Origin of the sequence: Microbispora sp. H13382 (genome assembly GCF_014161445.1) — a bacterium.
GTDB lineage: Bacteria > Actinomycetota > Actinomycetes > Streptosporangiales > Streptosporangiaceae > Microbispora.
The window spans coordinates 115,343-173,013 of the sequence record NZ_JABBXA010000001.1; the positions used below are offsets into that span (position 1 = coordinate 115,343).

47 protein-coding genes and 1 pseudogene (2 of these 48 running past the window's edge) are annotated in these 57,671 nt (G+C 71.6%); 31 read left to right on the plus strand and 17 right to left on the minus strand.

The window, feature by feature from the left end:
- From HHX41_RS00445 to HHX41_RS00465, 5 genes are all read left to right on the plus strand, one after another.
- Window positions 1-1,543 carry the 3' portion of an acyl-CoA carboxylase subunit beta gene (locus HHX41_RS00445; protein WP_169979357.1) on the plus strand. Its footprint begins 74 nt before the window's first position, so only the last 1,543 of its 1,617 coding nucleotides appear in the window; its start codon lies off the left edge, out of view; it ends in the stop codon at window positions 1,541-1,543.
- A gap of 352 nt (window positions 1,544-1,895) precedes the next feature.
- Complete coding sequence (locus tag HHX41_RS00450) at window positions 1,896-2,159, plus strand: hypothetical protein (protein ID WP_169979814.1); 264 nt, start codon at window positions 1,896-1,898, stop codon at window positions 2,157-2,159.
- Window positions 2,160-2,183: 24 nt separating this feature from the next.
- Entirely contained in the window at window positions 2,184-2,945 is a 762-nt protein-coding gene (locus HHX41_RS00455) for a 4'-phosphopantetheinyl transferase superfamily protein (RefSeq protein ID WP_169979355.1), read from the plus strand.
- A gap of 100 nt (window positions 2,946-3,045) precedes the next feature.
- Window positions 3,046-3,768 (plus strand): alpha/beta fold hydrolase, encoded by a 723-nt coding sequence (locus tag HHX41_RS00460; protein WP_169979353.1) that lies wholly within the window; start codon window positions 3,046-3,048, stop codon window positions 3,766-3,768.
- Window positions 3,769-3,828: 60 nt separating this feature from the next.
- On the plus strand, window positions 3,829-6,372 hold the full coding sequence (locus tag HHX41_RS00465; protein WP_182904375.1) for a DNA translocase FtsK: 2,544 nt from the start codon (window positions 3,829-3,831) through the stop codon (window positions 6,370-6,372).
- Between the two features lie 15 nt (window positions 6,373-6,387).
- Here HHX41_RS00465 and HHX41_RS00470 read toward each other — a convergent pair whose 3' ends face one another.
- Complete coding sequence (locus tag HHX41_RS00470; protein ID WP_182904376.1) at window positions 6,388-6,576, minus strand: hypothetical protein; 189 nt, start codon at window positions 6,574-6,576, stop codon at window positions 6,388-6,390.
- A gap of 35 nt (window positions 6,577-6,611) precedes the next feature.
- Between HHX41_RS00470 and HHX41_RS00475 the strand changes: the two genes are divergently transcribed.
- The 6 genes from HHX41_RS00475 to HHX41_RS00500 all read left to right on the plus strand — a co-directional run bounded on the left by HHX41_RS00475 (window position 6,612) and on the right by HHX41_RS00500 (window position 11,100).
- Entirely contained in the window at window positions 6,612-6,866 is a 255-nt protein-coding gene (locus tag HHX41_RS00475) for a hypothetical protein (RefSeq protein ID WP_182904377.1), read from the plus strand.
- A 134-nt stretch (window positions 6,867-7,000) separates the two neighbouring features.
- Window positions 7,001-7,720, plus strand: coding sequence for a helix-turn-helix domain-containing protein (locus HHX41_RS00480; protein WP_182904378.1), 720 nt, complete (start codon window positions 7,001-7,003; stop codon window positions 7,718-7,720).
- Between the two features lie 30 nt (window positions 7,721-7,750).
- The gene (gene rimO, locus HHX41_RS00485) at window positions 7,751-9,163 is read left to right on the plus strand and encodes a 30S ribosomal protein S12 methylthiotransferase RimO (RefSeq protein ID WP_169979348.1); all 1,413 of its coding nucleotides are present in this window, start codon (window positions 7,751-7,753) and stop codon (window positions 9,161-9,163) included.
- Window positions 9,160-9,996, plus strand: a complete 837-nt coding sequence (gene pgsA, locus HHX41_RS00490) for a CDP-diacylglycerol--glycerol-3-phosphate 3-phosphatidyltransferase (protein ID WP_211591462.1) — start codon at window positions 9,160-9,162, stop codon at window positions 9,994-9,996. The genes rimO and pgsA overlap by 4 nt, the downstream gene beginning before the upstream one ends.
- Entirely contained in the window at window positions 9,996-10,490 is a 495-nt protein-coding gene (locus HHX41_RS00495; RefSeq protein WP_182904379.1) for a CinA family protein, read from the plus strand. Before pgsA ends, HHX41_RS00495 begins: the two co-directional genes overlap by 1 nt.
- A 253-nt stretch (window positions 10,491-10,743) precedes the next feature.
- On the plus strand, window positions 10,744-11,100 hold the full coding sequence (locus HHX41_RS00500) for a helix-turn-helix domain-containing protein (protein ID WP_139576123.1): 357 nt from the start codon (window positions 10,744-10,746) through the stop codon (window positions 11,098-11,100).
- 471 nt (window positions 11,101-11,571) lie between these two features.
- On the opposite strand, the gene HHX41_RS00505 is transcribed toward HHX41_RS00500, so the two are convergent.
- The 3 genes from HHX41_RS00505 to HHX41_RS00515 are packed head-to-tail and all read right to left on the minus strand — an operon-like array spanning window position 11,572 to window position 14,825.
- A complete protein-coding gene (locus HHX41_RS00505; protein ID WP_182904380.1) occupies window positions 11,572-12,357 on the minus strand; it encodes an Fpg/Nei family DNA glycosylase in 786 nt (261 codons plus the stop codon).
- A gap of 34 nt (window positions 12,358-12,391) precedes the next feature.
- The gene (locus tag HHX41_RS00510) at window positions 12,392-12,856 is read right to left on the minus strand and encodes an Rrf2 family transcriptional regulator (RefSeq protein ID WP_169979343.1); all 465 of its coding nucleotides are present in this window, start codon (window positions 12,854-12,856) and stop codon (window positions 12,392-12,394) included.
- Between the two features lie 49 nt (window positions 12,857-12,905).
- The gene (locus tag HHX41_RS00515) at window positions 12,906-14,825 is read right to left on the minus strand and encodes an endonuclease/exonuclease/phosphatase family protein (RefSeq protein ID WP_182904381.1); all 1,920 of its coding nucleotides are present in this window, start codon (window positions 14,823-14,825) and stop codon (window positions 12,906-12,908) included.
- 231 nt (window positions 14,826-15,056) lie between these two features.
- Between HHX41_RS00515 and HHX41_RS00520 the strand changes: the two genes are divergently transcribed.
- Window positions 15,057-16,235: an ROK family transcriptional regulator gene (locus HHX41_RS00520; RefSeq protein WP_182904382.1), complete on the plus strand. Its 1,179-nt coding sequence runs from the start codon at window positions 15,057-15,059 to the stop codon at window positions 16,233-16,235.
- A gap of 297 nt (window positions 16,236-16,532) precedes the next feature.
- On the opposite strand, the gene HHX41_RS00525 is transcribed toward HHX41_RS00520, so the two are convergent.
- The gene (locus tag HHX41_RS00525) at window positions 16,533-17,594 is read right to left on the minus strand and encodes a multicopper oxidase domain-containing protein (protein WP_220503611.1); all 1,062 of its coding nucleotides are present in this window, start codon (window positions 17,592-17,594) and stop codon (window positions 16,533-16,535) included.
- Window positions 17,595-17,789: 195 nt separating this feature from the next.
- The gene (locus HHX41_RS00530) at window positions 17,790-19,016 is read right to left on the minus strand and encodes a multicopper oxidase domain-containing protein (protein ID WP_182904384.1); all 1,227 of its coding nucleotides are present in this window, start codon (window positions 19,014-19,016) and stop codon (window positions 17,790-17,792) included.
- A gap of 906 nt (window positions 19,017-19,922) precedes the next feature.
- On the opposite strand from HHX41_RS00530, the gene HHX41_RS00535 reads away from it, so the two are divergent.
- From HHX41_RS00535 to HHX41_RS00545, 3 genes are all read left to right on the plus strand, one after another.
- The gene (locus HHX41_RS00535) at window positions 19,923-23,948 is read left to right on the plus strand and encodes a ThuA domain-containing protein (protein WP_182904385.1); all 4,026 of its coding nucleotides are present in this window, start codon (window positions 19,923-19,925) and stop codon (window positions 23,946-23,948) included.
- 197 nt (window positions 23,949-24,145) lie between these two features.
- Window positions 24,146-25,999, plus strand: coding sequence for an OmpL47-type beta-barrel domain-containing protein (locus HHX41_RS00540; protein ID WP_259400580.1), 1,854 nt, complete (start codon window positions 24,146-24,148; stop codon window positions 25,997-25,999).
- 142 nt (window positions 26,000-26,141) lie between these two features.
- Window positions 26,142-26,762 carry a hypothetical protein gene (locus HHX41_RS00545; protein WP_182904386.1) on the plus strand — a complete coding sequence of 207 codons (621 nt, stop codon included), beginning with the start codon at window positions 26,142-26,144 and terminating at the stop codon, window positions 26,760-26,762.
- A 98-nt stretch (window positions 26,763-26,860) separates the two neighbouring features.
- Here HHX41_RS00545 and HHX41_RS00550 read toward each other — a convergent pair whose 3' ends face one another.
- The 4 genes from HHX41_RS00550 to HHX41_RS00565 form a co-directional block, all read right to left on the minus strand.
- Window positions 26,861-28,363, minus strand: coding sequence for a glycoside hydrolase family 3 protein (locus HHX41_RS00550; protein WP_182904387.1), 1,503 nt, complete (start codon window positions 28,361-28,363; stop codon window positions 26,861-26,863).
- 119 nt (window positions 28,364-28,482) lie between these two features.
- Entirely contained in the window at window positions 28,483-29,427 is a 945-nt protein-coding gene (locus HHX41_RS00555) for a carbohydrate ABC transporter permease (RefSeq protein WP_169979330.1), read from the minus strand.
- Window positions 29,424-30,443, minus strand: a complete 1,020-nt coding sequence (locus HHX41_RS00560) for a carbohydrate ABC transporter permease (protein WP_182904388.1) — start codon at window positions 30,441-30,443, stop codon at window positions 29,424-29,426. The genes HHX41_RS00555 and HHX41_RS00560 overlap by 4 nt, the downstream gene beginning before the upstream one ends.
- A 3-nt stretch (window positions 30,444-30,446) precedes the next feature.
- Entirely contained in the window at window positions 30,447-31,778 is a 1,332-nt protein-coding gene (locus HHX41_RS00565) for a sugar ABC transporter substrate-binding protein (RefSeq protein WP_182904389.1), read from the minus strand.
- Window positions 31,779-31,994: 216 nt separating this feature from the next.
- On the opposite strand from HHX41_RS00565, the gene HHX41_RS00570 reads away from it, so the two are divergent.
- On the plus strand, window positions 31,995-33,170 hold the full coding sequence (locus HHX41_RS00570) for an ROK family protein (protein ID WP_182904390.1): 1,176 nt from the start codon (window positions 31,995-31,997) through the stop codon (window positions 33,168-33,170).
- A gap of 79 nt (window positions 33,171-33,249) precedes the next feature.
- On the opposite strand, the gene HHX41_RS00575 is transcribed toward HHX41_RS00570, so the two are convergent.
- Window positions 33,250-34,209, minus strand: coding sequence for an AraC family transcriptional regulator (locus HHX41_RS00575; protein ID WP_182904391.1), 960 nt, complete (start codon window positions 34,207-34,209; stop codon window positions 33,250-33,252).
- Window positions 34,210-34,298: 89 nt separating this feature from the next.
- On the opposite strand from HHX41_RS00575, the gene HHX41_RS39555 reads away from it, so the two are divergent.
- Entirely contained in the window at window positions 34,299-35,924 is a 1,626-nt protein-coding gene (locus HHX41_RS39555; protein ID WP_220503613.1) for an alcohol dehydrogenase catalytic domain-containing protein, read from the plus strand.
- 363 nt (window positions 35,925-36,287) lie between these two features.
- Here the strand turns inward: HHX41_RS39555 and HHX41_RS00590 are convergent, their stop codons facing one another.
- Entirely contained in the window at window positions 36,288-41,681 is a 5,394-nt protein-coding gene (locus HHX41_RS00590) for a DEAD/DEAH box helicase (protein ID WP_396793820.1), read from the minus strand.
- A 126-nt stretch (window positions 41,682-41,807) separates the two neighbouring features.
- Here HHX41_RS00590 and HHX41_RS00600 point away from each other — a divergent pair, with 126 nt between their 5' ends.
- The 10 genes from HHX41_RS00600 (at window position 41,808) to HHX41_RS00640 (ending at window position 47,817) form a co-directional block, all read left to right on the plus strand.
- A complete protein-coding gene (locus HHX41_RS00600; RefSeq protein ID WP_169979316.1) occupies window positions 41,808-41,951 on the plus strand; it encodes a hypothetical protein in 144 nt (47 codons plus the stop codon).
- A 46-nt stretch (window positions 41,952-41,997) separates the two neighbouring features.
- The gene (locus tag HHX41_RS00605; protein WP_182904392.1) at window positions 41,998-42,486 is read left to right on the plus strand and encodes a VOC family protein; all 489 of its coding nucleotides are present in this window, start codon (window positions 41,998-42,000) and stop codon (window positions 42,484-42,486) included.
- Between the two features lie 67 nt (window positions 42,487-42,553).
- Window positions 42,554-42,748, plus strand: a complete 195-nt coding sequence (locus HHX41_RS00610; RefSeq protein WP_169979312.1) for a DUF3046 domain-containing protein — start codon at window positions 42,554-42,556, stop codon at window positions 42,746-42,748.
- Between the two features lie 284 nt (window positions 42,749-43,032).
- Window positions 43,033-43,371: a hypothetical protein gene (locus HHX41_RS00615; RefSeq protein WP_182904393.1), complete on the plus strand. Its 339-nt coding sequence runs from the start codon at window positions 43,033-43,035 to the stop codon at window positions 43,369-43,371.
- Window positions 43,331-44,929, plus strand: coding sequence for a tetratricopeptide repeat protein (locus tag HHX41_RS00620; RefSeq protein WP_182904394.1), 1,599 nt, complete (start codon window positions 43,331-43,333; stop codon window positions 44,927-44,929). The genes HHX41_RS00615 and HHX41_RS00620 overlap by 41 nt, the downstream gene beginning before the upstream one ends.
- Complete coding sequence (locus HHX41_RS42145; protein ID WP_396793961.1) at window positions 44,889-45,017, plus strand: tetratricopeptide repeat protein; 129 nt, start codon at window positions 44,889-44,891, stop codon at window positions 45,015-45,017. The genes HHX41_RS00620 and HHX41_RS42145 overlap by 41 nt, the downstream gene beginning before the upstream one ends.
- Before the next feature lie 110 nt (window positions 45,018-45,127).
- Window positions 45,128-45,559 (plus strand): hypothetical protein, encoded by a 432-nt coding sequence (locus HHX41_RS00625; RefSeq protein ID WP_182904395.1) that lies wholly within the window; start codon window positions 45,128-45,130, stop codon window positions 45,557-45,559.
- Window positions 45,556-45,864, plus strand: a complete 309-nt coding sequence (locus tag HHX41_RS00630; RefSeq protein ID WP_169979304.1) for a transcriptional regulator — start codon at window positions 45,556-45,558, stop codon at window positions 45,862-45,864. The genes HHX41_RS00625 and HHX41_RS00630 overlap by 4 nt, the downstream gene beginning before the upstream one ends.
- Window positions 45,857-46,735, plus strand: a complete 879-nt coding sequence (locus tag HHX41_RS00635; RefSeq protein WP_310741691.1) for an ATP-binding cassette domain-containing protein — start codon at window positions 45,857-45,859, stop codon at window positions 46,733-46,735. The genes HHX41_RS00630 and HHX41_RS00635 overlap by 8 nt, the downstream gene beginning before the upstream one ends.
- Window positions 46,732-47,817, plus strand: coding sequence for an ABC transporter permease (locus tag HHX41_RS00640; protein ID WP_182904396.1), 1,086 nt, complete (start codon window positions 46,732-46,734; stop codon window positions 47,815-47,817). Before HHX41_RS00635 ends, HHX41_RS00640 begins: the two co-directional genes overlap by 4 nt.
- Window positions 47,818-47,836: 19 nt before the next feature.
- Here HHX41_RS00640 and HHX41_RS00645 read toward each other — a convergent pair whose 3' ends face one another.
- The 3 genes and pseudogenes from HHX41_RS00645 to HHX41_RS00655 form a co-directional block, all read right to left on the minus strand.
- Entirely contained in the window at window positions 47,837-48,112 is a 276-nt protein-coding gene (locus HHX41_RS00645; RefSeq protein ID WP_182904397.1) for a hypothetical protein, read from the minus strand.
- Between the two features lie 151 nt (window positions 48,113-48,263).
- Window positions 48,264-48,395: pseudogene (locus HHX41_RS42150) on the minus strand (zinc ribbon domain-containing protein); the annotation flags it as partial.
- 3 nt (window positions 48,396-48,398) lie between these two features.
- Entirely contained in the window at window positions 48,399-48,752 is a 354-nt protein-coding gene (locus HHX41_RS00655; protein ID WP_182904398.1) for a hypothetical protein, read from the minus strand.
- Between the two features lie 279 nt (window positions 48,753-49,031).
- On the opposite strand from HHX41_RS00655, the gene recA reads away from it, so the two are divergent.
- The 3 genes from recA to rny all read left to right on the plus strand — a co-directional run bounded on the left by recA (window position 49,032) and on the right by rny (window position 53,039).
- Entirely contained in the window at window positions 49,032-50,156 is a 1,125-nt protein-coding gene (gene recA, locus HHX41_RS00660) for a recombinase RecA (protein WP_182904399.1), read from the plus strand.
- Window positions 50,157-50,164: 8 nt separating this feature from the next.
- Window positions 50,165-51,136, plus strand: coding sequence for a recombination regulator RecX (gene recX, locus HHX41_RS00665; RefSeq protein ID WP_259400544.1), 972 nt, complete (start codon window positions 50,165-50,167; stop codon window positions 51,134-51,136).
- 277 nt (window positions 51,137-51,413) lie between these two features.
- Window positions 51,414-53,039, plus strand: coding sequence for a ribonuclease Y (gene rny, locus HHX41_RS00670; protein ID WP_169979294.1), 1,626 nt, complete (start codon window positions 51,414-51,416; stop codon window positions 53,037-53,039).
- Window positions 53,040-53,191: 152 nt separating this feature from the next.
- Here the strand turns inward: rny and HHX41_RS00675 are convergent, their stop codons facing one another.
- The gene (locus tag HHX41_RS00675) at window positions 53,192-54,916 is read right to left on the minus strand and encodes an LVIVD repeat-containing protein (protein WP_220503614.1); all 1,725 of its coding nucleotides are present in this window, start codon (window positions 54,914-54,916) and stop codon (window positions 53,192-53,194) included.
- Window positions 54,917-55,174: 258 nt separating this feature from the next.
- Between HHX41_RS00675 and HHX41_RS00680 the strand changes: the two genes are divergently transcribed.
- On the plus strand, window positions 55,175-55,858 hold the full coding sequence (locus HHX41_RS00680; RefSeq protein WP_182904401.1) for a DUF305 domain-containing protein: 684 nt from the start codon (window positions 55,175-55,177) through the stop codon (window positions 55,856-55,858).
- A gap of 10 nt (window positions 55,859-55,868) precedes the next feature.
- Here the strand turns inward: HHX41_RS00680 and HHX41_RS00685 are convergent, their stop codons facing one another.
- Window positions 55,869-57,671, minus strand: partial view of a prolyl oligopeptidase family serine peptidase gene (locus tag HHX41_RS00685; protein ID WP_182904402.1) — the 3' portion only. 120 nt of this gene lie beyond the right edge of the window; the window shows 1,803 of its 1,923 coding nt (coding positions 121-1,923); the start codon falls outside the window, past its right edge; its stop codon occupies window positions 55,869-55,871.

Here is a 57,671-nt window from a genome sequence, read left to right on the forward strand (position 1 = left end):
GATGGGCGCGCTGCGCGAGGAGCTGGCGCGGCTGCGCGCCCGGACCGTCGCCGGCCGTCCCGACGGCGTGGCCCGGCAGCACGCGCTGGGCAAGCGGACCGCCCGCGAGCGGCTGGACCTGCTGCTCGACGAGGGCTCGTTCGTGGAGATCGACATCTACCGGCGGCACCGGGCGCAGGGGCTGGGCATGGACGGGCGGCGCCCGCACACCGACGGCGTCGTCGCCGGCTCCGGCACCGTCCACGGCCGGCGGGTGTTCGTCTACGCCCAGGACTTCACGGTCTTCGGCGGCTCCCTGGGGGAGGCGCACGCCGAGAAGATCCACAAAGTGATGGACCTCGCCATGTCCACCGGCTCGCCGTTCATCGGCCTGAACGACAGCGGCGGCGCGCGGATCCAGGAGGGGGTGATGTCCCTCAACGGCTACGGCGGCATCTTCCGGCGCAACGTCCAGGCGTCCGGCGTGATCCCGCAGATCAGCGTCGTGCTCGGGCCCTGCGCCGGAGGCGCGGCCTACTCCGCCGCGCTGGCCGACTTCACCTTCATGGTGCAGGGCACCTCGCAGCTCTACCTGACCGGGCCGGACGTCGTCGAGGCGGTGACCGGCCAGCGGGTCACCCACGCCGAGCTGGGCGGCGCCCAGGTCCACGGCACCCGCTCGGGCGTGGCGGCGTTCGTGCACGACGACGAGGAGGCCTGCCTGGCGGAGGTGCGCTACCTCCTCTCGATGCTGCCGGGCAACAACCTCGAACCGCCGCCCGCGGCGCCGCCGTGCGACGCGTCCCGCGACACGCGCCCGCGCCTGGCGGAGATCGTTCCGGCCGAGCCCAGCAAGCCGTACGACATGCGCGAGGTGATCGCGGAGCTGGTCGACGACGGCGACTTCCTCGAACTGCACGAGGGCTGGGCGCGCAACGTGATCTGCGCGCTGGCCCGCGTCGACGGCGCGGTGGTCGGAGTGGTCGGGAACCAGCCCCTGGTGCTCGCGGGCGTGCTGGACGCCGACGCGGCGCAGAAGGCGGCCAGGTTCGTGCGGTTCTGCGACGCCTTCAACATCCCGCTGGTGACCCTCGTCGACGTGCCGGGCTTCCTCCCCGGCACCGACCAGGAGTACGCCGGCATCATCCGGCACGGCGCCAAACTGCTCTACGCGTACTGCGAGGCGACCGTGCCCCGCATCCAGGTCATCCTCCGCAAGGCGTACGGCGGGGCCTACATCGTGATGGACTCCCGGTCGATCGGCGCGGACCTGTCGCTTGCGTGGCCGACCAACGAGATCGCGGTGATGGGCGCCGAGGGCGCGGTCAACGTCGTCTTCCGCCGTGAGCTCGCCGCCGCGGCCGACCCCGCGGGCCTGCGCGCGGAGCTGCTCGCCCGGTACGCCGGTGAGCTGGTCCACCCGCAGTACGCAGCCGAGCGCGGCCTGGTCGACGACGTGATCGACCCGGTGCAGACGCGCTCCGCCGTCGCCCGCGGCCTCGCCATGCTGCGCGACAAGCGCAAGCCGGGGGCGCAGCGCAAGCACGGGAACGTGCCCCTGTAAGCGTCCCACCCTCGCGACTGCCCATCCCCACGCCCGCCTCAGCCTCGCGCCTGCCCCTACCCCTCGCGTCCGCCCAGCCTCGCGCCCGCCCCGCCCGTCTGTGGCGGCGGCGGGCGTTCGCGTGCCCGGACGCCTCCGCTGGCAGGATGCGGTAACCCCGCTGCAGCTTGCTGCCTGGGCAAGCCCTGGTTCCACGCCCCCCACGGCCGCACATTGAAGGTGTGACGACAACAGGCAGCGGACGGAGGCGGTGGCCCGCGGGCGCCCGCCTCCCCGGAGGAGCCGCGTGCGGGGCCCGGCCGCCGCGGCGCGCGAGGCCGCCAGGCCGGCGGCCGGAGAGGGAGCCGAGGCCATGCTGGTTCAGCTGACGATGCGCCGGACGGACGGGCAGGCGGCTCCGGGCTCGCCGGTGGACGGGATCCGGGTGCTCGCGCTTCTCCCCGGGAGCTGGCACAAGCACCTCGAACAGGTCGCCGGCGACATCGTCATCAGAATCCGCGCGGAAGGGACGACGGCGGGAGGAGTCCGCGCCGAGGTGGCGAGGATCCTCACCAGCCCCGAGGTCAGCCACCTCGAACTGGTCGCCTGCCGTCCCCTGGAGGGTCCCCGGCAGTAGGACGCTAACGAAGGAGACGAACCGATGATCGCCTCGGTTGTGGCGGCGGGTGAGTGCCATGTGTGGTGGGCGGACCCGCGGCTGGAAACGATCGACACCCTGGTGCGGGACCTCAGCGCGAACGAGTTGCGCCGTGCGGCCCGCTTCCGCCGCGAGCCCGACCGCCGCCGCTTCCTGACCGGGGCGCGCCTGCTGCGGGAGGCCGCGGCCGAGCGGCTGGGCGTCCGTCCCGCGGACGTGGTGGTGGACCGGACGTGCCCCGACTGCGACAGGTACCACGGCAAGCCCCGCATCCTGACGGAGGGGGAGACCCTGCACGTCTCCATCTCCCATTCGGGTGACCGGGTCGCGGTGGCGCTGACGGCCGTGGGGCCGCTGGGCGTCGACGTGGAGGCGGTGCCAGCGACGCCGGTGGACGACCTCGCGCGCTGCGCGCTGACCGAGACCGAGCGCCGCGCCCTCGTGGCCCTTCCCGAGCACGCGCGGTACGAAGGCTTCGCCCGGATCTGGGTGCGCAAGGAGGCCGCGCTCAAGGCCACCGGGCACGGTCTGCGAATCTCCCCGGACCGGGTCGAGGTGACCGGCCCGGGGGAGAGCCCCGCGCTGCTGAGCTGGCCGCTGGACGTGCCGCCCGCAGCGGTGCGGATCCACCCCCTCGACCCCGGCCCCGGGTACGTCGCCGTCGTCGCGGTGCTCGGCGGCGACCACGGCATCACGGTCCGCGAGGCGGACGCCGCGCTCCTGCGCCGGCGCGCCGGCTTCGAGACGGCACGCCAGGCCGCGTGAGCGGCGTTGACGACGCCCGGTGCGAGGCCGCTCAATGGCGGGTGAAGACCAGCTCGCCGCGTGAATCCGCACCGGGCCGACCAGAAGAAGGCTGATTCTCGTGAACAAGGGCTTCATCCTGATCCCGGGCCCCTGGATGGGCGCCTGGGCGTGGGGGCCGGTGGCGCGGCGCCTGCGCGGCTACGGTCATGCCGCCCGCGCGATCACGCTCCCCGGCCTGGCCGATCCCGACGGGGACGTCGCGGGCGTCGGCCTGGAGACGCACGTCGGCACCGTGCTGTCGCTGCTGGAGGAGGAGGACCTGCGCGACGTCGTCCTCGTGGCGCACAGCTACTCCGGCATCGTGGCCGGCCAGGTCGCCGACCGCGCGGCCGACCGGGTGGCGCACACCGTGTTCGTCGAGGCGTTCCTGCCGCACGACGGCAAGTCGATGCTGCACGCGTTCCCCGAGCGCCAGCACGCCGCGGAGCTGCGGCTCATCGAGGACAACGGCGGCCGCTGGCCCGCGCCCGACGCCGCCGTCGTGGGCGAGGGGCAGGGCCTGACCCGGCGGCAGGCGCGGTGGCTGGCCGAGCGCCTCGTCGGCCATCCCGGCCGCACCATCGCCGAGCCCGCCGTCCTGACCCGCCCCCTGACGCAGCAGCGCGCCACGTACGTCGTCTGCTCCATGGAACACTTCGGCGGACGCGTCGCCGCCGACGTCGACGCCCTGCGCGCCGCCCCGAACTGGCGCTTCCACACGTTGCCGACCGGGCACTGGCCCATGATCTCGGCGCCCGGGCGGCTCGCCCTGCTCCTGCACCGGATCGCCGGGCGCGCCTAGTAGGGGGCGGCCCGGCGCGCCGCCCCGGTAATCGCCCGCATCCGGGGTAACTTCGGCATCATGGCCACCCGTACGTCCGGACAGGGGTCCGGCAAGCGCCCCGCGTCGCGCTCCGGATCCCGTACGGCTTCCCCTAAGCGATCCCCGGCGGGTTCCCGAGGCAGGGCGGCGCCCAGGCCCGCGCCCAAGCGGCCGGTCGCGACCGGCCAGGATCCGGTCAGCTGGTTCTTCCTCATCATCGGCAAGATCTTCATCAGCATGTGGATGCTGGTGGCGAACGGCGTGGGCAAGGCGGCGCGGGGGCTCGGCCAGGGCGCCCGCGACCTCGATCCCGTGCACCGCCGCGACGGGCAGGGCCTGTCGGTGCTCGCGGGCGCCATCGTGCTCGCCGCCCTGACCTGGAGGGACACCAAGACGGGTTTCGCCGCGTTCGTCGACGCCGTGGTGCGCGGGACGGTGGGGGCGCTCGCCTGGGGGGTGCCCGTGCTGCTCGCGCTGCTCGCCTGGCGGCTGCTGCGCCACCCCGACCAGAACGCCGAGACCGGCAGGATGGGCATCGGCTGGACGGCGCTGCTGGCCGGGATCCTCGGAATCGTGCACGTCGCCCACGGCACGCCGTACCCCTCGGGCGGGCCCGACGACGGCATGGACAACGTGTCGGCGGCGGGCGGCATGATCGGTTTCATCGTGTCGGCTCCGCCGTCGAGCATCCTGCCGGCGTTCATCACGATCCCGCTGCTGCTGATGCTGTCCGGCTTCGGCCTGCTGGTGATCACCGCGACGCCGGTCCACCGCATCCCCGAGCGCCTCGCCGAGATCCAGCACATGCTCTTCCAGCGGCCGGACGAGACCGGGGAGCCCCGCAAGAGCCCGGCGCCGTCCAGGAAGCGCACGCGCAAGCAGCAGGGCGGCGGGCGCGACGCCGCCGAGGGCGGCGACGGCGTCAAGCCGTACGACACGCCCGTGCTGTCGGAGAAGGACCACGCGCCGGAGATCGTCCCCGGTCTGGTGGACGAGGCAGTGGAGTCGGCCGAGCCGACCGAGCCGGAGATGCGGCTCCCCAAGACGGCGCCGCAGCCTCCGCTGCCGACGCCCGCGCCGCGCAAGGTGGAGCAGCTCGTCCTGTCCAGCCAGGAGGGGCCGTACACGCTGCCGGACGTTGCGATGTTGCGGCCGGGCAGCGCGCCGAAGCAGGAGACCAAGGCCAACCGGACGGTCGTGAACGCGCTTACCAGCGTGCTGGAGCAGTTCGCCATCGACGCGCAGGTCGTCGGGTTCACCCGGGGCCCGACGGTGACCCGGTACGAGATCGAGCTGGGCCCGGCCGTCAAGGTCGAGAAGGTCACCGCGCTCACCAAGAACATCGCCTACGCCGTCAAGTCGGCGGACGTGCGGATCCTGTCCCCGATCCCCGGCAAATCGGCGATCGGCGTGGAGATCCCCAACGTCGACAAGGACCTCGTGTCGCTCGGCGACGTGCTGCGCTCGCAGGTGGCCCAGGCCGACCACCACCCGATGATCGTCGGGCTCGGCAAGGACGTCGAGGGCCGCACCATCGTGGCCAACCTGGCCAAGATGCCGCACATCCTCATCGCGGGCGCCACCGGCGCGGGCAAGTCGACGTGCATCAACGGGCTGATCTCCTCGATCCTGCTGCGGGCCACGCCCGACGAGGTCCGCATGGTGCTGGTCGACCCCAAACGGGTGGAGCTCAGCGCGTACGAGGGCATCCCCCACCTCATCACGCCCATCATCACCAACCCGAAGAAGGCCGCCGAGGCCCTCGAATGGGTGGTGGGCGAGATGGACCGGAGGTACGACGACCTCGCGGCCAGCGGCTTCCGGCACGTCGACGACTTCAACAAGGCCGTGCGCGCGGGCAAGCTGGTGCCGCCGCCGGGCAGCGAGCGCGTCTACCAGCCGTACCCCTACCTGCTGGTGATCGTGGACGAGCTGGCCGACCTGATGATGGTCGCGCCGCGCGACGTGGAGGACTCGATCGTCCGCATCACACAGCTCGCCCGGGCCGCCGGCATCCACCTGGTCATCGCCACCCAGCGGCCGTCCGTGGACGTCGTCACCGGCCTGATCAAGGCGAACGTGCCCTCGCGGCTGGCGTTCGCGACCTCCTCGCTCGCCGACTCGCGGGTCATCCTCGACCAGCCCGGAGCCGAGAAGCTCGTCGGGCAGGGCGACGCGCTGTTCCTGCCGATGGGCGCGAGCAAGCCGATGCGGCTGCAGAACGCCTTCATCTCCGAGAAGGAGATCGCGGAGGTCGTCGGCCACTGCAAGGCCCAGATGCAGGCCGAGTACCGGGAGGACGTCGCCGCGCCCGCCACCGCGAAGCGGGAGATCGACGAGGAGATCGGCGACGACCTCGACCTGCTGGTCCAGGCGGCCGAGCTGATCGTGTCGACCCAGTTCGGCTCCACGTCCATGCTCCAGCGCAAGCTGCGGGTCGGCTTCGCCAAGGCCGGCCGCCTGATGGACCTGCTGGAGAGCCGCAACGTGGTCGGTCCGAGCGAGGGGTCCAAGGCCAGGGAGGTGCTGGTCAAGCCCGACGAGCTGCCCGGCCTGCTCGCCGATCTGCGCGGGGAGTCGTAGGGCCGCCGCCCGTCGTCAGGCCGATCCGGCCGCCGGCGCGGGGGCAGGCAGGCGCGCCACGCCCTCGTACCGCTGCCCAATGATCGGCCCGGCGGCGGGCCCGGCGGCGAAGAAATGGCCGGGACCGTCGACGCGCTCGCCCATGTGGGCGTCGACGACCACGGGCTCGACCTCCCGGCCGGTCCGCGCGTCCACGAGGATCATCGACCGCTCTTCCGGGGCCAGTCGCGCGTTCCGCCATGCCGCGAGCGCGACGTACGACACCGCTGTCCGCGCGCACCGTGGACAACAGCGTGGACACCACCGTGCACACCACCGTGGACAAGACCGTGGCCGGTCGTACGGTCGTGACGTGCAGGCTCGAGGGCACGTTCCCGGGCAGTCCCGTGGACCTCGACTATCGCTTCGACCTCGACGACGCGGAGCGGATCTCCCGTCTGGAGATCGTCGTGTCCCGTCCCGCCCCTGAAACCGCTATGGAGGTGACAGGGTAGTTGCTCAGGGTCCACCCATGGGTACCCTCCGTAGTCAGTTACTGATTGAATGTGACTAACTACGCATCGTGGGGCGAGCTGGACGACGGTGCGCTTGGAGACAGGGGGGCGGAACGATGAGCGTAGGTGCTGTTTTGGCCGAAGCCCGTGAGCGCGCCGGGCTGACCGTGCGTCAGCTCGGCGAGCGCACGCGGATCCGCGAGACCGTCATCGAACGCTTCGAGCAGGACGACTTCTCGGTGGGTGACTTCTACGCGCGCGGGCACATCCGGACCATCGCCTCCGATCTCGGCCTGGACCCGGACGAGGTCCTGCGGCAGTACGAGCAGGAGAACGCCGACGGCGCGTCGCCGGTCAGGGCGTCGGCCGTGTTCAGGGGCGACGTGGGCGAGCGGGCCCGCCGGGCCCCCGGCTGGACGAAGGCCGCCGCGGTCGCCCTGGCCATCGTCGTGGTCGTCGTCGTCGCGCGGATGCTCGGAGGCTCCGGCGAGAAGGCGGGCCCGACGGCCGCCCAGCTTCCGGTGACCGCGCCGCACGCGCACGAGAGGCAGGCGAAGGGCCACGACAGGAAGAGCCTCGAGGAGGCCTTCGGGCCCGGCCGCGTGGTCGTGAAGGTCACCACGCGCAAACCGGCCTACGTCGACGTGAAGGACGCCAAGGGCAAGGAGATCTTCCGGGGGACGCTGCCGGAGGGGAAGACCACGGCCTATTCGGCCAAGGACAAGGTGCGGATGTTCATCGGTGACGCGGGGGCGGTCCGCCTGGAGGTCAACGGAAGGGACCTGGGAACCCCGGGCAGGGACGGCCAGATGATCCGCCGCACCTTCGAGGCGGGCGGCCCGAGTCCCCGTTAATCGCCGACTGCCGATACCGTAGTTCGCATCATGTCTTCTCGCCGAACCGTATCGCTGATCACGCTGGGCTGCGCCCGCAACGAGGTCGACTCCGAGGAGCTGGCCGCGCGCCTGGAGGCCGCCGGCTGGCACACCGGCGACGACGATCCCGACGTCGTCGTCGTCAACACGTGCGGCTTCATCGATTCGGCGAAGAAGGACTCGATCGACACCCTGCTCGCCGCGGCCGACTCGGGCGCGAAGGTGGTGGCGGCGGGCTGCATGGCCGAGCGATACGGCGCGCAGCTCGCCGACGCCCTGCCCGAGGCGACCGTGATCTCCTTCGACGACTACGCGGAGATCGGGGAGCGTCTCGACGACGTGCTCGCGGGCAGGCCGCTGGTCCCGCACTCGCCCCGGGACCGCCGCACGCTCCTGCCGATCACGCCGGTGGAGCGCTCGGCCGCCCGGGCGCACATTCCCGGCCACGGCCAGGACGACGCGCTCCCCGCGGGCGTGGCCCCCGCCAGCGGCCCGCGCACGCTGCGTAAGCGGCTCACCGGCGGCCCGGTCGCCTCTCTCAAGCTCGCGTCGGGCTGCGACCGGCGCTGCACGTTCTGCGCGATCCCGGCCTTCCGCGGCTCGTACGTCTCGCGCCGCCCGGAGGACCTGCTGGCCGAGGCCGCCTGGCTGGCCGGACAGGGCGTCAAGGAGCTCGTGCTGGTCAGCGAGAACTCCACGTCGTACGGCAAGGACCTGGGCGATCTGCGCGCCCTGGAGAAGCTGCTGCCCCCGCTGGCCGCGACCGAGGGCATCGAGCGGGTCCGCGTCAGCTACCTGCAGCCCGCCGAGCTGCGGCCCGGGTTGCTCGACGTGATCGCCTCCACCGAGGGGGTCGTGCCCTACTTCGACCTGTCCTTCCAGCACGCGAGCGGGACCCTGCTGCGGCGGATGCGGCGCTTCGGCGACCCCAGGAGGTTCCTCGACCTGCTCGCGCAGATCCGCGACCGCGCGCCCGAGGCGGGCGTCAGGTCCAACTTCATCGTGGGGTTCCCGGGGGAGACGCAGGAGGAGTTCGACGAGCTGGTGAGCTTCCTCGAGGAGGCCAGGCTGGACGTCATCGGCGTCTTCGGCTACTCCGACGAGGAGGGCACCGAGGCGTACGGCTTCGAGGGCAAGCTCGACCAGGACGTGGTCGACGAGCGGGTCGCGACGCTGACCGAGCTCGCCGAGGAGCTGACCGCCCAGCGGGCCGAGGAGCGCATAGGCACCGAGCTGGAGGTCCTGATCGAGGAGGACCTCGGCGACGGCGGCTACGAGGGCCGTGCGGCGCACCAGGGGCCCGAGGTGGACGGGGCGGTCACGGTCCAGGGCATCGGCCTGGTCCCCGGCCAGATCGTCCAGGCGGTCGCCGTCGACTCCGAGGGGGTCGACCTCATCGCCCGGATCAAGGCAGGCACATGACGGAGCGCGGTGAGCCGCCGGTGGACGTGGCGGGGCCGGGAGAGGTGACACCTGAGCCCGCGGCGCCGCCGGTCGCCGCCGTGCCCGCCGCCCTGCCCGCCGCCGCGCCGGTGGCGACCCCGGCGCCCGCCCCGCAGGCGGGGTCCGGCCTTCCCCAGGAGCCTGACGCCGTGCCCGCCGGCCGCCCGGAGGGCACGGGGGAGCAGGCGGGAGGCCCGCGGGCCGATGGCCTCACCGCGCCGGAGCCGCCGTCCGCGGGAGTCGCCGGAGAGGGCCCGGTGCGCCGAGTCAGCACCTGGAACATCGCGAACGCCCTGACCATCGCCCGGCTGGCGATCGTCCCCGTCTTCACCGTCTTCCTGTTCGTCGAGGGGGAGGCCTGGCGCCTGGCGGCCCTCGGCGTCTTCCTGCTCGCGTCCCTCACCGACCAGCTCGACGGCTGGCTCGCCAGGAAGTACGCGCTGATCACGGACTTCGGGAAGATCGCCGACCCGATCGCGGACAAGGCGCTCATCGGCGCCGCGCTGCTCAGCCTTTCGTACCTCGGCGAGATCCCGTGGTGGGTCACCCTGGTGATCATCGCCCGCGAGGCGGGGGTGACGCTGCTGCGCTTCCTCGTGATCCGGCACGGGGTTATCCCGGCCAGTTACGGGGGCAAGGTGAAGACCGTGTTGCAGATCGCGGCCATCGCCCTGTACATCGTGCCGGGCGTGCCCGACCTGGTCAGGTGGGCGGCGATGGGTCTCGCCCTGCTGGTCACGGTGGGGACCGGAGCCGACTATGTGGTGCGGGCGGTGCGGCTGCGGCAGGTGGCGAGGAGCGCGCGGACCTGATGATGGGCCTGGCGAGCGAGGTGCTGTCCCTGCTGGTACGGCAGGGCGCGACGGCCGCCGTGGCGGAGTCGCTCACGGGCGGCCTGATCGGGGCCACGATGACCGGCCCGATGGGGGCCTCGGTCGCGTTCCGGGGCGGGGTGATCGCCTACGCGACGGACCTGAAGGCGAGCCTCCTCGACGTCCCCTCCGGCCTCCTCGACAGGGAGGGGGCGGTGCATCCCGCCGTGGCCGCGGCCATGGCCGCCGGAGTGCGGAAACTCACGGACGCCGACTACGGCCTGGCGGTGACCGGGGTCGCGGGCCCCGACCCGCAGGACGGCAAGCCGGTCGGCACGGTCCACATCGCGCTGTCGGGACCGGGCGAGCGCGTCTGGCATCGAGACCTGCGTTTGACCGGAGACAGGGACTCGATCAGAAACACCACGTGTCAGGAGGCGTTGAAGCTGCTGGAAGGTGTGCTGAAGGCAAATCTGGGGGAACATTCAGGGTGATTACCGCGTTACGTCCCCAGCGAACATGCTCGCCTCGGTCTGCCGCGGTGTCGCCCTCTACAGGTACGGTGGAGCTGTGAGTGAGGTCCGTGAGCCATCGGCGAGGAGCAAGACAGGCACACGCCCGGCGAAGGGGCCGAGCGAACCGATGATGACGGCGAGGCGTATGTACGAAGGGCAGATGAAGAAGGGGCGGCATGAGCCCACCGCGCGAGGCGTCGTGAAGGCGCCCCCCCTGGGGAGGGAGCGACAGATGATCCTGCTGCGTCAGCTGCTCGGTGACGTGCTGCGGCGGCTGAGGGTGCGGCAGAATCGCACCCTTCGCGAGGTCTCTACGTTGGCGCGTGTCTCACTCGGCTATCTGTCCGAGGTCGAGCGCGGTCAGAAGGAGGCCTCCTCCGAGTTGCTCGCCTCGATCTGCGGCGCGCTCGGGGTCCCGCTGTCCCAGGTGTTGCGTGAGGTGTCCGACCAGTTCGCGCTGGCCGAACTGCAGGCCGCCCCCGTGCTTGCCGAAGTGCCCGAGCACGAGCGCCTGCCCATCCCCGAGACCGTGCCCGCGGGGCCGGAGTTCGAGGGCTTCCCCGAGGTCAAGGACATGGTCGCCGCCTAGGCGGCGTGTTTCCCGCCCCGCCCCCCCGGCGGAGGCGTCCCCGCGACTTCGCCTGGCCGGTCCGCCCACGGCGGCTGATGGTCAGGTGTGGCCCGCGCTCGCAGTCCGGATCGACCCGGACCCGGGTGCTCTGTCCCGATCCCACGGGCGGGCGCCTGGCCCTCGCAGGCCCTTTCCCGTTCTCTTTCTCATTGTTTCCCGCTGGTCGCGTCCGTCCCGCCCGGTGTCTCCACGCCCGGTGTCTCCACGCCCGCGGTCCCGGCTCGTGGTCCCAGTGTTCGTGGTCACAGTGTTCGCGTTCCCGGTGTTCGCGGTCCGCGCCGTGATTCCTTTCACCGCGGCCCCGCCTCCGTCCCGGTCCGAGCGGCCCCAACGCGTGTGCTCGCCGGCCGACGCCCGTCCGGGGCCTCCGCCTCCACCCCCGCTCGCGCGACCTGACCTGCCACCGCGGCGGGCGGACCGTGGGGCCGGTCAGTCCCGCTGGCAGGCGGGGCACCAGTAGATCAGCCGCTCGGACGGCTGAGGTCCCATCTCCCCGCGGCCGATCGGGGCGCCGCAGCGGCGGCACGGGCGGCGCGCCCTGCCGTACACGAGCAGCGACCGCCCCGGGCGCGGGTCGCCCGTCGTCACCGGAAGCGGCGCGTCCTTGCTCGCGTCCATCAGACGGTGGGCGATCGAGACCAGCGCCTCCAGTTCGTCCGGCGGGATCGACCCCACCGGACGCCACGGCGACACCCGCGCGGCGTACAGCGTCTCGGCCCGCCAGATCGTCCCGATGCCCGCCAGGTCGCGCTGGTCGAGCAGCGCCTCCCCGATCGTCCGCTCCGGGGCGCGCAGCAGGTTCCGTACGGCCAGGGCCGCGTCCCAGTCCGGACCGAGCAGGTCCGGGCCGAGGTGCCCCACGACCCGCTCCTCACGGTCGGTGGGCACGAGATCGACCATCCCCAGCCGCGTGCCGACCGCCTGCCACTCGGCGTTGGCGAGGATCAGCCGGACCACGTCGCCCCCGGGCGCCGCGCGGCCCGCCGGGCCCACCCGCCAGCTTCCCTCCATGCGCAGGTGGGTGTGGACCGTGAGCCCGCCCTCCACCCGGGTCAGGAGGTGCTTGCCGCGCGAGATCGTCGTCATCACGGTCCGGCCGCGCAGGTCGGCGGTGGCGTACCGGGGCACCCGGAAGTCGCTGCGGGTCAGCCTCCGGCCGTCGAGGGCCTGCCTGAGCCGCTTGGCGGTCCGGTAGACGGCGTCACCCTCCGGCACGGCTCTCCTCCCGTGAGGATCGGGGACGGGCGGCTCACACGGGCATGTGCGAGTCCCACGCCGCCGGGTCGGCGGCGAGCTCGGTCACCCGCGGCGGCAGCTCGCCCTTGGCGATCTGCTCCAGGTTGACCTCTTCGAGGATGGCCCGCTCACTCGCCCGCAGCGCGATCCACACCTGCTGCAGCGCCTGGGCGGCGCCCTGGTAGCCGACGTGCTCGGGCCGCTCGCCCCGCACGTTGGCCAGCGGCCCGTCCACCGCGCGGATCACGTCGGCGAGCGAGATCTGACTGGCCGGCCGTGCCAGGACATAGCCCCCCTCTGGGCCCCGCTGACCGCGCACCAGCCCGGCGCGCCGCATCTGCAGCAGGATGTTCTCCAGGTATTTGGGGGGCATCTCCTGCTCCTTGGCCAGCTCGCCCACCGTGGTGGGGCCCTCACCCGCCGCGGCGAGTTCGGCGGCGGCACGGAGGGCGTAGTCGACACGGGCAGAAAGTCGCATGTAGTCGATTATCCCGCCTGGTTGACCTCGGTAGGACGCCCACCCACCATCAAGGCCCCGGCCGGGCCTGATCCAGGCGCAGTCGTACGACGACGGGGAGGTGGTCGGAGAACGGCACGCGGGGCGCGTCCGCGGCCACCGCCGTGATCCCCGCCGAGATCAGGACGTGGTCGATGCGCCGCACGGGAGCCTCGGCGGGCGAGGTCGGCGGATCGCCGAAGGCCCGCAGCGGGTCGGACAGGCCCGCGGCCTCCAGCACGCGCATCTGGGGGTCGGACGGCGTCGTGTTGAGGTCGCCCGCCACGATCACGGGCCGCGGATCGGCCACGCCGACGCCGGGCGGGAGGGCGGCCGCCGCGAGCCGCCGGGCGATCGCCGCGACCTCGGGCGCCTGCCCATGCGGTTCCTGCAGATGGGTGTTGACGATCCCCACCTCGTGGTCGCCGACCTCCAGCACGATCGACTGGGCCTGGGCGCCGGTCGGATAGCCGTGCCGGTTCAGCCGGGTGGAGCCGATCTCGGCGACGGGCAGATTGGTGAGCAGCGCATCGCCCCAGAGGCGGTCCGCGGCGGGGGCGAAGTAGTAGCGCATGCCGAGGCCGCGGGCGACCCTCGCCAGGTCGTCGTGCCCGCCGTTCAGCAGCCAGCCCCGGTCCACCTCGCTGAGCAGCACCACGTCGGGACGCCGCGTCGCGGCCCACGCGGCGATCCGGTCGAGGTCGAGCCGGCCGCCGAGCCCGAACCCCATCCGGATGTTGTACGCCACGAGCGTGAACTCGTTCCCGCCGATCGGCCGCTCGGCGGGGAGCCGCTGCCACGTGACGAGGCCGGTCAGCAGCGCGATCGACAGCGCCATCGAGCCCCATCGGCGCGGTGCCCGCCGTACCGGGGTGGTCCGGTGCCGCAGGCTCCGCCGGAAGGCGACGGCGGCGACCAGGGCGGCAGCCGCCACCGGGACCAGCGCGTTGGGGAACCCCAGGTCGGTGTCGAAGGCCGCGTAGTAGAGGAACGCCGCGACCAGGAACACGAGCATCCCGCCCAGCACGGCGACGCCCCCGCGCCGGCCCGCGCTCTCCGTGTCGGCCGCCCGCAGTCCGGCGGCGCCGGCGCAGGCTCCGAGGGCGACCGTCGTCACGAGGGCCGGCAGGCCCTGCACGCCGGCCTCCGCCGCAGCCACCCCGGCGACCAGGAAGAGCCCCGCCGTCCAGCCCCACGACGTCGTCCAGGTGTACACGACGGCCGCGCACAGCGCCGCGACCTGGAGCGCGACGGCCAGGGCGGTGAAGGGCGCGCTGTGCTGCCCGGTGTCCTGCGCGAGCATGGCCGGGCCGCCGCAGTACATGCCCGCGAGCAGGAGCATCGGGCCGAAGGCGAACCACACGGCCGCCGGTGCGGGGGCGGGCGATGTGGGCGAGAGCCGTACGGACCACAGGAAGGCGACGCAGAGCGCGGCGACGGCGAGCCAGGGCAGCGGCCCGTCCCGCCAGACGAGGTCCATCCGGTCGAGGGCCAGATGGACGATCGACGCGCCGGCCAGGCCGCCGGTCAGCCCGGCCGGCACCCACGTGCCCGCCGTCGTCCGTGCGCAGCCGTACAGGAAGACCAGGCCCGCCGTTACCCCGGCGGAGGCGAGCAGGAGCTGGGGCGTCCCCCCGTCGGCGGCCTGCAGACCGAGCCGGGCCGCGGCGAGCGCCACCGCGCCCGCCGCGCCGACCAGCCGGGGCGACGCGAGCCGCGCCGCGGGGACGGCGGCGAACGGCAGGACGAACCACAGCGCGGCGTACGCCCCCATGCTCGCGGGGTCGGTCTCGCCCGCCCTGCCGTACAGGGTGATGAGGGACGGCAGGAACACCCGCACCACGTCGAACAGCAGCACGACGCCCGTCACGAGCATGACCACCGGCGCCCACGGAGGATCGGGGAGTCTCCGGCGCTGTGTGGCGTGTGTCTGCGGGGCCGTCTCGGTCATGGCGCTCCCTCCGGGCCTCATATGAGGCATCCTCATGAACAGTGGGAGCGTTACCAATACGTTCGACCTGGGTCGTTCCCCGTGCTCTTCGGCTCGCTAAGCTTGCTGGAAACCTTGTTGTTCATTCACGGGCGCACATGGTCGAAGCGCCACCGGGGGCCGATCGAACCGGCGGGGCGTGGGTGGGCGCACGACGGCGAGCCGGAGACTCAGACGATGGGAAGCAGGAGCATGGAGCGACGTCCTGGCGTGCCCCGGCTGCTCCGGGAGATCAACGACCGGGCCGCCCTCGAACTGCTGCTCGCCTCGGGTCCCCTGACGCGCGGCCAGATCGGCGAGCTCACCGGCCTGTCCAAGGTCACCGCGTCCCAGACGCTGGCGCGTCTGGAGGAGCGCGGCCTGGTGGAGGTCGTGGGGGAGCAGGCGGGCAACCGGGGTCCCAACGCCGCGTTGTACGGCGTGATCGCCTCCTGCGCGTACGTCGCCGGGCTCGACGTGGGCCCCGACCGGGTGTCGGCGGCGATCGCCGACATCAACGGCGACGTGGTGGCCGAGGTGACGGCCTCCCCCGAGGGGCAGGACGACCCCGTGTCGCTTGTGCACACGGCTGTGGTGAAGGCCTGCAGGAGCGCGAAGGTCGCGCTGTCGCGGCTGCGCGGGGTCGTGATCGGCACGCCCGGCGTCGTGGACCCCCGCACCGGGGACGTGCGGTTCTCCTTCGATCTTCCGCAGTGGCACGAGGGCATCCACGAGGCGCTCGCGCGCGACCTGCGCCGGGACGTCACGATCGAGAACGACGTCAACCTCGCCGCGATCGCCGAACGCGCGAAGGGCGCCGCACAGGAGGCGGACGACTTCGTGCTCGTCTGGGTGGGCCGGGGCATCGGCCTCGCCGTCGTGCTGGGCGGACGGCTGCACCGCGGCCGGTCGGGCAGCGCGGGGGAGATCGGTTACCTCCCGGTGCCCGGGGTGCCGCTCGCCGACGACGTCCGGGCTGTTCCCGGGCGCCTGCCGTCGCTCGGCGGCGGCCTGCAGTCGCTGGTCAGCTCCGAGGCCGTCACCGAGCTGGCCCGTCAGCACGGCTTCGCCGGGGACACCGCCGCCGACTGCGTGACCGCGGCCGTCGCGGCCGGGGCCGCGGGCGAGTCGCTGCTCGACGAGGTCGCCTCCAGGCTCGCCCTCGGCGTGGCCTCGGTGTGCGTGGTGCTCGACCCCGGCCTCGTGGTGCTCGCCGGTGAGGTCTGCCGGGCCGGCGGGGCGGCGCTGACCGCCCGCGTGGAGGATGCGGTCGCGCGCATCTGCCCCGTTCCGCCGCAGGTCGTCACGAGCGGGGTGGAGGGCAACCCGGTGCTGCGCGGCGCCGTCCTCGCCGCGCTCGACCAGGCCCGGGAAGAGATCTTCACGGCATAGGGGAGTGCCTCCCTCACGGGCGGGATCGCAGTGACCAAGGCGGCCTCGGGCATCGGACCGGCGCAGGACTGACCCCAGGTGGCATGGAGTCGTCGTGGTTCGTCGACGCTCGCTCCGACGATGTCATCGGTCAGGACCGGCGGTGAAAGTCCGCAGGTCCTGACCGAAGGGGTGACATCGGGTCGCTCTCGCCTCTGCGGCCGCCGGCGAAGTACGTTCTCCGAGCCCGCACGGCGTCGGTCGTTCCGGCCGGGGCAGGCGCCGAAACCTCGGTTCGGACGTACGACGGCGTCGCCGTCACATGCCGTGCATGGAGTGGCCCGGCATGCCGTCCATCGACTGGCCCGAGGTGCCGCTCATCGGGTGGCCCGGCATGTCGTCCATGGAGTGGCCGGGCACGTTCCCGTCCGCGTCGGTCACGTAGAACATCCCGGCCATCCCCATGTCGGAGTGGCTCTGTACGTGGCAGTGGTACATCCACATCCCGGGGCCGACGCGCTCGCCGGCGATCACCTGGAAGCCGAACGACTCGGCGGGTCCGGTGGTTTTGGTGTCGATGACCCGGCTGTGGTCCTGCGGGCCCTTCAGCAGGCCGGTGCGGTTGTCGGCCCAGCGGTGTCCGTGGATGTGGAACGTGTGGAAGAAGTTCCCGTGGGTGATCACGATGAACTCCACGCGCTCGCCGAGCTTGGCGGTGAAGTCGGGCGCCTGCGTGAGGTTGTTGGTCTTCATGTCGTTGAAGACGACGGTGAAGGTCTTGTCCGGCAGCACGTCGCCCGTCCGGCGTACCACCAGCGGCCCGTAGAGTCCGCGCAGGATGCCGCCGGTGCCGTGGTCGGTGCCCACGACGTGGTCGTGGTAATGCCAGTAGCCCGCGCTGCCGGGCTCGATGGTGCCGTCCGGGCGACTGGTCTGAGCGTGGGTGCGCCAGGTATAGACGTACCGCCCTCCCGGCTCCACCACGCTGTCGTTCATCCGCGTGCCGTCGCTGCTTGTCTCATAGTCGACGCCGTGCACGTGCAGGCTGGCGGTCACGTCCGTGTTGTTGACCAGCTCGATCTCGAGGGTCTCACCCTCGATCATCTCGATGAGCGGCCCGGGGATCGTGGCCTTCCCGGGCTCCAGGCCGTAAGCCAGCTGACCGTCCGGCAGCTTCTCGGCGTAGAGGGTGATGCGGCGGACGTCGCCCGGCTCGCCCGCGGTCTTGCCCGCGGTCTTGTCTGCGGTCTTGTCCGCGGTCTTGTCCGCCGACGCCGCGTCGACCTGAGTCGCCAAGACGAACGGCGCGATCGTGGCGGCGGCCGCCGCGGCGGTGGCGGTGGTGGTGAAGGCACGCCGGGAGAACAGGCGTCGCGTCACATCAGTGCTTTTCTCGGTCATGGTTCCCAATCGGTGACGGCGCTCGCCTGGGTGCGGCGAGCTGAGGGGGGTCCGTGATGCCGGCGGCGAATCGGCGGCACGGCGTGGTGTTGGGATCTCGAGACCGGCCTGCGGAGCTTCGGCATGTCGGTCCGGAGGAATTCGCTCAGGTGGAAGGGACTGTCGAAGGCCGGATCAGCCGCAGCTGATCGCGGTGTAGGCGGTCTCGTAGGTCGAGGTGACCTGCTTGCCGTCGATCGTGGCGGTCCCCTTCACGGTCACCGTGCCGGCGTCGATACGGCCGGTCCGGGTGTTGAAGGACTGGTAGGCCTGCTTGCCCGGGGCCACGTCGGCCACCGTCTTGGAGCCGTAGGGGGTCGACAGCGTCACGGTCACCGGCACGTCGCCGTCGTTGACCGCCGTCACCGCCACGTACGCCGACGTGCCCACGCAGCGGGACGAGGCGGTGACGGTCAGCGGGACTTTCTTATCCGCGTCGGTCACCGTGAACACGCTGGCCATCCCTCTGTCGGAATAGCTCTGTACGTGGCAGTGGTACATCCACTTCCCGGGGCCGACGCGCTCGCCGGCGATCACCTGGAAGCCGAACGACTCGGCGGGTCCGGTGGTTTTGGTGTCGATGATCCGGCTGTGGTCCTGCGGGTCCTCCAGGAGTCCGGTGCGGTTGTCGGCCCAGCGGTGTCCGTGGATGTGGAACGTGTGGAAGAAGTTCCCGTGGGTGATCACGATGAACTCCACGCGCTCGCCGAGCTTGGCGGTGAAGTCGGGCGCCTGCGTGAGGTTGTTGGTCTTCATGTCGTTGAAGACGACGGTGAAGGTCTTGTCCGGCAGCACGTCGCCCGTCCGGCGTACCACCAGCGGCCCGTAGAGTCCGCGCAGGATGCCGCCGGTGCCGTGGTCGGTGCCCACGACGTGGTCGTGGTAATGCCAGTAGCCCGCGCTGCCGGGCAGGAAGGTGCCGTCCGGGCGGTCGATCTGGGCGTGGGTGCGCCAGATGTAGGTGCGCCGCCCTCCCGGCTCCACCACGCTGTCGTTCATCCGCGTGCCGTCGCTGCTTGTCTCGTAGTCGACGCCGTGCACGTGCAGGCTGGCGGTCACGTCCGTGTTGTTGACCAGCTCGATCTCGAGGGTCTCACCCTCGATCATCTCGATGAGCGGCCCGGGGATGGTCGCCTTGCCGGGCTCCAGGCCGTAGCCCAACTCGTTGCCCGGAAGCTTCTCCACATAAAGGGTCATGCGGCGGACGTCGCCTTTCTCAGGCTCGCCCGTGACCTTATCGCCCAATGCCGCGTTGGCCTGGCTCGTCCCGACCAGCGGTGCGACCGCGACGGTCGTCGCGGCCATGGTGAAGGCGCGCCGGGAGAACAGGCCTCGCGTCGTACCCCTACCTACCTCGGTCATGGTTCCCCAATCCGGTCGTGACGCCTCGCAGCCGTGAGGCGGTAACTGCTCATGATCCAGGCCCTGGCGGGCCGGTCGCAACGGCGTGACGTCTCGATGCCGGCCCGCCCTAGAGGGAGCGACCCGGCCGGGACCGACCGTTGGAGCCAGCCAGCGGAGGCTTTCGACGCCGTAGTTTAAAGCTTTTGATTGAAGTAGGCGATAGTTCTTTAGTGAAGTCAAGAACTATCGTTGTGGACGAAAGAACTTTGTCTCGGGACTGGAAGAAGTTCTGTGGGGCTGCTACGTTGAGCACAAACCACCAATTTGACGTAACCGAATCGCCGCGTTCCACGGCGTCTTGAGCATCACCAGTCCCGCCCACGCAACCCTCCGAGACTCTCCCGAAAGGCTCAGCGGTGCTTCGGCGACACCCCCCACGGCCGACATCCGCCCTGCACGGCCCGCCCCCATCCGCTGTGGCGGGCCTGCGGCTCACACATGCCGGAACACGCCCCGGCGGCACCGCCGCCGGGTGTCGTCGGCATGACGTCTCCCCGCCCTGAACCCGGCAAGACGAACCCCCATCTCGGTCGCCGTCCGACGGGACGGCCGCCGACCGCTGCACGCGATCAGCCGGGCGTCCGCGACGTGCTCCGCGGCGCTCACCCGCCGGCAGTGAGACGACACCCGCGGCGAAACCCGCGGCGACAGTGCGACGAACGGCGATGCCGCACGGCCTGCGAGCGCCGCGGTGATCGCGCGGCCTCCCCCGAACTCCCGGTCGGGGCCGATTGGCAAGCGAGAGGAGAAGGGGATCGGTGAAACCCCGTGACCTCCGGCATCCGCGTGCCCGGTCGCCGCCACGGTCGACCGAGCGACCTCCGCAAGGTGCTGATCCAACCCCCCAACCCGAAGGAGCGAACGATGGGTCGCAGAGACCTGCTCGTACACCCTCGACCACCAGCCTGGCGCCGTGCACTGATCACGGCGTCCACCGCCGCCCTGACGCTGGGACTGGCGACGGTCCCCGCCGCGCAGGCGCAGACCGCATCCGCCCTGGCGTTCCCCGCCCTGCAGGCGCAGGCCGACTCCACCCCTTCTCAGCAGGACGCCGACAAGTCGGTCACCGTTCTGGTGTTCCACGGTCCGGCCAAGCAACAGGACGATCCGGTCGACAAGGCCGCGGAGGCCGTCAAGGAACTGGGCAAGGACAACGGCTTCTCCGTCGAGGTGTCCGAGGACCCGGCCGTCTTCACCTCCAGCAACCTCGCGCGTTACCGCGGTGTGGTGTTCCTGTCGGCCAAGGGCGTGACGCTGAACGCCGCGCAGGAGGCCGCGTTCCAGACCTTCATCAGGGACGGTGGCGGGTTCGTCGGCGTCCACGACGCCGTTCGCGCGCAGGCGGACTCGGCCTGGTTCACCGAGCTGGTCGGCACCCGCCCCGCCGGAAGCATCCCCCCGGCGGAGAAGGTCGTCGAGATCAGGGTGAGCGGGGAGAACCCGCCGAACGAGGCCAGGGCCCAGCTGATCGACGGGAACAACAACACCAAGTGGTTGACCCGCGCGAACACCGGGTGGGCCGAGGTGCGGCTGGAAAAGCCGGTCGTGGTCGGCCACTACGCGCTGACCTCGGCCAACGACTTCGACGGCCGTGACCCGAAGAACTGGACGCTGAAGGGCTCGCAGGACGGGCAGACCTGGGTCGACCTGGACAGGCGGTCCAATGAGACCTTCCCGCAGCGGTTCCAGACCAAGGAATACAAGTTCGAGAACAGCACGGCCTACCCGTGGTACAAGCTGGACATCACCGCGAACAGCGGTGAGCCGCTGATCCAGCTCGCCGAGCTGCGGCTGTTCGGCCCCGACGCCGGTCCTCCTCCGGAGACCCAGGTGCAGGAGGCCCAGGTCGACTTCACCGACCGTCAGCACCCGGCCAACGAAGGGCTGCCGCTCACCGTCAAGCGGTCCGACCAGTGGATGAACTGGGCGCCCAGCCCGCTCGGCAAGGTCCACACGGTCGCGCAGCTCGAGGAGCGGTTCTACAAGGCCGGCCTGAACGGCAACGGCCCGTTCCACCCGATCTCGTGGTGCCGTGACTACGACGGTGGCCGGTCGTTCTACACCGGCATGGGTGGCACCGAGGCGAGCTACACCAGCGACAAGCAGTTCCAGAGCCACCTCGGCGGCGCCATCAAGTGGGCGGCCGGTCTCGTCCGCGGTGACTGCCAGGCGACCATCGCGTCGAACTACGTGACCGAGCGGCTGACCCAGCAGAACAAGTCGGGCCAGCTCGACCAGATCGGTGAGCCCCACGGCCTGACCATCGCCCCCGACGGCAAGGTCTTCTACGTCGGCAAGGCGGCCTGCCCCAGCGGCCCGATCGCCAACTGGAACGACCCCAAGGTCGGCCTCGGCTGTGGCACGATCCACCAGTGGGACCCGAAGACCAAGCAGGTCAAGCTCCTGACCACCCTCGCCGTCATGGGCAACCGCGGCAGCGGTGACGAGCTGGTCAAGAACGAAGAGGGTCTGCTCGGCATCGTGCCCGACCCCAAGTTCCAGCAGAACGGCTGGATCTACGTCTACTGGATGCCGCACGAGTCGATCGACAGGGACCTGCGGATCGGCAAGCGGACGATCTCTCGGTTCACCTACGACCACGAGAACGAGACGATCGACCAGGCGACCCGCAAGGACCTGCTGCAGTGGAACACCCAGATCCACAGCTGCTGCCACGCGGGTGGTGGCATGGCCTTCGACAAGGAGGGCAACCTCTACGTCGGTTCCGGTGACAGCAACTCCTCGGGTGGATCCAGCGGTTACTCCGGGAACAACTGGACCCAGGACTACAAGGGCACGTCGTTCCAGGACGCCCGCCGGACCTCCGGTAACACCAACGACCTGAACGGTAAGATCATCCGGATCCACCCGGAGTCGGACGGGACGTACACGATCCCCGAGGGCAACCTGTTCACGGGCAAGGAAGAGGGCGGCGGCAAGACCCGTCCCGAGATCTTCACCATGGGTGTCCGCAACATCGCGCGGCTCCAGTGGGACAACGTGAACAACTGGCTGACCGCCGGATGGGTCGGTCCGGACGCCGGTGCTCCCAGCGAGATCTGGGGCCCGGCGAAGTACGAGACCGCGACGATCCTCACCAAGGCGAGCAACCAGGGCTGGCCGTACTGCATGGGCAACAAGCAGCCCTACCGCGACCGCAGCAACGTCGACGCCAGTCAGCCCACCGGCTGGTACGACTGCGACAACCTGAAGAACGAGTCGCCCCGCAACACCGGTCTGGTCGACATCCCGCCGGCTGAGACCAACATGATCTGGTACTCGCCGCAGGGCGGTGGCCCGGTCTACCCGAAGCGGACCGACGGCAGCGGTATCCCGACCTACAAGCTGGGCGACGAGACCCTCACCCAGCCCTACCTCAGCGGCGGCGGCCAGGCGGTCATGTCCGGACCGACCTACCACCGCTCCGAGGTCGACACCGACAGCGGTGTCGCGTGGCCGGCGTACTGGGACAACAAGTGGTTGATCGGTGACGAGTCCAACGCGAACAACCGCATCGCCGTTACCGTCGACCCCAAGGGGGTCAAGGACCTGGCTCCGCCGGCGTTCGCCGAGGACCTGCGGCAGATCATCAGGGGCGGCAGCGGCGGCACCCAGCTCCAGGCCTGGATGGACGCCAAGTTCGGTCCGGACGGCGCGCTCTACATGCTCGACTACGCCGGCGGCTTCTTCAGCCTCCACGCCAACCAGAAGCTGATCCGAGTCACCTACAAGGGTGGCCCGGCGACGCCGAACCCGAGCCAGGCCGCCTGGCGGCCGGTCCGGGAGAGCACGCCGAACACGATCTCGTTCTCCAACACCAAGGCCGGCGGCGTGAAGTGGGAGTGGGACTTCGGCGACGGTGCCACGTCGACGGAGGCCAACCCGACGCACACCTACGCCAAGTTCGGTGACTACAAGGCGAAGCTGAAGGTCACCTACGCCGACGGCGAGGTGACGACCGGGCAGATCGACGTCACCGTCGGTTGCCCGGCGCCCGACGCCCGGGCGACGGTCCGGCTGCTGGACACCGACACCGGTGTGCCCAACCGCGTGGTCGGCGGCGGCTGCACGATCAACGACCTGATCGACGACGAGCGCCAGTGGCCGAACCACGACAAGTTCGTGGCCAGCCTCAACGATGTGCTGAGCCAGCTCCGCCAGGACGGGATCATCGACGACAAGGAGTCCTCCGCGATCAGCAAGGCGGCGGGCCAGTCCGACATCGGCAAGACCAACGGCTACGAGACCATCTTCGACGGGACCCCGCAGTCCTTCCAGGGCTGGAGCATGGCACCGTCCGGGCAGTTCAACCTGCAGCCCGACGGTTCGATGCGTACGTCCGGCGGCCTGGGCATGCTGTGGTACTCGAAGAAGGCGTACGCCGACTTCTCGCTGAGGCTGAAGTTCCGTGACATCGCGCCCGGGACGGGCCGCGCCAACACTGGTGTCTTCGTTCGGTTCCCCAACCTGACGACTCCGCTGGACAAGCGTCCCACCGGCAGTTGCGGCACGGTCGGGTCGGCTCGTACGTCCCTCGCATGGGTCGCGATCTACTGCGGCCACGAGATCCAGATCTACGACGGTGACACAGGCGAGGTCCAGAAGACCGGCTCGGTCTACAACTTCGCGCCGGTCGGCCTGGACAAGGCCAAGCCGACGCCGAAGAACGTGTGGAACGACTACGAGATCCGCGCGGTCGGACAGCACTACACGATCATCCGCAACGGCGTGGTGATAAACGAGTTCGACAACGTTCCGGGCAAGAAGTCGTCCCGTAGCGGCGACCCGGACACGGACCTGCGCCAGTTCATCAGCGGGTTCGTCGGGTTGCAGAACCACGGCAACAACGACCTGGCCGAGTTCCGCGACATCCGGGTCCGGGAGCTTTAGGGAGAGTCTGACACGATCTAGGCCGGCAACGTCGGCAGCCGGGCGGGGGGCTCTCCCGCCCGGCACCCCACCACATCCCCTCAGGCGGACCGAAGCCTTTCGGCCGCCGACACACGTCTTGCGAGGTGCGACCCCAGATGCGTAGCGCATCGTTACTGGTAGGAAAATCACGGAGGGCACTGGGCGCCACCGTGGCAATGCTGCTGTTGTGCGTGGCACTTCCGGCGCTGTGGCTGGCGCCGGCGAAGGCCGCCGCGCCGCAGCCCGACACCCGGCAGCAGGTCAACCAGGCCGCGGCACAGGTGCTCACCTGGACCGCCGACAACAGCTACACCGCGTACAAGTCCGCGCCGACCACCGCGACGGCCGGCCCTGCGACGATCATCTTCGAGACCAGTCCGGCGACCGGCAACACCTTCGGGATGACTCACACGCTGACGTTCGACGTCTCCACCCCCGGCTACAACAACGACGTCAACGTCAACATCATCGCCAGCCCCTTCGACGTGAACGGGGGCAGGCACGAGGTTCAGGTGAACCTCACCCCCGGAAAGTACCGGTACTTCTGTGCCATCCCCGGTCATGGGGAGATGGTCGGCGAGTTCGTGGTCACCGCCGGCGGCCCCACCGACACGACCGCACCGCAGGTGTCCGCCAACGTGTCGGGCGAGAAGGACGCCGACGGCAACTACGTCGGTTCCGCGACGGTCACGGTATCGGCGACCGACAGCGAGTCGGGTGTGGACAAGGTGGAGTACGCCCTGGACGGCGGGGCGTTCACGACGTACTCGGCTCCGGTGTCGGTGAACCAGGTGGGCTCCCACACGGTGCAGTACCGGGCGACCGACAAGGCGGGCAACGCCTCGGCCGTGGCGTCGGTGTCGTTCAAGGTGGTCGCGCCGCCTGCCCAGGACAAGACCGCGCCGCAGGTGTCGGCGCAGGTGACGGGTGACAAGAACACCGACGGCAACTACGTCGGCTCCGCCACCGTCACGATCACGGCGACCGACACCGAGTCCGGGGTGGACACGACCGAGTACTCGATCGACGGGCAGCCGTTCGCGCTGTACACCAAGGCGCTCGAGGTGAACCAGCCGGGCAAGCACACTGTGAGCTACCGGGCCACCGACAAGGCCGGCAACACCTCCGACGTCGAATCGGTGACCTTCACGGTCGCGGACTCGGGGCCGAAGGACACCACCCCGCCGACGGTGTCGGCGTCGGTGTCGGGCACCAAGGACGCCGACGGCAACTACGTGAGCTCCGCCACGGTGACGATCACGGCGGCCGACACCGAGTCCGGTGTGGACAAGGTGGAGTACTCGCTGGACGACGGGGCGTTCCAGGCCTACACGGCTCCGGTGTCGGTGAACCAGCTCGGCAAGCACACGGTGCGGTACCGGGCCGCCGACAAGGCCGGCAATGCCTCGGAGGCGGGGTCGGTGACCTTCACCGTGGTGGCGCCGAAGCAGGACGACACCACCCCGCCGACGGTGTCGGCGCAGCTCACCGGCAGCATGGACTGGGCCTGGAACTACGTCGGCTCCGCCACGCTGACGATCACCGCGACCGACTCCGGCTCCGGCGTGGACACGATCGAATACTCGGCCGACGGGCAGCCGTTCGCGCTGTACACCAAGCCGCTCGTGATCGACCAGCCCGGAGAGCACACCGTCAGCTACCGGGCCACCGACAAGGCGGGCAACACCTCCGACGTCGCCACCGCCACGTTCACGGTCGTCGTGGCGCCGCCGACCGCCAAGACGCCGCTGACCGTCACCGCCGCGTCCCGCTGCATCGGCACGTCGGCGTACCTGGCGGTCACGGCCGTCAACGACGGCGACGTCCCGGCCACGATCGAGCTGAACACCCCGTTCGGCACCAAGACGGTGGCCGACGTGGCCCCGGGCAAGCAGGCCTACCAGTCCTTCAACACCCGGGCCAAGCAGATCGACGCGGGCAAGGTGACTGTCACGGGGACCTCGTTCATCGACGGCAAGAAGGTCACCTCGTCCTACGAGGCCGACTACAACGCGATCAGCTGCGGCTGAGCTGTTCAACGGCGGTCAGCTGCCGCTGACCGCACCGGCGGTGACCGCGATGTACGCGCCAAGGACGCCGCCGCAGGAACGCAGTGAACAGGGGCCGGCCGGTGAGCCGGTCGGCCCCGCCCCCCATGCATGGAGCGATCACATGAGAATCCCCAGGACCGCGCTCGCCGCGTCGGTGCTCGGCCTCGCCCTCGGCGGCGTGGCCACTCCCGCGCTGGCCGACGACCCCGGCAGCGGCATCGACGTGTCGGTGAACATCGAGCCCACGACCACCCCCGGTCAGCTGTCGATGACCGTGGCCGACAACAACGGGGTGTCCCTGCAGGAGAACGGCTCCGACGCCGCCGCCCGCCAGTTCACCGGCACCCTGCCGACGGTCACGGTGACCGACACCCGCACCCCCGAGGAGATCCCCGCCGGCGAGTACTGGGCGGTCGTGGGCCAGGCGAGCCAGTTCGTCGCCTCCGGCGACCCGGCCAAGACCATCGGCCCCAAGTACCTGGGCTGGAAGCCGCGTCTGCTGAGCGACTCCTCCACCGGCGCGGTCTCAGCCGGTGAGCCGGTCTCCAGTGTCGTCTCCGACGGCACCGGAGCCCCCGCCGTGGGTCTGGAGGGCCAGGAGCTGCTGGTCTCGACCGCCAACTCCGCCGACGAGATCGGCACCTCGCAGGTCAACGCCGACCTCGCCCTGCGCACCTCCGTCGACGTCGCCGCCGGCGAGTACCACTCCACCCTGACCCTTTCGCTGTTCAACCAGTCCTGAACCGGCGGAAGGAACCCATCGCCCGGTGTGGACGTCCGGGACGTGTGCGAGTCTGGCGCGCGTCCCGGACGGCCACCCGCGATCGACGCCGGCGACGGCTACCCGACCGCCAAGGGACCACCGCTCAGCAGTTCCACCGCGGCCTGGGCGTTGGCGCGGGCCGCGCCGTACGTCGCGATGTAGGCCCCGGCGCCGGGCCGCCAGATCGGCAGGCCCATCTCCACCACGACGGCGTCCGGGCGGGCGGCGAGCAGCGCGGAGACCAGGTCCCGGCTGGCCGGGTGCCGGTGGGCGTCCTTGACGATCACGATCAGCGAGCGGTCGCGGGCCCGGCCGAGCAGCGCCCCGGCGTCGGCCTCCTCCGGCGTGACCCGGACGATCTCGGCCTGCGGCAGCCACGGCGCGACGCCCCAGGGCACCTCGCCCACCGCGATCGTCGGCGGCGTGTCGACCTCGACCACGAACGGATCGACCAGCGGCCCCGCCGAGCCCGTGAGCGACACGGCGCGGCGGGCGGCGTCGAGACCGGCGACGTCGTCCTCCGCCACCCTGGTACGTGAGGCCTCGAACCAGTCGCGCAGCCGTTCCACCCGCGCGGCCGCCTCCTCCAGCCGCTCGGCCGCGAGCCTGCCCTCGGCGACGGCGTCCACGATGTGGGCCACCATGTGCCGCACGTCCTCGGGTGTGGGCAGCGGCCCGAGGCACAGCATGTCGGCGCCCGCCGCCAGGGCCAGCACCGCGCCCTCCGCGAGCCCCACGCTCCGGCTGATCGCGTGCATGTCGAGGGCGTCGGTCAGCACGACACCGTCGTAGCCCAGCTCGCGGCGCAGCAGCCGGGTGAGCGCCTCCCCGCTGAGTGTGGCGGGCCGCTCTCCGGTCAGCGCGGGGACCGCCACGTGCGCCGTCATGATCGACTTTGCTCCGGCCTCGATGGCCGCGCGGAAGGGGACGAGCTCACGCTCCCTGAGCAGGTCGAGGGAGGCGTCCACGATCGGGATCTCCAGGTGGGAGTCCTGATGGGTGGCGCCGTGGCCGGGGAAGTGCTTGACGCAGGCGGCGATCCCCGCCGACTGCAGGCCGCGTACGGCGGCGACCGTGTGCCGCGCCACGAGGCCGGGCGAGGAGCCGAACGACCGGGTGCCGATGATCGGATTGTCGTCGGCGGTGTTGACGTCGGCCACGGGGCCCATGTCGAGGTTCACCCCGCAGCGCACGAGGTCGGCGGCCATCGCGCGGTAGACCCGCTCGGTCAGGTTCACGTCGTCGACCGCGCCGAGCGCCGCGTTGCCCGGGTAGGCGCTCCCGGTGTGGTAGGCCAGCCGGGTGACGTCGCCGCCCTCCTCGTCCAGGGAGACGATCGGGCGTCCCGCGTGGTTCAGGCGGGCGACGAGCGCGGCGACCTGCTCGCCGCCGGCGACATTGGATCCGAAGAGGCAGACGCCGCCCAGGCCGTCCTCCAGGCCGCGCGTGACCCAGTCCGGCGCGGTCGTGCCCCGGAACGAGATCAGCAGTGCGCCCGCCGCGAGCCGGTGCAGGCCCGGGTCGCCGGTACGCGTGGACAGGTCGGCGGCCCCCGCAAGGGGGTCGCGGGTGGCGGACATGGTGTCTCGGCTCCTTAGGTGACAGTGAGGGTGAGGGCGCGCGGGCACGGCCTGTACGGCCACCGGGCGCGGTGGCGTACAGGCGGCCGTACGAGGGGGAGGTGCCGGTGGCGGCGGGGTTATCCCTTGACCGCGCCCGCGACGAGACCGGAGACCATCCGTCGCTGGACCAGCAGGAAGAAGACGAGGACCGGGATGGTCATCAGGGTCGAGGCGGCCATGATGCCGCCCCAGTCGGTCGACCGCTGGCCGACGAAGAACTTCAGGGCGACCGGCATCGTGTACTTGCCCTGGTCGTTGATCAGGGTCAGGGCGAACACGAACTCGTTCCAGGTGGTGATGAAGGCGAAGATGCTCGTCGCCACCAGGCCCGGCGCGACCAGCGGGAACAGCACCCGCCAGAAGGTGGTGAACCGGCCGGCGCCGTCGATCCAGGACGCCTCCTCCAACTCCTTCGGGACGGCCGCGACGAACGTGCGCAGCATCCAGACGGAGAACGGCAGCGTCAGGCCGACGTTGATGACGATCAGGCCGAGCAACTGGTCGTACAGGCCGATCCGCTTGACCATGGTGAACAGCGGGATCAGCAGCGCCTCGGCCGGCACCATCTGCACGATCAGCAGCAGGATCAGGAACGAGGTGCGGAAGCGGAAGCGGAACCGCGCCACCGCGGTCGCCGCCAGCAGCGCGAAGACCGCGCCGAGCACGACGGCGCTGAGCGCCACGATCGCGCTGTTGAGCAGGTACTGCCAGATGGGAAGCTCGCCCACGCCCTTGGTGAAGACCCGCTGCACGTGGTCCATCGACGGCGGGCTGGGGAACGGGATGAAGCTCGTGGTGAAGATCTGGTCGTTCGGCTTGAAGGCCGTGGCGACCATCCAGTAGACGGGGAAGACCGCGAAGAGGAACACCGCGACCCCGGCCGCGTTCAGCGAGACCCGGGCGAGCCAGGGCTTGAAAGGCGTGATCCTCCAGCGAACCGGGAGGACCGCGAAGAGGAGCACCACGACCCTGGGCGCGTTGGGCGGGACCCGGCCGGGCTTGTTGCGGGTCAGCGGGCTCATCGGATGTCGTCCTCCGTCTTCACGATCTGCCGGACGTAGACGAGGGTGATCAGCAGCAGGATCACGGTCAGCACGACCGCGATGGCGGCCCCGAGCCCCAGCTTCGGCGCACTGCCGCCGAACGCCTCGGCGTAGCTCCACAGCGACAGGTTGAACGCGTCCCGGTTCGTGGTGCCGCCCGCCAGCAGGTAGAGCTGGGTGAAGACCTTGAAGTCCCAGATGATCGACAGCACGACCAGCACCGAGAACACCGGCTTGAGCAGCGGGAAGGTGATCCTCCTGAACGTGCTGACCGCGCTCGAGCCGTCCATCTTCGCCGCCTCGTACAGCTCCGACGGGATGCTCTTCAGACCGGCGAGCACCGACACCGCGATGAACGGGAACGACGCCCACACCACGGCGACGATGAGCACGAAGTAGAGCGTGGAGGTGTCGTTGAACCAGGGCTGGCCGCTCCAGTCCGAGCGGCCGAACAGCAGCTGCGACAGCCAGTCGGGCAGCAGGTTCAGCATCCAGTTGGCGACGCCGGCGTCCGAGTCGAACAGCCACTTCCAGACGATGGCCTGCGCGGTGGGCGGGGTCGCCCAGGCGGCCATGATGCCGACGACCACGAACGTGGACATCTTGCGGCCGAGCTTGTTCAGCAGCACGCCGACCAGCGTGCCGAGGACGAGTGTCAGCGCGACGGTGACGAGGGCGAAGATCACCGTGTTGCGCAGCGACGACCAGAACAGCGGCGAGCCGAGGACGCTCTCGTAGTTGTCCAGGCCGACGAACTCGGCCGGCGCGGGATTGATGGCCTTGATCTGCCGGAGCCCGACCTTGTGGAAGGACATCTCGACCATCTGGTACATCGGGTAGAGCAGCAGCACCGCGATGACCAGGAAGCCCGGCAGGAGCAGGACGTACGGAACGGCCTTCGGGGAGAGCCCCGATCGGCGCGTCCGCTTGCGACTGCGCCGCGACGGGGCGGAGGTGTCGGCTCCGCCCCGGGCGAGGGTTGACGTCTGAGTCATGATCTACTGGTTGAGGATCGTCTCAAGCTCGGTGTTCGCGTCCGTGAGAGCCTGGTCGACGCTCTTCTTGCCCTCGATCACCTCACGCGCCGCGTTCTGCAGCACGGCCTTGGTGTCGTTGGCCTCCGCCCAGTTGGGGCTGGCCGGGAAGCCCTTGGCGACCTTGAAGGTGTCCGTGAACGGCTTCTGGGCGGGGTCGCCGCCCATCTCCGCGAGCGCGTCGGGGTAGAGCGGGAGCAGGCCGCCCTCCTTGGCGTACCGGACGCCGAACTCCTTGCCCGCGGCGAGCTTGACGTACTCGAGGGCGAGCTCGGGGTTCTTGGCGTCCTTCCAGACGGCGATGTCGTTGCCGCCCTGGAAGGCCGGGGCCGGGCCGGAGCCGTCCTTGGCGGGCAGCGAGAAGAAGCCCATCTTCGACTCGTCGACCTTGCCCTTGCTCTGCTCCTTGATGGCGGCGATGTCCCATCCGCCGGTGACGTACATGCCGACCTTGCCGGCGGCGAAGCGCTGGGCGATGTCGACCGAGTTCTGGGTCAGGCGGCCCTTGCCGGACACGCCGTCCTTGGCGACCAGGTCCGTGTAGAACTGGAAGCCCTCCTTGAAGCCCGGCTGGGTGAGCTGGCCCACCCACTTGCCGCCCTCGAACGTGGCGAAGTCGCCGCCGGCGGACCAGACGAACGGCGACAGGGACATGTTCGCGTCGGAGCCGCCGTTGAAGGCGAAGCCGTCCACGTCCTTGCCCTGCCCGTCCACGATCTTCTTGGCCGCGGCCCGCAGGTCGTCCCAGGTCTTCGGGACCTCGATGCCGAGCTTGTCGAACCAGTCCTTGCGGTACAGCACCGCGCGGGTGCCGCCGCCCCACGGCACGGCGTAGACCTTGCTGTCGATCGTCTCGTAGCTCCACAGGTTCTGCGGGATCTGCTGGAGCTCGGAGTCGTCCTTGACGGCGTCGGTGATGTCCGCGAGCGCGTCCTGCGCCACCCACGCGGCGACCTGGTCGTTGCCGAACTCGGTCACGTCCGGGCCCTCGCCGCCGGCGAGCGCGGTGGTCCACTTCTTCTGGGCGTCGGGCCAGGGAACCCACTGGACCTTCGCCTCGGCGCCCGTCTTCTCCTTGAACGCGGCGTTCAGGTCGTCCATGTACTTGGTGAAGACGTCGGTGGGGGCACCGAGTCGCCACACGGTAAGAGTCTGGCCGGCGAACTTGGGGCCGCTGGCGGCCGCGGAGGCCGCCGGAGCGGTCGTGCTTCCGGAGTCGTCGCTTCCGCAAGCGGCGAGTCCCAGGGCCAGGGCGGCGGTCGCGGTGGTCGCGGCCGCGATCTTAGCGATCTTCACGGTGGGTCTCTCCCTTCCCGGCTTCGCGTCGGGGGTGCGCCTCATGGGGGGTGTCGGCGGGCCGCTCACCTGCTGGAAGGCGCTCTCCTTTCGGTCGGCGCTCATGGCGTCCCGAGGCTGATCGGTTGCCTCCGGGCTGGCAGGCGATAAACTAACAAGAAACTTTCTTATAAAAAAGACCGCGTTAGCGGATCGTGACGAGAGGGGAACCTGCCGGTGCCTCAACGACCGGGTACGCCTCGGCTGCTTCGGCAGATCAACGACCGTGCGGCACTGGAACTCCTCATCTCCAGGGGCCCGCTCACCAGGGCCGAGTTGGGAGAGCTTACCGGGCTGTCCAAGGTCACATCCGGCCAGCTTCTGGCCCGGCTGGAGACGCGCGGGCTGGTCGCGGCCGCGGGGGAGCGCCCCGGCGGACGCGGCCCCAACGCCGCGCTGTACGGGGTCAACCCCTCCAGCGCGTACGTCGCCGGCCTGGAGGTGCTGCCGGACAGTGTCACGGCCGCGGTCGCCGACATCACCGGCATGGTCGTCGCCCAGGTGACCGTGGACCCGACCGAGGCCCGCGATCCCGTGCGCATCGTCCACGAGGCCGTCCAGCGTGCCTGCGGGACCGCCGGGATAGAACTGGCCCGGCTGCGCTGCTTCGTCATCGGCACGCGCGGAGTGGTCGACCCGGTCACCGGCGACGTGCGTTACTCGGTCGACCTGCCCACCTGGCACGTCGGCATCCTGGCCGGGCTGCGCACCCTGCTCGGCGAATGCGTGATCATCGAGAACGACGTCAACCTGGCGGCCCTCGCCGAGCAGATGTACGGCGCCGCGCGGGGCGCCGACGACTTCGTGATCCTCTGGACGGGGGTGGGCCAGGGCCTCGGCGTCATGCTCGGCGGCCGGCTGCACCGCGGCATCACCGGCGGCGCGGGCGAGATCGGCTGGCTGCCCGTCCCCGGGGAGCCGCTGCCGAGCGCGGTCACCGCGCCGCAGACCGGCTCCTTCCAGCGCCTCGTCGGAGGAGAGGCGCTGCGGAACCTGGCCCGCGCGCACGGCGTCGCCGCCGCGGATGTCCGGGACCCGGGGGTGGCCGGTCTGGTCCATGCGGCCGTCGCCGCCGGCAACGAGGCCTTCGTCGAGGACCTGGCCGGGCGGCTCGCGGTCGGGGTCGCGGCGGTCGCCGTGGTCCTCGACCCGGGACTCGTCGTGCTCGGCGGTGACGTGGGCAGGGCCGGCGGTGTCCACCTCGCGGAGCGCGTCGAGGAGGCGGTGGCCCGGGTGTGCCCGAGCCGCCCCACAGTGGTGGCGACCGGAGTGGAGGGCAATCCCGTTCTCATGGGTGCGATCGTCGCGGCACTGGACCGAGCGCGTGAGGAGGTCTTCTCGGACACGGTTTGACGATGAGCCGATGGTGCGGCCTCGGTCCCCGCGCGGCCGCCGTGCGCGCATCGCCATCCCGCGCCGAGCACGAGGCCGCCTACGGCGAGCTGCCCTGCCCTGGTCGTCCTGAAGAGGGGCAGCCCAGGCGGCGGTATCTGCCGGGGGCCGTGCCGTACTCGCGCTTGAACGCATTGGCGAAGGCGAACTCCGAGCCGTAGCCGACCGCGCCGGCGATTTCGCTCAGCGTGGCGTCGGAGTCGCGTAGCATGCGCGCGGCCGTGCCCAGCCGCCACCACGTCAGATAGGTCAGCGGCGGCTGCCCGACGAGCTGGGTGAACCGGCGGGAGAACGCCGCGCGGGACAGCCCCGCGCGACGGCCGAGGGACTCCACCGTCCACGGGTGAGCCGGGTCGCGGTGGATGCCCTCCAGTGCGGCGCTGATGGCCGGATCGGCCAGCGCCGCGGCCCAGCCATCGCCCCTGCAGTGCTCCATCGAGACGTCGAACCAGGCGCGCAGGATGTACAGCAGCAGCGTGTCCAGCAGCGCAGGCACCACCAGGTCCGCGCCTGGCCGTGGATCGGCGATCTCTCTGCCGAGCAGCTCGACGGCGGCGCGCAGCTCGGTGTTGTGGCCCAGCCTGGCGGGCAGGTGGATCATCGCGGGCAGCCCTGCGAGCAGCGGATGCGCCCGGGTGGAGTCGAGCTGGTAGCCGCCGCAGAGCGTCACGGTGACGGGCCCGGCGCCCTCCACGGAGGCCGAGGCGAACAGCTCGGCGTGGGCATAGGGGTCGCAGTCGGGCTCCGCGATGGGGCCGGCGGGCGAGTCGGCGAGCGCGTAGCCGTGCCCGTGAGGGAAGAACAGCACGTCGCCCGTCCCGACCGGGATCGGCTCGCCCTCCGGCGGGATCGCCCAGCACGAGCCCTGCAGCACGACCTGGAAACCCGCCGAGCCGGGCGCCGACGGGAACCGCTGCCCCCACGGCACGGCCCACTCGACACGCGCCGAACGGGGCACGCCCATGCGCATGGAGGCGACCACGTCGCTCAGCACGTCCATCTGGTGAGTCTACTGCGAAAGATGATCGCGTATGAATCGCAGACAGAAGCGCATTGGACGCCTCACTCATGGCTCATAAGGTCGACGATATGACAAAAGTCCTGGTCAGCGGGGCGACCGGCACGATCGGCCGTCCCCTGGTGAACCAACTCGAAGAGGCGGGCGCCGACGTCCGCACGGTGACGAGGCAGCTGACCGATCCGGTCGCGCTGGAATCGGCTCTCGACGGTGTCGACGCGGTGTTCCTGCTGTGGCCGTTCGCCTCGGCCGAGGGCATCCGCGAGGTGCTGGAGCTGATCGGGGCGCGGCGGGTGGTCTACCTGTCCTCGGCCGCCGCGCGCCCGCACGAGGTCGAGATCGAGCGCCTGATCGCCGCGACCGCCGGGGAGTGGACGGTGCTGCGCCCGCACGCGTTCGCGGCCAACACCCTGCGGTGGGCCGACCAGGTCCGTGCGGGCGTCGTGCGGCAGCCGTACGGCGACGTGGCCTCCGCACCCGTCCACGAACGGGACGTGGCGGCCGTCGCGGTGCGCGCGCTGCTCGGCGAAGGACATCACGGCGCGGTCTACACGCTGACCGGACCCCGGCCGCTGACCCGACGGGAGCAGGCGCGGACGATCGGCGCCGCGATCGGCCGGCCGGTGCGCTGGGAGGAGGAGTCTCCGGAGGAGGCCAGACCACGGCTGCTCGGGCTCGGGTGGCCCGCGCCGGCCGTGGACGCGATGCTGCGCGGTCTGGCCGAGCCCGGCCCGGTCACCGGGACCGTGGAGGAGGTCACCGGAGCGCCCGCCGGCACGTTCGAGACGTGGGCGAGCGAGCACGCCGCGGACTTCCTCGGCACCATGCGGGCCGCCCGCATCCACGAGTACGGCGACGCCTCGGTGATCTCGCTGGAGGAGGTGCCGGTGCCGAAGCCCGGGCCGGGCGAGGTGCTCATCAGGGTGACCGCCACGTCGTTCAACCCGTCGGAGGCCGGCCTGCGGATGGGCCTGCTGAAGGACGTGCTCGGCGTCACGCTGCCGCACACGCTCGGCTGGGACGTGGCGGGCACGGTGGTCACCGGGGCGGGTGACCTCGCCCCCGGCGACCGGGTGATCGGGCTCATCGACGGGGCGGCGGCCGAGTACGCGGTCGCGAGGGCGAGCGTGCTGGCCAGGGCGCCGGAGCGGATTCCGCTGGCGCACGCGGCCGCCGTGCCCGTGGCCGGGCTCACCGCGTGGCAGGCGGTCTTCGAGCATGCCCGCATCGGCCGCGGCAGCCGGGTGCTGATCAACGGCGCCGGCGGCGGTGTCGGGCTGTTCGCCGTGCAACTGGCCAAGCTCGCGGGTGCGCATGTGGTGGCGACCGCGAGCCCGCGCAGCGCCGCCGCCGTGCGGGCGCTGGGCGCCGACGAGGTCGTCGACTACACCACCGCCGCCCTGCCGGGCGGCAACGACGTGCTGATCAACCTGGTGCCCGACCTGCCCTCCTCGGTGACGGAGCTGGCCGAGGAATTCGTCTCGATCACCCAGCCGATCGTGCATCCGCGCGCCGTCCAGTTCGTGGCCCGCAACGACCCGGACCAGCTGAGCGAGCTCGTGGCGCTGATCGACAAGGGCCTGGTGGACGTCGAGGCGGACGTCCGCCCGCTGGAGTCCCTGGCGGAACTGCACCGTGAAGCCGAGCGCGGCCTCGTCCGCGGAAAAGTCGTACTGACGCTGGAGGCCCGGCGCTAGTCAGACGTCGGCCGGCGCTCCGGCGCTCTCCACGATTCGGCCTGCGTGGCGCGGTGGGCGAGCGCTGCGGGGCAAGCGCGGCGCGGGCGGGGTGAGCGCGGCGCGGGCGGGTCAGCGCTGCGGGGTGAGTGCGGTGCAGCGGGGTGAGTGCGGCGGGGTGAGTGCGGCGCGGGCGGGTCAGCGCTGCGGGGTGAGTGCGGTGCAGCGGGGTGAGTGCGGCGGGGTGAGTGCGGCGCGGGCGGGGTGAGCGCGGCGCTCCAGGCTCCGAGGGGCACGCCTGCCGAGTGGTGCGGGACACGGCGCGTGGATGACCGGCGCACGCGTAGGTGTGGCCGCGGCTCCGCCCCGCTGGACGCGAACTGCTCAGGTGCGGATGCGCAGGCCGCGGGGAGTGGGGTGGAAGCCGGCGGCTTCGAGCGCCGCCGCGAGCGGGGAGTCGGTGATGGCGGTGCCGTCGGCCCGCTCCACCGTCAGCTTCCCCAGAGCTCCCCCCTTCACGGCGACGGCCAGGGCCTGCACGGCGGGCCGCAGGTCCTCCTCGGACCCGAACGAGAGCAGGGTCTTCCCGCCGCGTTCGACGTAGAGGATCAGTGCGCCCTCCACGAGCACCACCAGCGCACCGGCCTTGCGGCCCGGTTTGTGGCTCACGTCGTCCGTACGGTCCGGCCAGGGCAGGGCCGCGCCGTACGGGTTGGCGGGGTCGGTCGCCGCGAGCACGACCGCACGGCGGGGCGGCGGCGGGGCGGGGACCGACCACAGGTCCTCGGCCGGAGCGGGACGTGTGGACGACATGGCGCGCATGCGGTCGACCGCGCCCGGGAGGGCGAACTGGGCGGCGCCCAGACCCTCGACGAAGTAGCCCCGCCGGCACCGGCCGCTCTCCTCGAAGGCGCGCAGCACCTGGTAGACGGCGGAGAACCCGCCGGGCAGGCGCTCGGTGGTGATGCCGCCCCTGGTCAGCACGCCGTGCCGTTCCAGCAGGACTTCGGCCTGCGCGTGGGCCCGCTGGGTGGCGTCGGCCGACGGCGCGGGCAGCAGCCACCATCGGCCGCTCACGGTCGGCGGGCCGCTTCTCGTCGGCAGCACCGCGCGCCGGCGCCTGGTCGCGGCCGGGCGATGCGCGGGCCGTCCGGTGCCCAGCGTCGAGCGCAGCGGGGCGAGCGTGTCGCCGGTGACCCGGCCCGACCAGACGAGGTCCCACAGCGCCGCCGCGAGCGTCATGTCGTCCGGTACCGCGCCGGCGGCGCTCACCGCCGTGCCGGCGGCGCCGGGCAGTCCGGTGGGCGTGCCGGCGGCGCCGGGTTGCGTCGTGGTGCCGGGTTGCGTCGTGGTGCCGGGCTGTGCGGCGGCCGTCCCCGTGGGGCCGGGGACGCGGCCGAGGATCCTGGCCCGGCGGGCCGCGGCGGCGTCCGGGCCCGACGGCGCCGTGCCCTCGCCGAGCGCCGCCGCCGCGATGCGGTTGGACAGCTCACGGAAGAACAGCGCACCGCCCCCGCCGAGGATCTCCAGGATCTGCTCGTGCAGCGGAGTCATGGTGATCTCGGATGGCGTGGGAAGCAGCAGGGGCGCGGTGTCGGCGAAGTAGAGGCCGACCCATCCGTCGCCGCCGGGCAGCGAACCCTGGCCCGCCCAGACGACCTCGCCGGACGAGGTCAGCTCGTCGAGCAGGGCGGGGCTGTATCCGGGCACCCGCGCCGGCAGCACCAGCGACTCCAGCGCGGAAGCGGGAACCGCCGCTCCCTGCAACCGTTCGATCGCCGTGATCAGAGCGTCCATGGCTCGCGCGGAGCCGTGGCCCTCCTGTCGCGCAGGACCCGCGTGCCCCCCCTCGGACCCCGCGAGCCCGGGCCTGCCGCCGTTCCCGCCCGGCCCGCCGCCGGTCGGCGTGACGCTCTGCGAGGCGATGCCGTGCCACGCGGGCAGGAACGCCGCCAGCGTCTCCGGGGGGACCGGTTCGACCTCCTTGCGGAGCCGCGCCAGCGACCGGCGCCGCAGCAGCCGCAGCACTCCGGCGTCGCACCACTCCTCGCCCCGGCCTCCGGGGCGGAACTCGCCCGCGACCACCCTGCCCGCCGCCGAGAGACGGCGCAGCGCGTCGTTCACCACCGCGACGCCCACGCCGAAGCGCGCGGCGGCCGTGCCGGAGGAGAACGGCCCACGGGTGCGCGCGTGCCGTGCGACCAGGTCGCCGAGCGGATCGGGGGCGGCGTGCGTGCCGCCCGGTCCGCCGGGCCCGCCTGCGAGCGGCGCTTCGAGGAACTCGTGGGGAACGCCCACCGGCAGCGGCACTCCGAGCGCGTCGCGCAGGCGCCAGGCGTCCTCGACGGCGGCCCATTGCTCGAGACCCGCCACGCGCACCCGGATGGCCCGGCGCGCCCGCTCCAGACCGGCGAGCCAGGAGGGGTCGCCCTCGCGGATCGAGACGTCCTGGGCGAGCAGCGGGCCGTGCGAGCGCAGCAGGTCGGCGAGGTCCTCGGCGTCCCGCAACGGCCTGTCCAGCCGTGCCAGTTCCCGCTCGGTCTCGGCCACGACATCCGGGTCGAGCAACTCCCGCAGGTCGGCCTGCCCCATGAGCTCGGCGAGGAGCGCGGTGTCGAGGGCGAGCGCCTGCGCCCGCCGCTCGGCCAGCGGCGCGTCACCCTCGTACATGAACGCGCCGATGTAGTTGAACAGCAGCGACGCCGCGAACGGGGACGCCTGCGCGGTCTCGACCTCGACCACCCGCACCCGGCGGGCTGCCACGTCCCGCATGAGGTCCACGAGGCCGGGCACGTCGAAGACGTCCTGCAGGCACTCGCGCATCGTCTCCAGCACCACCGGGAACCCGGCGTACTTGCTCGCGACGCCGAGCAGGTGGGCCGCCCGCTGGCGCTGCTGCCACAGCGGGCTGCGCCTGCCGGGTGAACGGCGGGGCAGCAGGAGGGCCCGCCCGGCGCACTCACGGAACCGGGAGGCGAACAGGGCCGAGCCGCCCAGCTCCTCGACCACGACCTGCTCGATCTCCTCGGCGTCGAAGACCGCGACGTCGGTCGGCGCCTCCTCGAAGGTGTCGGGCACGCGCAGCACGATGCCGTCGTCGGAGTGGACGGCCTGGACGTCGACGCCGTACCGCTCGCGCAGCCGCCGCCCGATGGCGAACGCCCAGGGGGCGTGGACCCGCGCGCCGAAGGGGGAGTGGATCACCACGCGCCAGTCGCCCAGCTCGTCGCGGAACCGCTCGACCACGAGCGTGCGGTCGTCGGGCACATAGCCCGTCGCCTCCCGCTGCTCGGTCAGGTAGGCGAGCAGGTTGCCTGCGGCGTAGTCGTCGAGGCCCGCCGCGCGGATCCGCCCGAGCGCCTTCGCCGCGTCGCCCCGGCCGCCCGACCCCGCCGCCGACAGCTCGCGGAGGAACGCGCCGATCGCGCGGCCCAGCTCGGCTGGGCGGCCCGGCGCGTCTCCGTGCCAGAAGGGCAGCTTGCCCGGCTGCCCGGGCGCGGGGGAGACCAGGACCCGGTCGGCGGTGATGTCCTCGATGCGCCACGAGGTCGCGCCCAGCACGAACACGTCGCCGACGCGGGACTCGTAGACCATCTCCTCGTCCAGCTCGCCCACGCGCGACGCCTTGTCGCCCACCAGGAACACGCCGAACAATCCGCGGTCGGGGATGGTGCCCCCGTTCGTCACCGCCAGGCGCTGGGCCCCGGGGCGGCCCTGGAGGGTGCCCGTCACCCGGTCCCACACGATCCGCGGCCGCAGCTCGGCGAACTCCTCGCTCGGGTAGCGCCCGGCGAGCATGTCGAGCGTCGCCTCCAGCGCGCCGCGCGGCAGCGTGGCGTACGGCGCGGCCCTGCGCACCACCGCCTCCAGCGAGTCGACCGTCCACTCGTCGAGCGCGGTCATCGCGACGATCTGCTGCGCCAGCACGTCGAGGGGGTTGCGCGGATAGCGGATCTCCTCGATCCGCCCCGCCCGCATGCGCTCGGCCACGACGGCCGTCTGGACCAGGTCTCCCCGGTACTTCGGGAAGATGACGCCCCGGGACACGGCCCCGACCTGGTGCCCGGCGCGGCCGATCCGCTGCAGCCCGCTGGCCACGCTGGGCGGCGCCTCGACGCAGGCGACCAGGTCGACCGAGCCCATGTCGATGCCGAGTTCCAGGCTGGAGGTCGCGACCACCGCGGGCAGGCGGCCCGACTTCAGCGCCTCCTCGATCTGGGACCGCTCCTCCTTCGAGACGGAGCCGTGGTGCGCCCGCACCACCTCGGGCATCGCGCCGCCCGAGACCCCCGCCTGCGCCATGTACTCCGACGGCATGGCGGCCGGGCCGCCCCGCCAGGCCTCCGCGCGTCCGTCCCCGCGCTGGACCTGTGCGAGCCGGGCATCCGGCCGTGGCTCGTCCGGCCGCCCGGCCTTGTCCTGCTCGTCATACTCGGCGTCCACGCGCCGGCCGTCCGGCGGCGAGGTGGTCACGCGCTCGGTGTCCGTGAGCCGCGAATCCGGCGGCGAGGCGTCGGTCTGTCCGGTGTCCGTGCGCGGGGCGTCGAGCAGGTCGCGCCGGTCCGACCACTGCGCGTGCAACTCCTCGAAGGCCTCCGACCAGTGGGCCGGATCCCCCGCGCCCTGATCCTCGCTCCGCGCGGGTGCGGACCGTCGCTCCCAGGCGAGCTCGTTGAGCCGGGTGCACAGGCGCTCCGACAGCCGCCGCGAATTGGCGAAGACGATCGTGGACCGATGGGCCTCGATCAGGTCGAGAAGGTGCTCCTCCACATGCGGCCAAATGCTCCTGCGGTGCTCCGGCGACTCGCCGTCCGCGCCGGGCGGAGGCGGCGCGAGCTCGGTCATGTCCTCCACCGGGACCACGACGTCGACCTCGATGACCTTCTCGGAGGGCGGCTGCACGACCGTGGCCGGGCGGGTCCCGCCGAGGAACGTCGCCACCTCCTCCACCGGCCGTACGGTCGCCGACAGCCCGATGCGCTGGGCCGGAGCGGGCAGCAGGGCGTCGAGCCGCTCCAGCGTCAGCGCGAGGTGCGCCCCGCGCTTGGTCCCCGCGACGGCGTGGACCTCGTCCACGATCACGGTCTGCACGCCGCGCAGCGCCTCGCGCGCCTGCGAGGTGAGGATCAGGAACAGGGACTCGGGCGTCGTGATCAGGATGTCGGAGGGCCGCGCGGCGAACCGGCGCCGGTCCTCGGCCGCGGTGTCTCCGGAGCGGATGGCCACCGAGATGTCGGGCGCGGGCAGCCCCATCCGCAGCGCCGTCTGCCGGATGCCGGTGAGCGGGGCCCGCAGGTTCCGCTCGACGTCGACCGCGAGCGCCTTCAACGGTGAGACGTACACGACCCGGCAGGGCCGAGGCGGCTCCCCGTCCGCCTTCCGGCCGCGTCGCGCGCCACGTCGGCCACCGGGCCGCTCGCTGTGCCGCTCGCCTGGCCGCCCCGCATCGGACCCGCCGTGGCGCTCCTGCCGCACCGCCATGTCCGCCGCCGTGCCCGCCGCCATGTCCGCCGCCGTGCTCGTCGCGGCGTCCGCCGCCGTGTCCGCCGGCGCGGAAGGGCTCGCCGTGTGCTCGACGGCGAGGCGGTCGATGGCCCACAGGAAGGCCGCGAGCGTCTTTCCCGACCCGGTGGGTGCGACCACGAGCGTGTTGTCGCCCCGCGCGATCGACGACCACGCGCCCTCCTGAGCGGCGGTCGGCGTCGCGAAGGCGCCGGTGAACCACTGCCTGGTCACCGGGCTGAAGCCGTCGAGCGAACCCACCTGCCCATCATGCATCGCGCCACCGACAGAAAACGCCGCGAGTCATCCCACCGCCAGGTGAGAGGCAAGTGCGGGGCAAGCCGGCCCCGCCAGGCTGATCCCCGTACGACGCGACCCTATTCACGACGGAGGGAACACGACATGTTCGCCAGGAGAATCCGCACCGACCGGCAGGACCTCGCCCATCAGGCTTATCAGGCCCGCCAGGCCCGCCGGGTCCGGTACGAGGCGCTGCGTGCGGAGCGTGCGGAGTGGATCGGCTGGCGAAAATGGCTGCTTCCCTGACCCCGGACTGGCATGACACGCCACGTTCGGGACAATCTTCCCCAGTATGAAAATCGACTACGCGGCCATAGAGGCGGAGCGCTCGCGGATCCGCGAGCGCTACCTGAGCGAGCGCCGCGCCGCCAGCAGCGCGAGGGGCCTGCACCACTTCGCACTGATCTCGTCAGACGTCGAGCGGACGATCCGCTTCTACCACGAGCTCCTCGAGTTCCCGCTGACCGAGATCTTCGAGAACCGCGACTACCGCGGGTCCAACCACTTCTTCTTCGACATCGGCAACGGCAACCTGCTGGCGTTCTTCGATCTCCCGGGCCTCGACCTGGAGCCGTACAAGGAGGTCCTCGGGGGGCTCCACCACATCGCGATCTCGGTGGAGCGGGGGACGTGGGAGCGCCTGCGCGGCAAGCTCGACGCCGCCGGTGTGCCGTACCAGGTGGAGAGCGGCAGCTCGATCTACTTCCAGGACCCGGACGGGGCCCGGCTGGAGCTGCTCGCCGACCCGCTCGGCGAGATGTACGGCAGCCGCGTGATGTAGCCGTCGCCTGCGGGGACGCCGCCGCGGCCGGGACGGCTCATCCCGGCTGCGGCGTCATACTGAACGCATGCGTCTCACGGACTTCTGGAACAGGATGCGCCGCCACTTCGGCGAGGCGTACGCGGAGTCGTGGGCGAAGGACTACGTGATCGCCGGGCTCGGCGGGCGCACGGTCGAGCAGGCCCTCGCGGAGGGCGTGGGGGCCAAGCAGGTCTGGCAGGCCGTCTGCCAGGAGGTCGACGTGGACCCCAGACTGCGCTGACCCCTCTCTTCCGCGCCCCCGCCCCCTCCCGTCCCCGCCGCCGTACCACGCCGCCTGGCGAAGCCGCGCCGGGCCGAACGCCGGGCGGAGGTGATCCGGGTCGACGCCGGGGCGCGGCACGCCGCACGGCTGTGTTTCGCGGTAACGGGTGCATGACGGTGCGGTGAGGCCTCGCCCACGGACGGCACTCTTGAGGCGTGCCCTCCTCGACTCCCTCGCCGGCGCCCGGTTCCCCAGCCCGCCCCGCCGGAGAGCGCCGTGGGCGTGGATGGTGGAGAGCGGGGGTGGTCTTCTCCGCGCTGCTGGCAGCGGCCGGGGTGGTGGAGTTGATCGCCGATCCGCTCCACCTCGGCACCGGCGTCGTGGACGTGCTCGACAAGCGGGCCAGCGTGATCGGCATGCTGCTGGGCGCGGCCGGGCTGGTCGTCAGCGTCTGGGGCCTGCGTCCGGGGGAGCCGTCCACGGCGCCGACGGCAGGACCGGGTCAGGACTCGCCCGGTGCGGGCGGGGCCGTCTCCGGCGGCACAGCGGTGGGACAGGTCGCGGACGGCCAGGCGACCGGCGCCCCGGGTGCCGGCCCAGATGTTCGTGGGCCGGGACGACCAGTTGCGGATCCTGGATGAGGCGCTGCAGGCGCGAAAAGGGCCGGGCGTGATCGCCCAGGCGGTGGTCGGTCTGGGCGGGATCGGCAAGAGTGAGCTTGCGCTGCAGTACGCCCAGACCCGTCGGCACGCCTACGACCTGGTGTGGTGGACGAGGGCCGAGGACGCCGAGCGGATCCAGGCAGGCATGGCCGGCCTGTGCCGCGAGCTCTGCCGCAGGCACGGCGGGCACGCCGCGACGGCCGCCGGGCAGACACCGGCGGAGGAGGCCGCGGAGTGGGCGCTGGCCTGGTTGTCCGGCACCACGGCCCGGTGGCTGGTGGTGTTCGACAACGTCGAGGACATCGACGATGCCCACCGGGTGGCCGGTCGGCTGGGCGCGGGGCACGTGCTGCTGACCACGCGCCGCGAAGTCGGGTGGGAGGAACTGGCCCCCACGGTGATCCGCCTTGACACGCTGCCGCACACGGCGGCGATCACGCTCCTTCTCCACCTGATGGGGCCGGGGGTGGCCGGCGAGACGGAGGCGGTGGGGGAACTCGCCCACGAGCTGGGCGGGTTGCCGCTGGCGCTCAAGCAGGCCGGCGCCTACAGCGCCCTCACTCCCGGCATGACCGTCGCCGCTTACCTGACGTTGCTACGGACCGCTCCACTGAGGGCGCTGAGTGCCGACTCGCGCCGCCGCGCCTCCGTACAAGCCGGTGAGGACGTCGTCGCCCGCGTCTGGGCCATCACGTGCGACCGCATCGGCCGGCTCGACGCCCTGGCCCTGAGGGCGCTGCAAGTGCTGGCCTGCTACGCCCCCGACGACCTGCCCTGCACCGTGCTCGCCGGGCTGGACGGCGCGGACGCGCCCGGCGTGGCCGACGCCCTGGGCCTGCTGGCCTCCTACAGCATGATCAGCCGGTCTCCCGATCGTCAGGCCGTAAGCGTCCACCCCCTGGTTCAGACCATCACGCTCGCCGGCCTGCCCGACGAGGAGCAGGCGGAACTTCGCCGCACCGCGGCCGGCCTGCTGTGCGCCGCGCTCCCGTCGAACCCCGGGAACATCTCCTCCTGGCCCGCCTATGCCCGGCTGCTGCCGCACGCCCGCGCGGTCCTCCACCCCGGCTCCTCCGGCATGCGCGCCGTCATCGAGTACCTCGCCAGCGGCGACTACCGCGCAGCCACGGCCTTCCAACAGCAGCGCGTCTCCGCCCTCCACGACACCCTCGGCCCGCACCATCCGGGCACGTTGATCGCCCGGGCCAACCTCGCCCGCTGGTCGGGGGACGCGGGGGACGCCGCGGGTGCGCGGGAGCTGTTCGCCGAGTTGGTGCCGATCGTCGAGCGGGTGTCGGGGCCGGAGCATCCGGAGACGTTGGCCGCCCGGGCCAACCAGGCCACCTGGACCGGTGCGGCGGGCGACGCGGCCGGGGCGCTCGACTTGTTCGCGGCGCTGCTGCCGGTGCGCGAGCGGGTGTCGGGCGGAGCATCCCAACACGTTGGCCGCCCGGGCCAACCTCGCCCGTTGGACGGGGAAGGCGGGGGGTCCGGCCCTGGCCCGCGATCTGTTCGCGGCGCTGCTGCCGATACGTGAACGGGTATCCGGCCCGCAGCATCCCAACACGGTGATGACCCGGACCAGCCTTGCTCTCTGGAACGAGAGGGCCGGGCGGAGCATGTGATCTCCACTGCTCGCGCCGGATTCTTGTCTTCTCTCGTCGTCGACGGCATCCACTTGAACGACGGTTGAGTGCTTGCTAGCGTGTTGAACAGATGAACACGGAGGAAGCACATGGGCGGAGACCACCTCACCCCGGATGAGGCGCTCCGGGAGATCGGGCGCGTGGATCTGCGGGTCCGGCATTCCTCGCGCGGGCCCGGACGGGCGTACCTGCTGGTGGGACTGGCCACGATGGTCTACTGGCCGGCGATGTTCCTCGGCTTCCATCCGTTGCCGTTGATCGCCGGAATCGGATGGATCGTCCTGACGATCGCCCTGTGCGTGTACATGGCCCGGCTGCGGGTCCACGACCGGCTGATGAAGCGGATCAACGGGCCGGTCTCGGCGGCGTACGTGCTGACGATGATGCTGCCGTTCGTCGCCGGTGTCTGGATGCTGCCCGACAGGCCCACGGCGGGCTGGACGGTTGCGCTCGTCGCTCTGTCGGTGCTCGCCGGGCTGCCCCTGGTGTACGGCGGGCTCCGCCTGATGAGGAACCGATGACCACCCACCCGCGCCACGAGCTCGACGAGATCATCCACGCGCCGGTGCGGCTGTCCATCATGGCGGCCCTGGCCGCGGCCGAGAAGGCCGACTTCCGCTTCCTCCGCGACACCATCGAGGTCAGCGACTCGCTGCTCAGCAAGCACATCCTCACGCTCGAAGAGGCCGGCTACGTCCGCGTGGAAAAGACCTTCGTCGGCAAGCGGGCGCGCACGTGGCTCTCGCTGACCGATCGGGGGCGTACGGCCTTCGAGACCTACATGAATGTCCTGCGACGAATTGTGGAGGCAACCCCCCGTGCTTGAACTCGACGGCCTGCGTAAACGCTACGGAGACAAGACCGCACTCGACGGGGTGGGCTTCACCGTACGGCCCGGCGAGATGTTCGGGTTCGTCGGCGCCAACGGCGCGGGCAAGACCACGACGATGCGGATCGTCATGGGTGTGCTCGACGCCGACTCCGGCGAGGTGCGCGTCGACGGCCACCCGGTGACGTACGACGACCGCCGCGGCTTCGGCTACATGCCGGAGGAGCGTGGCCTCTACCAGAAGATGAAGGTCGCTGAGCAGGTCGAATACTTCGGCAGGCTGCACGGGCTCGCCCCGTCCGCCGCGCGCGCGGCCACGGCCGCCCTGCTCGAGCGGCTCGGGCTGGTGGAGCGGCGCGACGACGCCGTCGAGGCGCTGTCGCTCGGCAACCAGCAGCGGGTGCAGCTCGCGGTCGCGCTCGTCCACGAGCCGGCGGTCCTGATCCTCGACGAGCCCTTCTCGGGCCTGGATCCGCTGGCAGTCGACGCGCTCGCGGAGGTGCTGAAGGACCGCGCCGCCGCGGGCGTGCCGGTGATCTTCTCCAGTCACCAGCTCGACGTGGTCGAACGGCTCTGCGACTCGGTCGGCATCATCTCCGCGGGCCGCATGGTGGCGCACGGCCCGGTGGCCGAGCTGCGGGAGCGGGAGGGCCGCGGGGTGCTGCGTGTCGTGGTCAGGGACGCCGCGCCCGGCTGGGCCGACGGGCTGCCCGGTGAGCTGACCCGGGAGGGCGACCGCGACGTCCTGCTGTGCGAGGAGGGCGACGACCAGGTCATCCTCCGTACGGCCGTCGGCGCGGGCAAGGTGGAGCACTTCGGCCGCAGGCAGCCCACGCTGGCCGAGATCTTCAGGGAGGCGGTGGCATGAACGGGCTGATGCTGGTGGCCCAGCGGGAGATCCGCACGCGCATCAGGACGAAGTCGTTCCTGATCAGCCTGGCGGTCAGCGCGGTCCTGGTGGCCGCGCTCGCGTTCCTGCCGAAGGTCCTGGGCGGTGGCGACACCTACGACGTGGGCGTCGTGGGGAACGCGCCCGCGCCCGTCGCCCAGCTGGCGTACTCCCGGTTGCCGGACGAGGCGGCGGCGCGCCAGGCCGTGATCGACGGGGACGTCGACGCGGCCCTGATCGACGGCGGCAAGGTCCTCGCGAACGGCGAACTCGACCAGCGGCTCGGGCTGATCCTCGAAGCCGCACACCGGGACGCCCAGATCAAGGCGGCCGGCGTCACGATCACGCCGTTGCAGGTGGAGTCGGTCGGCGCCGACGCCGAATACCAGAGCGTGCGCACCGGGCTCGCCACGCTCCTCGTGATGGTGCTGTTCTTCCTGCTCATCTACAGCGCGATGTACGTCGCCATGGGCGTGGTGGAGGAGAAGGGCAGCCGGATCGTCGAGATCCTGCTCACCTCGGTGCGTCCCTGGCAGCTCCTCGGCGGCAAGATCGCCGGGCTGGGCGTGCTGGGACTGATCAATCTCGCCGTGATCATCGTCGTCGGCCTCGCGGTGTCCTTCGCGACCGGCTTCACGGCCGACCTGCCGCCCGGTATGGCGGGAATCCTGGTCAGCGCGATCGTCTGGTTCGTGCTCGGCTACGCCTTCTTCTCGGCGCTCGCCGCCGCCTTCGGCTCGCTGGTCTCACGGCAGGAGGAGCTCAACAGCGTCCTGACGCCGATGACCACGCTGATGATGCTCACCTACGTGACGGCCTACTTCGCCGCCCTCGAGCCCACCGGCACACTCGCGCGCGTCCTGTCGCTCGTGCCGCCGTTCTCCTCGATGGTCATGCCGGTGCGTACGGCGGCCGCGGACGTGCCGCTGGGGGAGATCCTCATCGCCGGAGTGCTCATGGTCGTGGCCGTGGCCGCCGTCCTGCTGGGCGCGGCCCGCGTCTACCGGCGGGCGGTGCTCCGCACCGGCGCCCGGGTCAAGCTGGGCGAAGTCGTCCGCTGACGGGCCGGGCCCGGAAGGGTCAGGGGTGCCCGGAGAGCGTCCGGCTGATCATCTCGGCCGCACGGCCGGGGTCGTCGGCGCTCTCCTGGCCGCCCGGGGCCCACAGGAACATCCATCCTTCCCTGGCGGGCGTCGCGAAGACGATCGTCCGCCTGCCGGTGCCCGGGTGCCGGACGGACAGGACCGGGTCGTCCGTGCCGAGCAGGCGCGCGGTGAGACCGTGTTCGGGGAGCCGCGCCGCGAGCGCCGCAAGGTGGATCAGGCGCTGTCCGCTGTAGTCGCCGGTGCCCGTCACGTGGCCCCTCCAGCGGGAGATCCAGCTTTGGCTACAAGGATCGTCCCAGGTCAGCGAGCTGGCAACCATGGGGAGGTAACGCCCAGGAATTTGACTTCCTCCCGGCCCTGAAGGACCTGGATTCCCGCCCTCGCGGGCTGGGCTTCCTGCTTCACCGCCGACCGCCGAGGGAGGACCCTTGCGGACTTACGTCAGCTCCACAGGCAGGCACCGCTCGACCAGCGGCCAGGATGTTCTTGGCGGCGTTGACGTCCCGGTCGTGCCGGGTGCCGCATCCCGGGCACGTTCAGTGCCGGGTGGACTTGTCGCGGGAGACGGTCACCATGGTCGGGTTGATCGTGGCGGGGTCGACCTCCGGCCAGGACCACACGAACTCCAGCGGGCCGTCCATCTTCGCCAGGTGCAGTCGCCCGTCGCGCCAGCGGAACGCGCTGCGTGTGTAGGTCGCGCACTGGCGGCCATGCCGTGACTTGAACCGCGGATACTTGGCGCGTCCGGCGAAGAAGTTCACGAACGCCCTGTGCTGGTGCCGCAAAGCCTGCTGCAACGGGACGCTGGAGACCTCGTACAGGAAGTCGTGGCCGCCGTCGCGTTTCAGCTCAGTCAGGTACCGGTCGGTCTGCGCATAGGAGGTCTTCACTCCCTCGGTGCGGTAGCGGGTCGCCGGGCCGCCAATCGCAGGGTCCGGACTCCTCCCCTGAAGCTGAAGGATCGGATTTCCTCCGGATGATCCGGTGATCGAACAGTCGTTCGGCTATATTGGACTGGTCGCCTCCGGGGTGCGCGCCGTCAGGTCGCCGGGGCGCGGCAGGCTCCCGGCCCGCCTCCCTGGCGGTGTGCGGGAAGCTCCGGAAAATGTCGGTGGCACCCCGTAGCTTTTCGGTGACCGAGCAGACGACCACCCTCCAGGGGGCACCCAATGGCAATCAACGACCGCGAGAAGGCCCTTGAGACCGCCCTCGCGCAAATCGAGCGGCAGTTCGGCAAGGGCACCGTCATGCGCCTCGGAGACGACGCGCGTGCCCCGATCGAGGTCATCCCCACCGGTGCGATCGCCCTCGACGTCGCCCTCGGCATCGGCGGCTTCCCCCGTGGCCGGATCGTCGAGGTGTACGGCCCCGAGTCCTCCGGTAAGACGACGGTCGCCCTGCACGCCGTGGCCAACGCCCAGAAGGGCGGCGGCATCGCCGCCTTCATCGACGCCGAGCACGCTCTCGACCCCGAGTACGCGAAGAAGCTGGGGGTCGACGTCGACGCGTTGCTCGTGTCCCAGCCGGACACCGGTGAGCAGGCGCTCGAGATCGCGGACATGCTGATCCGCTCCGGCGCCGTCGACATCATCGTGATCGACTCGGTGGCGGCCCTCGTGCCGAAGGCCGAGATCGAGGGCGAGATGGGCGACAGCCACGTCGGCCTCCAGGCCCGGCTCATGTCGCAGGCCCTGCGCAAGGTCGCCGGCGCCCTGAACCAGACCCGGACGACCGCGATCTTCATCAACCAGCTGCGCGAGAAGATCGGCGTCATGTTCGGAAGCCCCGAGACCACCACGGGTGGCAAGGCGCTGAAGTTCTACGCGTCGGTGCGGCTCGACGTGCGCAGGATCGAGACGCTCAAGGACGGCACCGAGCCGGTCGGCAACCGGACCCGGGTGAAGGTCGTCAAGAACAAGATGGCCCCGCCCTTCCGCCAGGCCGACTTCGACATCCTCTACGGCATCGGCATCTCCCGCGAGGGCGGCCTGATCGACATGGGCGTCGAGCACGGGTTCGTGCGCAAGGCCGGCGCCTGGTACACGTACGAGGGCGACCAGCTCGGGCAGGGCAAGGAGAACGCCCGCAACTTCCTGAAGAACAACCCCGACATCGCCAACGAGATCGAGAAGAAGATCAAGGAGAAGCTCGGAGTCGGGCCGCGGCTCGACACGCCGGGCGAGCCCGCCGCCGCTCCGGCGGCGCCGCCCGCTCCCGCGTCCGGCCGGGCGCCCGCAGCTGCGGCCGGCCGGGGCAGCAAGGCGGCCGCCGCGCCCAAGCCGGGTGACGTCTGAGCGCAGGCATGAGGCGTGAGGAGTCCCCCCGCCCGGACGGCGAGATCGGGCCGGGGGACTGGAACTCCGGCCCCTGGGGACCGGCCGAAGAGCCGCCCGGATCCGCCGAGGACGCGTCCGCGACGATCGCCGCCCTGCGGGCGGAGATCCGCAGGCGCTCCGGTGGTGCTTCGGGCCGGCGCGCTGGTGACGGCGCCGAGGGCTCCGGCGACACCGGGGGCTCCGGCGGTGCCGAGGGCTTCGGCGAGATCGGGGGCTTCGGCGGCGCCGGGGACGACACCGCGGGCTCCGGCGGGGGCGGTCTCTGGGAGCGTGACGCATCGGGCCGGGAGGATCCCGGGCCCGGACGCCGGCGTCAGGGGCGCGGCAGGCGGCGCCGGGGAGACAGCCGGGGAGACAGGGGTGAGCCGCGCCAGCGGTCCGGAGGGTGGCTGCCCGACGGGCCGCAGGAGGGTACCGCGGCGAGCGAGGGGCCGCCGGCCGACCCGGAGGCGGTGGCCAGGGCCATCTGCCTGCGGCTGCTGACGATGGCGCCCAAGACCCGGGCCCAGCTCGCGGAGGCGTTGCGCAAGCGAGACGTGCCCGAGGAGGCGGCCGACGCCGTGCTGGAGCGGTTCTCCGAGGTCGGGCTCATCGACGACGAGGCGTTCGCCGCCGCGTGGGTGAGCTCCCGGCACGCCGGTCGCGGCCTCGCCCGCCGCGCGCTCGCCCAGGAACTGCGGCAGCGCGGCGTCGCGGAGGAGACGGTCAAGGACGCCGTCGGGCGGCTCGATCCCGACGAGGAGACCGAGACCGCGCGCAGGCTGGTGGAGCGGAAACTGGCGGCCACCCGAGGGGTGGAGCCGCAGGCGCGCATGCGACGATTGGTCGGCATGCTGGCCCGCAAGGGCTACTCGCCGGGCCTGGCCTTCCGCGTGGTCCGAGAGGCGATCGAGGCCGAAGGCAGCCCTTCAGATGGGCTTCCGGATACTTTCGAGTGAGCCATAGCACCATGCAAAAGTCACTTGACAGGGCATCTTTGCTTGCTCGTTACCTCTCTGACGCTTAATCTCGACCGCAGTGAGGAGTTACTCCGCGCAGCGCGGATTGCCATAACGGTGTACACGACGGACGAGAGACTTTGACCGGCCTTCGGGCCATATCGGCCGCCCCTCGGGGCGTCCGGGCATTGCGACCATATTTGTCCTGGTGGCGCCACCGGGTGCTGCCGTGCTGCGTGTGTGACCCCTGCCAAGAGTTGTCGTGAGGGGTGAGCGCATGGACACGATCGTGATCGTTCTTGCGGTTGCGGTGGTGCTGCTGGCTCTCGTGATGATCGCCGCCCTTGTCATAGTCATGCGCCGCACCGGCGGCGTCGTCGCACCGTCCGGCCCCTCACCCGAGCAACTCGCCGAGGTGAAGGCCGAGGTCAACGAGGAACTCGAACGCGCCAGGCGCGAGGCCGAGGAGATTCGTACGAAGGCGGAGCGTGACGCGGGGGAGATTCTCAAGAAGTCGGAGACACTGGCCGAGAGTGCCGCGCTGACGCGCAAGGAGGTCGAGGAGGAGGCGCGCATCCTCAAGACCGAGCTCAAGGAGCTGCGCTCCGATCTCGAGCGCCGCGAGAACCGGCTGGCCGAGCGTGAGCAGCGGCTCGACGAGGAGGCGCGCAGGCAGACCGAGCGGGCCCGCAAGCTGGCCGAGACGGAGACCGAGCTGGCCGACCGCCGCGAGGAGCTGGACCGGGTGGCCGAGCGGCGGCAGGAGATCCTGGAGCGGGTCGCGGGCCTGACGGCCGAGCAGGCCAAGGCGGAGCTGGTCAAGGAGATCGAGAACCAGGCGAAGCGCGAGGCCGCGCTGATCGTCCGGGAGATCGAGAGCGAGGCCCGGCGTGAGGGGGAGAAACGCGCCTGCAAGATCGTGACGCTGGCCGTGCAGCGGGTCGCCACCGAGCAGACGGCCGAGTCGGTGGTGAGCGTCCTCCATCTGCCCGGCGACGAGATGAAGGGCCGCATCATCGGCCGCGAGGGCCGCAACATCCGGGCCTTCGAGTCCACCACCGGTGTCAACCTGATCATCGATGACACGCCGGAGGCGGTGCTGCTGTCGTGCTTCGACCCGGTCCGCCGGGAGACGGCCAGGCTGACGCTGGAGAAGCTCGTGCTCGACGGCCGGATCCACCCCCAGCGCATCGAGGAGGCGTACGAGCGCAGCAAGGCCGAGGTGCTGGACCTGTGCGTGCGGGCCGGAGAGGACGCGCTGGTCGAGCTGGGCATCACCGAGATGCACCCCGAGCTGGTCACCCTGCTGGGCCAGCTGCGCTACCGCACGTCCTATGGCCAGAACGTGCTCAAGCACCTCATCGAGTCGGCGCACATCGCCGGCATCATGGCCTCCGAGTTGCGGCTCGACCGTGACCTCGTCAAGCGCTGCGCGCTTCTGCACGACATCGGCAAGGCGCTCACCCACGAGGTCGAGGGCAGCCACGCGATGATCGGCGCGGAGATCGCCCGGCGGTACGGCGAGCACGAGGACGTCGTCCACGCCATCGAGGCGCACCACAACGAGGTGGAGGTCAGGACCGTCGAGGCGGTCCTCACCCAGGCCGCGGACGCGATCAGCGGCAGCCGCCCCGGCGCCCGGCGCGAGTCCCTGGAGGCGTACGTCAAGCGGCTGGAGCGCCTGGAGGAGATCGCCCAGTCCTACGAGGGAGTGGACAAGGTCTTCGCCATGCAGGCGGGCAGGGAGATCCGGGTCATGGTCCGGCCCGACAACGTCGACGACATCCAGGCCCAGGTCATCGCCAGGGACGTCGCCAAGCAGGTCGAGGAGGAGCTGACCTATCCCGGCCAGATCCGGATCACCGTGGTCCGCGAGTCCCGCGCCACCGAGTTCGCCCGGTAGAGCCCCCCGCCTGACCCGCCCATGCGGGCGGCCGGGCCACACCCCCACAGCCAAAGCCAAGGGTCCCCGTCCAGTGCTGGGCGGGGACCCGGGTCGCGGGGGACGTCCCGGTGGGACGCCCCCCTGGTCGGCTAGGGAGTGTCAGACACGACCTAGGCCTTGTGGCTGAGCGCGTCGGCGAGGTCGTTGAGCGCCTCCGACAGCGTCGCCTGTGCCCCGACGGAGGTGTCGAGCTGGTGGGAGACGGCCCGAAGCTGCGCCACGGCGGCGTTCTTCTGCGGCCCGTTCGTGAACCGCTCGGCCCGGTCGACGAACTTCCGCACGTTGTCGGCGGTGTCCTGCTGCATGGTGCCGGTGCGCAGCGCCTGCGCGTAGTAGGCACGCACCAGCGGGAAGCTCGCCGGCCACGTCACCCGAGGCTGGTGCTGGCTGTTGAACCGGTCGTAGGTGACCGTGGCCGCCGCGTCGATCTCGGCCTGGTCCAGGTGCTCGCTCGGCAGCAGCTTGAACGCGTCGAACCCGCGCGCGATCTCGCTGCCGAAGACATGGCCGTTGTAGTAGTACGCCGACCAGAAGCCACCGAGGAGCAGGGAGGACGTGCTGATCGGGCCGCGGTCGAAGTACGCGATCTCATGCGGGTTGGCCGAGTCGGTGAAGTCGAACATCGAGACGCCGCCCTGGTACCAGGCCTGGACCATGATGTCCCGGCCGGGCACGGGAACGAGCGACCCGTTGTGCGCGACGCAGTTCTCCTGGTTCGTCTGCGCCACCGGCAGCTTGTAGTAGCTGCGGAACTGCAGCTTGCCGTCGACGATGTCGAAGATGGCGTTGGCGCCCCACGACGGCTCGTCGGTCACGCGGCACCGTGCCGCGCTGCCGCCGCCCCACTCGTCCGTGAAGATGACCTTGGTCCCGTCGTTGTTGAACGTGGCCGAGTGCCAGTACGCGAAGTTCGGGTCCGTCACGGCGTCAAGCCGCTTCGGGTTGGCCGGGTCGGAGATGTCGATCAGGAGCCCGTTGCCCGCGCACGCCCCGGCCGCCAGGCCGATCTCGGGGTAGGCCGTGATGTCGTGGCAGTGGGTGGTGACCGGCGACGGCGACCAGGCCGAGCCGGACGGGTGCCGCGGGGTCTGCGGGGTGTTCTGCAGGCCGTTGATCGCGCCGGTCTCCGGGTCGGTGAACAGGCGCGGCGTGGAGACGATCGCCGCGTTCTGCGGCGCGGCCACCGGTACCTTGATGACCTCGATACGCCACTGGGCCGTGTTCGGGTCGGTCGCCGCGGTGTTGGCGCAGCCCGCGAGCTCGGAACCCGAGCGGATGCTCGACGTGCCCTGCACGTAGACGTACACGTTGTCCGGGTCGTTCTTGCCGGTGACCAGGGTGTGCGTGTGCGAGCCGCGGCAGGTCTGCACGGCCGCCACCTGGACCGGCCTGCTGATGTCGCTCACGTCGAAGATCCGGACACCGCGGAAGCGGTCCGGGTTCACCGTGCCGCTCGCGCCCTGCGTGCCGCAGTCGATCCGGCCCCGGGTCTCCTCCACCGACATGAACAGCAGATTGCCGTACACCGACAGGTCGCCCTGGCCGCCCGGGCAGACCACGGAGGTGGTCAGGACCGGGTTCGAGGGGGTGGAGACGTCGTAGATGTTGAAACCGGTGAAGTTGCCGACGAACGCGTACTTGCCGCTGAACGCCAAGTCCGAGTTCGCGAACGACGAGTTGCCCGGGCTTGAGGCCTGGTAGAAGCCCTCCGGCTTGTCCCGGTGAGCCAGGAGCTCCAGCCCCTGGCTCGCCTGCTGGGCATCCAGCCAACCGGCTCCAAGGCCGGCTCGGGGATCGGCGTCGTCGGCCATGGCCGTGGCGGGCACAAGGCCCACCAGGACCACCCCTGCGGCGACGACTCCGATCTTCCTTAATCCAGCACGCCCCCAACGTGCTGCCGCACGGCTGATTCTCAAGGGTCGCACCCCTCCTTTTCTGCTCTTTCCGGAGTGACCCATTGCGCGTGCGACAGATCCCGGGCCCGGCCCGACCCACAAGATCTACGCGGCGTTTGGGGGACACTAACTGAATCTGGGGTGAATGTGCTATACCCCTACACATCCTCCGGTTTGGCCGGTATCCCCCCACCGCCGATGAAGCGAGCCCAGGCCATGATCTCCTCCACCTCGTTTCGGCAGCTTCTCGCGCTCGTGCTGGCCGCTGCCGCGATCAGCGCCTGTACGGCCGAGACCACCGAACAGGCCAAGGTGAACGTCGTCCAGCCGGGTGCGCCGGGACAGGGCAGCAAGGTCGTGCCGGCCGACGACGTGCCGCGCCCGGACGACCGGGAGTACACCGACGCCGACGTGCGGTTCATGCAGGGGATGATCCGGCATCATTCCCAGGCCCTGCGCATGACCGCGCTCGTCTCCGGCCGCAGTGAGAGCAAGGACCTGCCCCGTTTCGCCAAACGGATCGAGATCTCCCAGCAGGACGAGATCGACCTGATGGTGCGCTGGCTCAGGGCAAGGCTCCAGCAGGTCCCGAGCGTGGGCTCCGGCGCGGGGCACGACCACGGGGGCGGGGCGCTCATGCCCGGCATGCTCAGCGAGGAGCAGTTCGCCGAGCTGGAGCAGGCCAAGGGGGCGCGGTTCGACCGGCTCTTCTACGAGTACATGATCCAGCACCATCTGGGCGCGCTGACGATGGTGGAGGGGCTCTTCGGCGACGGGGGAGGCGAGGAGGTGGAGATCAACCAGTTCGTCACCCATGTCGACGCGGACCAGCGGATAGAGATCGACCGCATGCGCGGCCTCCTCGCCCAGATGGACGGGTGACCGCCTCCGCTCACCCGAAGATCTGCAGGTAGAACGACAGCTCGGCGGCGAGGGCCGCGGCCCGGGTCTCCAGCCGCCGGAACCCGTGCGCCTCGCCCTCGAACGTCAGGTAGGTGCAGGGCACGCCGCGTGCCGTCAGGCGGTCGGCGAACGCCTGGGACTGGGCCGGCGGCACGACCGGGTCGGCGAGCCCCTGCATCAGCAGCATGGGACAGGTCACCCGGTCGGCCAGGGCGAGCGGCTCACGCTCGCCGTAGCGGTCCTCGGGACCGACCAGCCACTCCACGTACCGCGACTCGAAGTCGTGGGTGGCCGCGACCAGGGGCGCGAGCGCGCTGACGCCCGCCACCGAGACGCCGCCCGCGAAGACGTCCGACGCGCCGCAGGCGGCCATGACCGTCCACCCGCCCGCGCTCGCCCCGCGTACGGCGATCCGGGCGGGATCGGCGAGGCCCTCGGCGACCAGCCACTTCGCCGCGGCGACCACGTCCTCCACGTCGGTCACGCCCCACCGGCCGCGCAGGCGTTCCCGGTAGGCCCGGCCGTATCCGCTGGACCCTCCGTAGTTGACGTCGATCACGCCGATGCCGCGGCTGGTGAAGAACGCCTTGTCCAGGCTGAGCTCGCTCGTCGCGTGCCCGGTCGGCCCGCCGTGCACGAAGACGACGTACGGCACGCCGCCCTCGTCCGCCCCCGCCGGGGGATACAGGTACGCGTGCACGCGCATGCCGGGCCCGGCCTCGAACTCAACGGCCCGGGGCACGGGGAGGACGCCGGTGGGAACGTCCTCGACCTCCCGTCGCAGTTCCTCGGCGCGACCGGCGCGACCGGCGCGACCGGCGTCGCCGGCGGTGCCGATCCGGACGACCGAGCGCGGCACGTCCGGCCCGTAGCCGATGCCGACGAGCACGTCGCCGTCCGTGTCCAGCACGGGCGCCCAGCCCCGGTAGGGGACGTCGAGGTCGCTCAGCGTGCCCGTCTCCGGGTCGAGGACGCCCAGGCGCAGGTCGCCGCGCCCGTGCGGCACGGCGAGCCGCCCGTCGCCCAGCACGGCGTACGGCAGGCCGCCGAGCTGCCACAGCGGCCCGGCGAACTCCTCGTCGAGGGGGCAGAGCGCCTCGCACGACGCCCCGGACACGTCGGCCCGGTAGAGGTTCCACCAGCCGGACCGGTCGGAGACGGCGTACAGGTGCCGCTCGCCGCACCACAGCGGCGCGAGGACCGACTCGGCAGGCCCGCCCATCACCGTCCACGTGGCGCCGTCGGACAGCCGCGTGACCCGCAGTTCGGTGCCGGTCCAGGGCATGTGGGGGTGGTTCCAGCAGATGTAGGCGAGGTGCCGCCCGTCGGGGGACGGCGTGGGCGAGGCGTAGAAGTCGCTCCCCGCGACCCACTCGGTGACGTCGCCCGCCCCGGAGAGCGCCACCGACACGATCGAGCGGGTGACCTGGGCGTCCTGGTGATGGCGTTCCCGGACGCACCACACCCGGGGCCCGTCCGGGCCGTCCTGGACCCGCAGGTCGGCGTAGCGCGACGCGCCCGGCGCGTCGGGCGCCGGCGTGACCGGCCGGGGCCGCTCCGCGCCCCGCCCCGGCCCGTCGTCCGGCCGGGACGGGGCGAGATAGAGCCGCTGGTCGGGCCGGTGCGCGAAGACGAGGCCGTGGCCGGGGACGACGACATAGGACCGCCCGCCGTACTCGTGCACCCGCGTACGGGCGTCCCAGGGCGCGGGAAGCAGGTCGGTGAGAGTGCCGTCGGCGGCCCGGTGGACGACGGTACGGCGGCCGCCCTCGGCGGGGCGGTCCTCCTCCCA

Excerpts from the sequence above, each read along its gene's own strand:
- HHX41_RS00450 (WP_169979814.1), top strand. The coding sequence starts at position 1,896 with ATGCTGGTTCAGCTGACGATGCGCCGGACGGACGGGCAGGCGGCTCCG.
- HHX41_RS00455 (WP_169979355.1), top strand. The coding sequence starts at position 2,184 with ATGATCGCCTCGGTTGTGGCGGCGGGTGAGTGCCATGTGTGGTGGGCG.
- HHX41_RS00465 (WP_182904375.1), top strand. The coding sequence starts at position 3,829 with ATGGCCACCCGTACGTCCGGACAGGGGTCCGGCAAGCGCCCCGCGTCG.
- HHX41_RS00470 (WP_182904376.1), bottom strand. The coding sequence starts at position 6,576 with ATGATCCTCGTGGACGCGCGGACCGGCCGGGAGGTCGAGCCCGTGGTC.
- HHX41_RS00475 (WP_182904377.1), top strand. The coding sequence starts at position 6,612 with ATGCCGCGAGCGCGACGTACGACACCGCTGTCCGCGCGCACCGTGGAC.
- rimO (WP_169979348.1), top strand. The coding sequence starts at position 7,751 with ATGTCTTCTCGCCGAACCGTATCGCTGATCACGCTGGGCTGCGCCCGC.
- pgsA (WP_211591462.1), top strand. The coding sequence starts at position 9,160 with ATGACGGAGCGCGGTGAGCCGCCGGTGGACGTGGCGGGGCCGGGAGAG.
- HHX41_RS00495 (WP_182904379.1), top strand. The coding sequence starts at position 9,996 with ATGATGGGCCTGGCGAGCGAGGTGCTGTCCCTGCTGGTACGGCAGGGC.
- HHX41_RS00500 (WP_139576123.1), top strand. The coding sequence starts at position 10,744 with ATGATCCTGCTGCGTCAGCTGCTCGGTGACGTGCTGCGGCGGCTGAGG.
- HHX41_RS00510 (WP_169979343.1), bottom strand. The coding sequence starts at position 12,856 with ATGCGACTTTCTGCCCGTGTCGACTACGCCCTCCGTGCCGCCGCCGAA.
- HHX41_RS00515 (WP_182904381.1), bottom strand. The coding sequence starts at position 14,825 with ATGACCGAGACGGCCCCGCAGACACACGCCACACAGCGCCGGAGACTC.
- HHX41_RS00520 (WP_182904382.1), top strand. The coding sequence starts at position 15,057 with ATGGAGCGACGTCCTGGCGTGCCCCGGCTGCTCCGGGAGATCAACGAC.
- HHX41_RS00530 (WP_182904384.1), bottom strand. The coding sequence starts at position 19,016 with ATGACCGAGGTAGGTAGGGGTACGACGCGAGGCCTGTTCTCCCGGCGC.
- HHX41_RS00535 (WP_182904385.1), top strand. The coding sequence starts at position 19,923 with ATGGGTCGCAGAGACCTGCTCGTACACCCTCGACCACCAGCCTGGCGC.
- HHX41_RS00540 (WP_259400580.1), top strand. The coding sequence starts at position 24,146 with ATGCTGCTGTTGTGCGTGGCACTTCCGGCGCTGTGGCTGGCGCCGGCG.
- HHX41_RS00545 (WP_182904386.1), top strand. The coding sequence starts at position 26,142 with ATGAGAATCCCCAGGACCGCGCTCGCCGCGTCGGTGCTCGGCCTCGCC.
- HHX41_RS00550 (WP_182904387.1), bottom strand. The coding sequence starts at position 28,363 with ATGTCCGCCACCCGCGACCCCCTTGCGGGGGCCGCCGACCTGTCCACG.
- HHX41_RS00555 (WP_169979330.1), bottom strand. The coding sequence starts at position 29,427 with ATGAGCCCGCTGACCCGCAACAAGCCCGGCCGGGTCCCGCCCAACGCG.
- HHX41_RS00560 (WP_182904388.1), bottom strand. The coding sequence starts at position 30,443 with ATGACTCAGACGTCAACCCTCGCCCGGGGCGGAGCCGACACCTCCGCC.
- HHX41_RS00575 (WP_182904391.1), bottom strand. The coding sequence starts at position 34,209 with ATGGACGTGCTGAGCGACGTGGTCGCCTCCATGCGCATGGGCGTGCCC.
- HHX41_RS39555 (WP_220503613.1), top strand. The coding sequence starts at position 34,299 with ATGACAAAAGTCCTGGTCAGCGGGGCGACCGGCACGATCGGCCGTCCC.
- HHX41_RS00590 (WP_396793820.1), bottom strand. The coding sequence starts at position 41,681 with ATGCATGATGGGCAGGTGGGTTCGCTCGACGGCTTCAGCCCGGTGACC.
- HHX41_RS00600 (WP_169979316.1), top strand. The coding sequence starts at position 41,808 with ATGTTCGCCAGGAGAATCCGCACCGACCGGCAGGACCTCGCCCATCAG.
- HHX41_RS00605 (WP_182904392.1), top strand. The coding sequence starts at position 41,998 with ATGAAAATCGACTACGCGGCCATAGAGGCGGAGCGCTCGCGGATCCGC.
- HHX41_RS00610 (WP_169979312.1), top strand. The coding sequence starts at position 42,554 with ATGCGTCTCACGGACTTCTGGAACAGGATGCGCCGCCACTTCGGCGAG.
- HHX41_RS00620 (WP_182904394.1), top strand. The coding sequence starts at position 43,331 with ATGTTCGTGGGCCGGGACGACCAGTTGCGGATCCTGGATGAGGCGCTG.
- HHX41_RS00625 (WP_182904395.1), top strand. The coding sequence starts at position 45,128 with ATGGGCGGAGACCACCTCACCCCGGATGAGGCGCTCCGGGAGATCGGG.
- HHX41_RS00630 (WP_169979304.1), top strand. The coding sequence starts at position 45,556 with ATGACCACCCACCCGCGCCACGAGCTCGACGAGATCATCCACGCGCCG.
- HHX41_RS00640 (WP_182904396.1), top strand. The coding sequence starts at position 46,732 with ATGAACGGGCTGATGCTGGTGGCCCAGCGGGAGATCCGCACGCGCATC.
- recA (WP_182904399.1), top strand. The coding sequence starts at position 49,032 with ATGGCAATCAACGACCGCGAGAAGGCCCTTGAGACCGCCCTCGCGCAA.
- recX (WP_259400544.1), top strand. The coding sequence starts at position 50,165 with ATGAGGCGTGAGGAGTCCCCCCGCCCGGACGGCGAGATCGGGCCGGGG.
- rny (WP_169979294.1), top strand. The coding sequence starts at position 51,414 with ATGGACACGATCGTGATCGTTCTTGCGGTTGCGGTGGTGCTGCTGGCT.
- HHX41_RS00680 (WP_182904401.1), top strand. The coding sequence starts at position 55,175 with ATGAAGCGAGCCCAGGCCATGATCTCCTCCACCTCGTTTCGGCAGCTT.